Consider the following 57,671-nt stretch of genomic DNA (forward strand, 5'->3'; position numbering starts at 1 on the left):
GATTTGTGACAATAACGGCAATAGACGTCAGCTTTGGCCATGCTTTACCCTTAAAAGGCGGGAAGCATATCACAACAACTAACTATTTAATACATGACCCAACCCGCTACACCACCAGGAAATATCTTTTCACTGATATCTTACCCTGCTGAAGATGGGGATATGGCTGCATTTCTTAGTCCTTCACCGAGAGATAATACTAAAAAATATCCGGCAGTCATTTGGTTAACTGGTGGGTATGGGGGAATTGGTAATGATGATTTTTTCTGGTCTGAGCAGCCTGTTGATAATGATCAATCAGCATCGGCATTCAGACGCGATGGATTAGTATTGATGATCCCGAGTTTCCGAGGTGAAAATATCAATCCTGGGCGTTATGAAATGTTTTATGGTGAATTGCGTGATATTGAATCAGCAAGGCAATATCTTGCAAAACTACCTTATGTTGACCCAAATCGAATTTATTTGGCAGGGCACAGTACTGGTGGTATGCGAGCATTATTAGCCAGTGAATATACTAAAGGATTCAGAGCCGTTTTTTCGCTGGGTGGTATTCCCGATTTGCGTTTGCGTCTTGAATATGGTTCAGGTCCTGTTGCAGTTCCTTTTGATCAGAATGATCCAAGGGAGTTTGAGCTTCGTTCTCCCCGTACTTTTTTAAGTTCCATAAAATCGCCGACCTTCTATTTTGAAGGAGAGAATTCTTATTGGGAGGAGTTTGATGAAGTCAAAAAAATCGCTTCGGACAAAGGTATTCCTCTACATATTTACAGCATCAAAAATGGTGACCATTTTAATATCATCAGGCCAGTGAGTAATATCATCGCGGAAAAAATATTAAATGATACGGATGAAAAAGTGAACATTGAGTTTAATAAGAATGACTTTTTAAAACTACAATATCATCTCTCACTTCTAAACGAATAGATTTTATGTTGTAGCAGATGATGAAAAATCGGTCGTGTATTCAATATATTGATTGTCCTTAAATAGGATATTCACGATCGATGAAAGCTCCGATGATTTTTTCATGCATTTCGGACGATTTAAATAAACCAGTGCCTTACGATTCAACCAAATCATCGGACTGTCATTAAGGCTTTGGTGTATTTGGCTATAAGTATGAAGTAGGGCAATTTATCCATCTGTTAAATCTGGTGGCATCCATTCGCTGTATTGATGGATTCCTTCATCAACATATTTTTTTATTGCGTAAAAAATCTGATAGAAATAAAAACTATCCACAATAATACGACAAGTTAATAATTTGTTGGTTTTAATCAATTTGAATGGTTTACAGGTGAATAATGATGACGGAAATGCAATATATACAACTCTAAAAAGAAATTGATTATAGATAAAATGGAATCAGAAATAATCAGAGAGGTGAATGATAACGGCTCAATTAGTCTTTTATACTGCAGTGATAATGGGTATGCAGGTTTTGATATACAGAACGGAACGGTTATTGCGGATGACTGATCAACGTCATCGGCTTAATCAGATTTGAAGGAAAGTGAAGACTGCTGACAAAAACTGTCACTCTGGGTTGATATTCTGATGGCTCTTATCACTTGAGACAGAGACTTAACCGCAGGAGTTTTTCATGTTAACCCTTACTTTTTCTACATCGGTAAACGCAAGACCATCGCAGATTTGGGCCCATTATGTCGATTTTGAATTGAGAAAAAAATGGGAAACTGATCTTGAATATTTTGAATTCGAAGGGGAAATAAGAACAGGACAATATGGCCGGATGTTATTAAATGGTCGGCCAGAAATCCGGTTCTACCTTGCGAAGATTGAAGTGAATAAAGAATTTACCGATCAAGTCAGTCTTCCACAGATGGGCATGTTAACTTTCTGTCATCAGATCATGACCGATGAAAATAACATGGCTAATCACATTCAAGTGACCGTTTCCTTTGAACCCGAAGCGAATGTTCTCGATGCCCAAGCTGAAAGTTTTTTTAAGCAAGTGACGCAAAATCTGGTTGAAACGGTATCAAGACTTAAGGCTATTGTTGAAATTGAGGCGAAAGCAGAGTCCGCTTCTATTAAACCCAATCTTCAACTGATTTATGTCTCAGATATTGAGCGTTCGACTGCCTTTTATAAGAGTGTTTTTAATGCTGAACCGGTCTTTTCCAGTCCTCGTTATGTAGCATTTAATGTAGGTAAGGAAACTCTGTTTGCTATTTGGAGTGGTGGGACAAACCCAGATAGAGAAGTTCCGCGATTTTCAGAAATAGGCATTATGTTGTTGTCTCATGGAGATGTCGATCAGCTTTTTGAAAAATGGAAACAGAACTCAAATATTGAAATTAAGCAGGAACCCTACACTGATGTTTTTGGCCGTACTTTTCTCGTGAAAGATCCTGATGGTCATGTTATTCGAGTATGTCCTTTGGATTAAGGTAAATAAAGGAGAGAGTGTTCTATGCTAGGTTTTAATCATCAGTATGGCAGATACCTTGAGATTGACGATGCTCATATTTATTATGAGATTCAAGGTAAAATTAATGGTTATCCTCTGATTTTTCTGCATGGTGGTTTAAGTGACATTGAGACATTTAACCAAATAGTGGGCGATTTTGGAAATACTTACCAGCTTATCGGTATAGATAGTCGGGGGCAGGGGAAGTCTACTTTAGGGCAAGGGAATCTGACGTATAAACGCCTTCAACAAGATGTCGAAGCGGTAATCCGGTATTTAAAGTTAGAAACATGCAGTATTATTGGTCACAGCGATGGAGGTATTGTTGCATTACGATTGGCGGTGGCGGGTATTATCTCAATCGATAAGATAGTGACGATAGGTGCTCATTGGGTGTTAAAAGAAGATGATCCGGTAAAAGAGATATATAAATACGTTACGGCGGAAAGTTGGCGTGAAATTTTACCTGACAGTTATGAAAATTATCATAGATTGAATCCACAAGCGGATTTTAACAAATTAATTAGCAGTCTTACTTCTATGTGGCTAGATGCGGGAGATAGTGGTTATCCCAGTAAAACTATACGTAACATAACTTGTGAATTACTAGTGATTAGAGGAGATAACGATCACTTAGTTTCGCTGACCAATTCAACAGAGTTAGTCAGTCAAGTTACTCATTCTTATTTGCTAAATATGCCTTTCATGGATCATTCACCTCATGAAAAAAAACCAGAACTACTGATGCCATTTTTGAAAGAATTTTTATCACGTTAAATTAAAGAAATGAGATACCACTTAGGGTAGAACCAACACAAGTCACGTCCTCTGAAAGAGTCATCTCTTGTGTTGGTTCAAAACTTCAGGCCCTGGCAACAGGGCCTGCCACAACTGCAAACCGATACATTAAGAAAATGGTCTTTAACTGCTGACAACCACGCACCCGAAATAACTAGAGCTTAATCTGTACTGTATCGGTAACGGTTCATAATCCAAGTTCACTGGCGATGATGTTACGTTGAATGTCGGATGTGCCCGAATAAATGACTGATGCGATGGAATTGCGCAGTCCTCTCTCCGTAGGGCTATCGGCCAGGTAGCCTTGTGCTCCGTAGATCCGCAGTGCATCTAGCGAGAACTTCGTGTACGTCTCGGAGACGAACAGTTTCGCACAGGCGGCTTCCATCATGGCATCTTTGCCTGCATCCTTAAGTCTACCTACTCGGTAGACGAGTTCGCGAGCGGCATCCAGATTGACTTTCATGTCGGCGATGCGATGGGATATGGCCTGATTCTTCCCTATGGCTTGACCGAACTGGTGGCGTGTGCGTGCATGAGTGATACATGCTTCAAGGGTATGGCGCATTGATCCCAAAGTGGTGGCAAGAAGGCATCCACGTTCGTGTTCCATGGCACTTTCGAAAACCTTGATGCCTCGTCCTTCCCTACCCAGTATTGCATCAGCAGGGACACGGCAATCCTTGAGCGTGATCTGCCCCATCTGAGCGGTACGTAGTCCCATTTTCTCCAGGGGGGCGCTTAACTCCATCCCCGGGTTTATCGCCTCGACAAGGAACGCAGTTACGCCAAGTGGGCCAAGTGTGGGGTCGATCGTGGCGTAGATAACAAAAAGATCGGCGATGGGAGCGTTCGTGATGTAAGTCTTTGAACCGTTGAGGATATAGCTGTCGCCGTCTCGTACCGCTTGGGTGCGCATGGAGAATACGTCCGATCCAGCCTCGTTTTCCGTCGAACCATTGGCACCAATCAGTGAGCCGTTCATCAGGCTGGGCAGAAAGCGCAAACGTTGTTCAGGTGTGCCGTGGATGGCCAGTGGCATGGCAACGGTCCACAGGTGGGCGTTGAGTGAAAACAGTAATCCCTGATCCTCACAACCGTAACCCAGTCCTTCCATAACCGCGATGAGGTCGGACAGTGGCGCTCCCGCTCCACCGAGGTTTTCGGGTATGGCCATGCTGATCAACCCAAACTCTGCGCATTTTTGCCAGCCATCCCGATGGAAAATACCGGCACGGTCGGAGGTTGTTATGTCTGTGCTTAGTTGATCGCGGGCAAAATGCGCGGCATTATCGCGTAGCGATATCCGGTGTTCATCAATTCTGTTTGACATGGCATTGGTGCTCTAGAAGTTGGTAATTAGTCTTTCCCGTCGAAGTGCGAGGAAGGTCAGATAAGTAGCGGAAATGGTCGGGAACCATGTATCGTGCAAGTCTCTCGTAACAGAATTTACTTAGATCTGTTGGGGAGAGCAGGGGATCGCGAGCAACGAAAAATGTTGTGATAGTGGTGTTCCCATCGGTCTCGGTGCTGACTACTGCACAGGCAGTAAGTGCAGGATGAGTCACCAAACATGATTCGATCTCGTCCAGTTCAATCCGGTATCCATGACGCTTAATCATTCGATCAAGCCGCCCCATGAAGATGTAGCCCTCAGATGAGGAACGAACTCTATCTCCGGTGTTGTACCAGCGTTTGCCGTTGAGGTTGAAGATTCTCTGGGCTGTTTTCTCGGGAGCATTCCAATAACGGGTGAAGACAGAAGGCCCTGCGATGCACAACAACCCGGGTTCGCCCTCTGGTACAGGTTGCAGATGCTCATCGACGACGAGAGCTTCACAGTGATCACAGGGATAACCTATCGATAACTGTTCTGTGCGGTCTGTTGGTATGACCGAGGGCACTTGGTAGACCGTGCACACATTAGTTTCTGTGGGACCGTACAAGTTGTAATAGGTTGGTTCAGGCCATATGTGCATCAGCTTGCGTAATTTCGTGACAGGGAAGACTTCCCCAGCGAATAGCACGAGCCTTAGCCGGTTATGAGTCGGTCTGCCTTCTTTGTGCTGTTCGGCCAGCATACCCAAAATTGCAGGAGCTGAGTACCAGACAGTGATCTCTCGGTTGGATATAAATGCGGCGAGATGCCGTGGGCTTGCAGCAAGATCAGTGTCAATCAGGTGAATACATGCACCATTCTTCACAGAGACATAAATGTCGAAGATAGACAGGTCGAAGTGGAATGGGGCGTGGCTGGATACCTGATCTTCCGCCGTTACATTGAAAAAGGCTGAGGCCCATTCGATGAAGTTAATTGCGTTGCAGTGGCTTATCGCTACGCCTTTCGGCATCCCGGAAGAACCGGAAGTGTACAGGATGTAGGCGAGCTGGTTTGCATCCGGTATGCTGCGTGGGTAGTCGAGTTTCTCTTCATGCAGTATGTCCAGTGTTTGCCACTTTTCATGCTTATCTTCACATGTATCTTCGCACGCGCCGCTTGTCTCTTCATTATGTGGCTGCATTACAACGATACAAGATCTGAGCTGAGGTGCGGCTTGTGTCAAATGTAACGCTGATTCAGGATCAGTGAAAATGACTCGAACATCGCAATCGCTGAATACGGTCGATGCCCGTAGACCCGAACTGCCTGCATCTGTAGGTACATATACTGCACCTAGACGAAGAACGCCAAAGATGGCCGCAAGGGTCTGGGAACTCTTACGCATGAAAAGCCCCACCCGATCACCTGCGGCAACGCCTTTCCGATGGAGAAAAGCAGCTATTCTATCCGCCGCAGCGGAAAGCTCTCCGTAGCTGATTGTTGATCCGTCAGAATCAACGACCGCACGAGCATCAGGATATCGTGCTGCGGTGTCGTCTAAGTATTTTGCCAGGTCTCCCGAAGAATCGGGTTGTTCCGGCAATACAATTTCAGTCGTCATTCTTTAACCCCTGACAACTTTTCCTCCACATAACGCTCGATCTCGCGAATAGTCGTAAAGCGAGTTCTCGGATCACTGACACCGACTAGGATGTCGAATTCATCCTCCACAAACGAGACCAGTCGCATGATCGCCAAGGATGAAAGGACGCCTGACTCTCCCAGATTTAGATCGTCAGAAATATCCGAGTCATTTCCTTTTAAGATATCGTCAATCACAAATGCACGAATTTTCATCAAAATATTAGACATGAGGTTTTCCTATAGTGGTAATGGACTATTAATTTTCACTGTGGAGTTGTCGGATTGATGACCGAAGCTTCTTTGGGAGGAGCGGCCAAAACGACGTGTGGCCAGCGGAATACGGCTGCGGAGGCTTCAGCTTGGCCGCCGAAGCCGTACAGCAATACTGTGTCGCCGGGTTTAATACGGCCATCCGCCGCTGCGGTATAGGCGTTGAATGGCATCAGCACTGGCCCGATATTGGCGACCTGCGGGAAAGTATTTATGACCCGCGCGGGATCGACACCCAACGCATTGGCGGAGAACTCTGCATGCCAAGCTGTCGGAGTGTTCACCACGATGACATCAATATCCTTCAATTCAAGTCCAGCCTTCGCCAATGCGCCCTGAGCCGTATGTAAGAGATACGGCTCAGCCGTGGCACGTAGCACGTGGGAGATGGAAGGATCTACGCGCAATCGGATCTTCTGCCCAGCGGGTGTTGTTTTCAAAGGATCTTCGACCGCGTCCAACAGCCAAGTCCCACAGGTTATGCCAGTGTGTAAAGACTCAGCCCCTAATAAGCCAAACCCGTTTTCTACCGGCCCGACCAGAAACGCCGCCGAGGCATCGCCGCACAGCCGCAAAGTCACATCATCATCTTCGATCGCACGTGATAGTCTAGAGGTCGTGACGACCAGAACTTGTTCTTTCAGTCCCGCCTGCACCCAAGCGCACGCGGTTAACAACCCCGACATGGAACCGCCACAAGTCGCTTCCACGTTGAATGCTCCGCCACCCGTTCCCAGTGCCTGTGCAAGATATCCTGCGTCACCTGAACCAATTCTATCGGGGAACATCGACACCGCGATCAGGCAATCCACCTTATCCGGTGAAACATTCGCTGCATCCAATACACGACGCGCTGCTTCAATCCCAAGTTCTACACTCCCTTCACCATTCGTTACGACTCGGCGCTCGACGCTACCGAAAAAGGGATCTTCCAGATAGTGCTCCATAGCGGCATCGTACGGGTTGACCTTCCGACGTTTGGATGAATTATTCGACCCAGATGCCATTACTGATGGTTCGGTCTGCTGCTGAGGAGTCTCTCCACTCCACCAAGCATTTGTGCGTACTCCATCAGGTAAATACACAGCGAGTGCTTGAATTCCTACTGATCGCATGCAATATCCTTAATTAATCAAAAACAAAGTTAAGACAATATCTGCTTATATCCGAAGGACAGTTATATCCTGCTCCTTTGGTTTGATAATTTTGCAGATAAATTTCACAATCATTCACCTTATAATCCAGCATTTTTTTCTGGATCGAGGTAAACAGAAGGTTGCTAAGGTTTTCTATGCTGAAAAACATAAAATGATTAAATGATTAAATGATTAAATGATTAAATGATTAAATGATTAAATGATTAAATGATTAAATATATAACATCATTAAATAATGAAATATTTTTTATAAATTATGAATCATAACATTTTTTGTGCTGTTGATTTTGGGTAAATATTTTGGAAGTGTAGAAAACAAAAATATAATCTTTAAAGATTATATATTGGATGAGTTTTTCAAATATGATGTTTATAGATATCATAAGAAATAATCAATAAATAGCAGAATGTTATGTAGTGTATCGATGCTTAATGAAAAAATAAATAGCTTATTTCAGATGTGTTGCGACTAACAATGAATAAAATTCATCGAGTAATAAATAATATTAGATCTTGCTGAGGAGAAAAGATTGTTTGTGTTTTTAATAATTACCTTTTAATTAAGGTAAAAGTTTTTAATAATCAATATCATATGTCTATTACTATAGGGGTGTTATTATATTAAATTTTATATTTACAATAATTGGATCTTAATAAAAAACAAAAAAACAGATCTGTATTTTATTTTTTGTAAAAAAGAAAAACTTCATGGCTGAATCGATACATACCAAATTATGACTGAATAAAGCATATTAAGAGTTAAACGTTGTATGTTATTTCAATGAAAAATAAATCATGTGAAATAATAAACTGACTAAATGGAACTATGAAGGTGATATCATCAGGTTTAAAATTATTTAATCAAATTTTTAAAAATTCATTTGGCTGTTTTCTTGATTTTTATGTTCGGGAAATGCGTGAACTATTTGAAAAAGAATTCAATATTTAAATTAATGACTAAATGTACCTGGGTGACAATATATTAAAAACCAATAATTTTATCTGGAATAATTATTTTAACATTAAAAAAGCCATGGAATTTAGAAAATATTATTTGCAATAACATAAACACATCAAATACAGCTGGATGATGTACTCCAGTACCCGAAGTAAACACCCAGCCGGAAGCCCGCCATAAAATCTTCTGAATTAATCATGCATCAAATTTTGCAGTGCTTCCCAGAATAGGCTTTGTTGCGCTAGCTGGCGCTGTTCTTCAAGCATGTTCTCAAGTATTTCCTGAGTCGTCAGCGGATTTGCCAGCACGACACGCAAAACAACGGTCGGTTGCCGATCCCACTGTACAGGTTTGAGACAGGTGCGTGAAACAAAGCATTTTCCTGTAGACCATTGCATGGTTTGTATACTTTGGTTAAGTGCATTCAGGGCATCATGCAATTTCTGTTGTACAGATGCAGACCCTTTGCGCAGTAATTGCCGTACCAATGCGGGAGCGTATCGGTAGGTCAGCAGACAAAGTTGTGGTTCACTGATCAATTCGAAATCATCCTGCTGGCGGATCAAATTCGCGAATTGTCGGGCTTTCTCGATACTTGCATCAATCAGATGAGCAAACCCCTGTCTACCCAGCAGATGGAAGTTACTGTAGAGCATCAGAGACATTGCACTGCGCGAACCTTCCAGAGTATGACGTCCTAAATCCTTTGAACCCTTGCGCACAATATAATTTGCATGTTGTGCAATAGCTTCGGTCAGGGTCGGCTGACGGAACAACACCATACCGGCTCCCATGGGCACATACATTTGTTTATGGGCGTCGATTGCTACGGTATCAGCGCGCTCTATTCCCTTAAATAAATACTGGTGGCGTGCCGACAACAAGCTCGATCCTCCCCAAGCGGCGTCTACATGGAAATGGCATTGCTCCTGTTCAGCAATGTCAGCGAGGGTGTTTAATGGATCGATGGAACCTGTTTCTGTCGTGCCTGCGATCCCGACAATGGCCATCGGCTTGATATTGCGTTGTCGCAGATGTTGCAATTGCATGAGCAGGGCATCAATGCAGATCCGGCCATCTTTATCCGCCTCGACACTTATCAGAGCATCTTGCCCTAATCCGAGTACATCTATGGTCTTTTTCAGCGAATAATGGCCCAACTCAGAAACTAAAATAGCCAGTCCATTGTAACCATAATGGTTAAGTCCTCTGGCTAACCCTTCACGGGATAGTCCGGCAAAATCCCCATTGGCTGGCATGAGCTGATTCCGACAGGCCCACATGGCGGTCAAATTGGCCACTGTTCCTCCAGAGCAAAAAGTAGCAAGAGCATGCTCACCGCTGTGAAGCCACTGCTTATAGAACGTGTCATCACAGTTGTATACCAGTTTGTGCATCATACCCAGCACTTGGCGCTCCAGCACAGTCAAAACGTGAGAGGTTTCCAATTTAACTACGTTTTGGTTGAGCGCCATTAATACCTTGCCGAGCGTGGGGAGGTGCCGGGGTAGTGCCGATGTCATGTGTCCGACAAAGGTGGGGGATGACACAGGTATAACTTGACGGAAAATATCTTTGCTCAGATGCTGAACATGTGTCCCGATATCGACGGGTAATTCTGGTATAGTGACTGAGGAAAATTTTTTTTCGAGTTCATCCAGATCTTGTGGTGGTTGATTTAACTCGTGGCGACAATAATCTACGGAATTGTCTGCGATATTTGCTTCCAATCCGAGCAATTCTTCCTCATTGGCATGAGTGATAAATTGGTTGAGGAGCGTTTGCCATTCCTGATCATCCAGGCTAGAAGTATGACGGGTAAAATCGTCAGCCTGTTCTTTGTTCAGACTATCAAGAAAATTCTGCATTGAGCGCCTCTTTTGTACATGATTTACCTGTCTAAAATCTTTAAATACCGTGTATTACGAATGACTGCCAAGATTAACGCTGTCATAACGGCCGCCCCGATCCTGTTCCGGCAGATTTAGGTCAGTTCTGGGGTAGAGAATTTTTTTGGAGTAGCATCATCTAATTTTTGCCATAGCCAAGCAACTAAATGCTTTACTTGTGGATTGGATAACATCGTCATGTGATTACCCGGTACCTGTTTGGTGATGAGTTGATCAGCATGTGTACCCCACTGGGTTGCACGAGTCTTTGTTTCATCTGCATCTCCTTCTTCTGCGTTGATCAAATGAACAACGCCCTCATAGCAAGCACGGGGTATATAGCAAGTATTCAGATTGGCTTGCATGACGCGGATGACACCCTGAAACAATAAGACTGGTGTCTTGACCGGAAAAGCCCCACATTAATTAGCGTGCGAAGTAAACACTGAATTTGTTCATCCGCCTCCAGACCATCAAGGTTTTGTTTTGTGAGCGATAACGGTTGTTTCGATATTATATTATAGATGTCGACCAAGCCCATTATTGTTTCGATACAGTTTAGTGGCTTGGGCATATGACCTTGAGGGTCAGGTTCATCGGTATCGATCAGAACAAGGGTGGATACGGATTCTCCTTCCGCCTGTAATTGTAAGGCAATCTCGAAAGCAATCCAGCCATCAAAAGAATGACCCAATAGGCGATAGGGGCCGTGTGGTTGAATGCGACGAATAGCTTGGATATGGCAAATTGCGAGCGCCTCAAATGAGGATGGGGGATGTTCAAGCATATGGATACCGATTGCCTGTAGCGCTTAGAGGGACGGGATTCTCATCAAATGGCGATGTTGCTTGAGTCAAAAGTTCGCTAACAGCCATCGCCAAATCACACAATATCGGATGCGCAAACAACGCAGTGAGAGGAACAGATATGTTTTGCTCATGCATACGGTTCAGCAATTTCATGGCAAGCAGTGAATGTCCCCCTAGCTCGAAGAAATGATCGAGGCGACTGATGCGTTTTACTCCCAGTAAATCTTGCCAGATCTGCGCCAAAACGGTTTCAGCTTTGCCGACGGGAGCCTCGTAGCTGCGTGCGATTACAGCAGACTGACTAGGGGAGGGCAGTGCTTGTCGGTCGAGTTTGCCATTCGGGGTCAGAGGAAAGGATTCAAGGATCATAAAGACATTGGGCAGCATGTATCTGGCGAGATACTGAGAGAGTTGTCGGCGCAGTTCGGCGGGAACTAATTCCACACCCGCTTGAGGCAATACATAAGCAACTAAACGTTTATGACCGGATTTATCTTCACGAACGAGAACCACTGCTTCGCGCACACCGTGGCATTGAATAAGCCGCGCTTCGATCTCACCGGGTTCGATGCGGAATCCGCGTAGTTTAACCTGAAAATCATTGCGGCCGAGATATTCAATATTGCCGTCAGCGAGCCAGCGGCCAAGGTCGCCGGTTTTGTACATACGGGAATTCTGATCTGATGTAAAGGGATCAGAGAGGAAGCGCTCAGCGGTCAGTTCGGGGCGATTCAGATAACCGCGGGCAACGCCAGCACCGGCGATATAAATTTCGCCCGTCACACCGAGGGGAACCGGCTGACTACGAGGGTTGAGGATATAGATCCGGGTGTTAGCGATGGGATGACCGATATGATTAGCAAAACCCGTCTCCCGATTCATTCGTATCCAAGTTGAATAGGTGGTGGTTTCAGACGGGCCGTACAGGTTACACACATTCTGTACGGATGAACCAGCAAATAAATGTTCGACGATGTGTGGTTTCAATGCTTCACCGGCTAAATTAACAGACTGTACTGTCATAGGAATAGCCTTGGCATCGTTCAGGTGAGCGATGACTGAAGGTACTGTGTTGATCAGGCTAACGGATTGTTCTGTATCGATTAGCGACAGTGCATCAGGGACAATGTGAACCGTACCGCCGGAAAGCAATGGCGCAAAGCATTCGTACACAGCCAAATCAAAATTAAGTGAAGTGGCAAATAGGGTGTGTGCTAACTCTTCCCGACTGAAATTAAGTCTAGCCCAAGTGAGGAAATTGACCGTATTGCAGTGGGCGATGGCGACTCCTTTTGGCTGACCGGTGGAGCCTGAGGTGTAGATGACATAAGCCAAGTGGCGTGAATCCAGCCCTAACGTCTGCGCATCTGGGTTATCCTCCGATTGTTTCTCGATGGCCGGAATCGGGTTATCTAATATCAGTGTCGGCATAGTGCTGACAAGCTTATCTGCTAGCGTGTTTTGAACCAATGAGTTTTGAGTGAGCAATACTACCGGCGCAGCATCGTTGAGCATATACGACAGCCGTTCAGGCGGATAAGTGGGATCGAGCGGTACATAAGCCCCGCCGGCCTTAAGGACACCGAGTAAGCTCACCACCATCTCTGTGCTGCGCTCAAGACAAATCGCTACCCGATCGTCAGGTTGCACACCTAGAGCGATCAGATGATGAGCCAGACGGTTGGCGCGGCGGTTCAGTTCGCTATAGCTGAGCATCTGCTCTCCACATGCTAGAGCGATAGCATCGGGGGTATGCATTACCTGAGACTCAAATAGCTGGTGGATCAAGGCATCTTGAGGGAAATCTGCCTGAGTTGCATTGAAGTCATCCAATAGCTGCCGGCGCTCGGTTTCAGGCAATATGTCCAAATCCAACGCGGGAGTATCGGGAGCGTCTACCAATGCGCTTATCAATTGCTCCAGTGCTTTTGTTATGTAGGCATTTATTCTATTCGGATCGATAGCGCTTACGGTCTGTGTTGATAACACAAAATATTCACCATTATCATCAACAGATATTTCAAGTGGGTAGTTGGTACGTTGGTTGCTATCTAAGTTCGTCAGACCCAATAATTCCATATTTGCGATATTGTTATGTTTATCTCTGCTATTCCGGGCGTTATCACTGCTGTGGTAGAAATTCAGCAGGGTGCTGAATAAAGGCATACTAACCGAACCACTGCAACGTTGTGCAAGAGACAATGGCGTTTGTTCATAGCATAATAGATTGGTGCAGGCGTCATTCGTCATGTTGAGCAGTTCATTTGTGCTGATTTCCCTTAATTTGAGCCTTAAGGGGAGGGTATTGATGAACATGCCTAATGCGCGTGTACTGCCCTCAATGCCCGACATGCGCCCGGACAATACGGTGCCAAAGACGACATCATCTCGATTGCTGGTGTGTGCTACCACGAGGGCCCAAGCTGCGTGGAACAAAATTGCGGGGCTAGTACCAAAACAACGGGCTGTTTCACGGATTGCCTCAGAGAGTTCGACATCGAGTATTTTTTGTGTCTTGGTAATATGTTCCTCACACTGCTGAACATCAGTCAGGCCAAAAGGGGCGGTTATTTCATCGACATCTGCCAAGAATGTTCGGAAGAAGGCTTCTGCTTCCTGTGTTTTCCCTGTCTGACGTGTATAGGCGACAAAATTGCGGTAAGGAACTGGCGGAGGTAAATTAGTGCCGGATTCCGCCAGAAAGGCGCTCATTTCTGCGAGCAAATACCGAAGTGAGAGGTTATCGCCGATGATGTGATGCAATTGGAACAAGATATATAACTCAGATGAGCAAGGATCGGTGGCGACGTGTAAACGTATGAGTGGTGCATGGGATAAATCCATGTGCAAATGTGACAAAACCATGCTTGCTCGCATGTGGGCAATCACGTTGGTATCGTCATCGAATGTCAGCAAGTTAACAGGCAATTGTGCATGTCGGTGTACCACTTGGACAGGTTGAGATAACCCAGACCAGTGAATGGAAGTACGCAGGATATCATGCCGGTCGATAACCGTTTGCAGTGCCGTAATGAATGTATCGAGCTTTGTTTGGCTTTCTATATTCAACAACGATGATATTACGTATGGATCTCTGGTGGGTTCAAGCAGATGATGGAATAAAATTCCCTCCTGTAACGGTGCAAGTGGATAGATATCTTGCACATTGGCCGCCCCGCTGGGCAAAGCCTTAACGAGAGTATCAATCTCAGCTTGGGACAAAGAAGTTAAAGGCAGCATATCCTGCGTCAGAGTTGTACAGCCTTCAGGAATACTATTAGGCGGTACAACGAAAGTATCAATATCATTTGGGAGCGTTAAGATAGCCTGAGCCATTTCGGTGAGAATAGGGAAAGAGAATACGTCGTGTACATCAAGTTGCCAGCCGAGGAGACGAAGTCGCTCGAGCAGGCTAATAATCATGAGCGAGTGACCACCCAACTCAAAGAAATGGTCGTGACGGCCGATTCGTGCCAATCCCAATAACTCCTGCCAAATCTGAGTCAGCACCGTTTCCATTTCACCGATTGGCGCCTCATAGCCACGAGCCACCATGGCAGATGATTCAGGTGCAGGGAGTGCCTGCCGAGCGAGTTTGCCGTTAGCGGTTAACGGGAAAGTTTCAAGTACCATAAACGTGCTGGGCAGCATGTACTCGGCCAAATGTTGGGCAAGTTGTTGCCGCAATTCGGTGGGCACCAGTGTTACACCCGCCTGAGGCAACATATAGGCGACCAGCCGCTTCTGGCCCGGTTCATCTTCACGGGCCAGTACCACCGCCTCGCGTACGCCGTGACATTGGGCGAGACAAGTTTCTATTTCACCAAGTTCGATAGGGAAACCACACAGTTTGATCTGAAAGTCGTTGCGCCCCACGTATTCGATATTTCCATCGGGATGCCAACGACCTAGATCACCTGTTTTATACATACGAGCGTCAGGATCGGCGCTGAAAGGGTCAGCAAGGAAACATTCAGCAGTCAGTTCCGGGCGGTTCAGATAACCACACGCAACGCCGGCACCAGCGATGTAAACTTCACCGATGACACCGAGAGGAACCGGTTGTTTGTGAGTGTCGAGAATATAGGCTTGAGTATTGGGCAGTGGCTGGCCAATCATTGAAGCACTCGATACATCAGCCGCAGAGTAGTATTTATACCAAGTCGCATCACCGTTGATTTCAGACGAACCGTAGAAATTCAATAAACGAATTTTTGGATAATTTTTCATCACTTGCCGGGCCAACTCAGGTGTCAGTTTTTCCCCGCTGCAAACCAAGGTTCTGATTGATTTCAGGCCATCACCCTGATCACCATCACCCTGTATGAGGCGTTTCAATATCGAAGGCATAATCACTAAGTAGTTAACATTGGCGTGGCACAACCCTGTACTGAAACGCGTCATATCTTTGACGTGATGGTCATTGAAAACCACCAATTTGCCACCGGCTGATAAAACACCCAGCGTTTCGGTTATTGAATCGATGAAGCTGATGCTGGTTTTCAACGCCGCTATCAACGGAGGTGTTACGATATCGCGGACAAACCATAATAAGCGATTGCATAGGGCTTGGTGGCTACTCATTACGCCTTTGGGGTGTCCGGTGGCGCCGGACGTATAGATCACATAAGCCAAATGGTGGGCAGTCAGCATCAGCATTTGCGCTTCAGGATTGTGGTTCGGTTTTTCCGCCAGCGTTGTGTCGAGCTCATCGAGTATTATTGTGGGTACTGATGTGGGCATTGAGCCAGCCAATGTATCAACCCACGCAGCCTGAATAAGAAGTATTACGGGAGCGGCATCGTTAAGCATATAAGCCAGTCGTTCAGCCGGATAAACGGGGTCGAGCGGCACATAAGCCCCTCCTGACTTAAGGATCGCAAGTAAACCCACTACCATTTCCACACTGCGTTCGGCACACAGTGCCACGCGATCATCCGGATGAACGCCCTGTGCGATCAAATGATGCGCCAGCCCATTGGCACGGCTATTTAGCTCGCCATAACTCAGTGATCGCTCTCCACAAACCACAGCGATGGCATCGGGGTTGTGTTCGGCCTGAGTTTCGAACAATTGATGAATCAGAATATCTTTCGGGTAATCCGTTTGGGTAGCGTTGAAATCTACCAATAACTGGTGTTGTTCTGTTGGTGACAAAAGTGGCAAATTTCGGATCTGTACTTCGGGATTGCTGAGGGCGGCCTCCATTAATACCGCAAGGCGAGACTGGAGAGCAATGACTTCTGTGCGTTTCAGATAGTGAGGGGAGAAATTAAATTCTACTGTGACGGGTAGATTGATATCTTGATTGTGAGTGAATCTGTATTGATATAGCCCTATAAAAAGAGGCAGCGGTGTCCCTCGTTTTATTTTTACGTATTGAATGGTGACATCTGGTATGCAGTCACTCGTTTCAAATGATTCAAATGACAACATAACGTCGAACAGTTGGGTGCGCCCTGTCTTCTGCTGGATTTGAGTATGCTGATTGATCTCTGTGATTGGCAAGCGTTGATGCTTATAGCAAAGGCGCAATTCGGCGGCGGCTTTGCGCATAACATCGAGAAACGTGTCATGGGGAGCAAGGGTGATGCCCACAGGAATAACCGACGAGAACATGCCCAATGTGCATTTTTGCTTGGCGTTCCTGCGATTGTGCACGGGAATACCAAGGACGATGTTTTTCGTATCAGTAGTACGTGAGAAATAGCATGCCAAAACAGCATACATAAAATGCAGGACAGACAAACCATGTGCGGTAACCATATTCTCAATACGGCGGAAAAAATCTCTATTCATTTGCCAAAGAACGGGTTCAGTTTGCCCGTGTTCTTTTTTGTTGTCTGGATTTGGATGTCGGAGCAAAGCAGGAGGTAAAATTTTATAGCGGTCTAGCCAGAATTGCAGGTCATGTGCATAGCGTGGGGAGCCGAGATAAGCACGATCTTCAGTGATAAAATCGAGGTAAGAAGGTGCGGCTTCTAATTCTTCTCCTCTGGCTAAGCGACGATAAATGTTGGCAAGCTCTGCGGGCACTCGCCCTAAACTCATGGCATCCCCGATCAAATGATGGCAACAAAACTGCCAGTACCAACGTTTATCACTCACTCGTATCAATTCAGAGCGCCACAGTTTTCCATTCAAGTCGAACGGATGCATGAAAGTAGCCTGAAAGTGTTGTGCTGCTCGGGCTTCTGCATCGGTGTGGTGTGAGAAATCGTAGATTGTCCCCCTCAAGGGAAGAGAGTCAGCCATTGCCTGAAGTGGTAACTCTTGGGTATAGATAAGTTGCAAACGCAATGCATCATGACGATGAACAAGGGCCTCAAAGGCGCGTACTAACAGCGTTTCGTTCAACTCCCCCTCAATGAGAATAAGTGAACCTAAGTGGTAGTTTGAGGTATCAGGATGGAGAATTTGGTCAAGCCAAACGACTTGCTGAGTAGAACTGAGTGAGAATTGGCAAGAAGATCCAGGACAATTCTCAAACGCGAGTTGCTCTTCGTTGATACAATTGCATGACTTAGGCATTACTTAACTCCTGCTCACTAGGCTAACGGATTAGGCTAATAGATTGAATGTGAGTTATGTGACATGGCTGCTCATGGAAGAATTAAGTCTTTCATAATCAGATACTTTATTTTTTTTATCCCGGTTATAAAAGGGTTATAATTCGTTTATTTTTGATAAGGATTATTAAAATTACTGAATGGTTGATCAGGTGGGGGAGAGGATTAGAGTGAGTGGCAGCCGCCAATTATCATGATGAAAGCATGGTGTGTTAACAGCAGCCAATGTTTCTCAGGCAATAGTCGAAAAATGAGATGTTAATGGAAAAATAAAATTCTCTTTAACTATTTTATTGTTGGATCGAATAAATAAAGCATCATCACAAGGGGTAATCCTATTTGGCATCCTAATTTAAGTGATTCTCGTTTAAATGCAGAATTTGCAAAATAACTTCCAAAATTCTATTTCCCAATATTTTTCTATTCAATACCAGCATTGCCTATACGGCAAACTGTGTTAAAGAAAAATAATGCTGTAAAATTTCAAGTGGACAGGATAATCTTGATTTATTATGTGAAAAATTACTTTTAAGAAAAGAAAGTAAAAAATAAATTTAATTATCAATGGAAATCAATCCTGTCTGGATTGTTTTATAGGGAATAATATCATGGTGAAATATGTACTATCGTGATAAGTCTGGTTTTTTACTCTTAGATAAAAAAGATAAATTGGATTATTATAGTCAGCAGAAGGCTTTCATTGGGAATAAGGTGACTGCTCTTGATGTTTATAATAAAATGACACAGGAAATACCACTGTGGTTACGTATCTCTTTTACTATAAGAGATAAGATTTCAAGTCTTTCTGATGTAAAAAAAATTCATGGGTTCTCTGGTAATAATTTAAAAGAAACACCCCGTGATGGAAGTTATATTGATTTTTTTAAGATTGAACGTATCAGTGATGATGAAATGTGTCTGTTGTCGAAAGATATACACTTGACAGTTTTATTATCTCTGAATGTTTTCTCTAATAATGATAATGGCGGCGATTATATAATAACTGTAACAGCATCTGTGATAACTCATAATTTTTTTGGGAAAATGTATATGATACCGGTATCTCTCACACACGATATTATTGTGAGGAGTATGCTATCGAAAGTTAAGTTTCCATGAAAACAGTTAAAAGCCTATTTCATTAGGCTATTTTATTTGCCATTTCGAACCTGAGCTATGCTCAAAACCCTCACGTACTAATCCTTACATACTGTGTGTTTAACTTTATCCATCTATTGGAGTACATAATTCTATAAGTGTACCTTCGAGAGAACGAACATAGGATACCGTTTGTCCCCATGGTTTTTTCATCGGCTTCTGAACAGAAATAGCGCCAGCATTAACGGCGCTTTGATGCGCTGAATGGATATTTTCTGTGGTAAAAGCCAGTTCGAACCCCAGTGGTTTAGTGTCAGGGTTGGTGGGGATGAAATATTCTCGACCGAAGTTATATTGCCCCAACGTCAGAGAAGCGAACGCTAAAGTCGTCGTTACGGTATCTATCTCACCATAATCACCTGATGAATCTATAAATTTTCGCTGGAATCCAAACGCTTTTTCGTAAAATTCGAGTGTTTCGCTTACCGAGTGAACGTAGATAACGATATAGCCTAATTTCATTTTATTGTCCTCATCTCCAGTAGTATTTAATGTTGTGTATTATTTCGATACTTAATATGCATTTTGTGCTTAATGAGCCGAATCCGATTAAAATGTAGTCCATTGGTGCTTATTCTACAATCTATTCCCTTCATACGGGTTGGGAATAAGCGCGTTTTTGCTGTTAATCTACGGGCATTGCTTACATGACTTAATAAGGATCAATAGATGCAAAAATATGCACTGCCGGATGAAATGGCTGCGATCGAGATTAACCTCCCGGGGGAGCTGGATGTTTTAACTCTGGTGAAAATGCCTGTTCCTAAACTTGAAATAGGAGAAATCCTTGTCAAAGTCGCTGTTGCAGGGGTTAATCGCCCCGATGTTCTACAGCGACGCGGACATTATCCTCCACCTCAGGGAGCTTCTGATATCCCTGGCTTAGAAATCTCAGGGACAGTTGTTGCTGTTGGTCCACAAGTAAAACATTATACTGTCGGTGATCAGGTATGTGCGTTAGTCGCAGGAGGAGGGTACGCTGAATATTGTAATGTACACGAAAGTAATGTATTGCCTGTCCCTAGCGGTTATAGCTTGTTGGAAGCCGCTGCATTGCCGGAAACATTTTTTACGGTATGGGTAAATCTATTCCAACGCGGTAAGCTGAAAGCAGGCGAGACAGTTTTGATTCATGGTGGAACTTCCGGCATTGGAACCACTGCCACTTTATTGGCAAAAGCATTTAATGCTCGTGTTATTACCACGGTGGGTTCTGAAGAGAAACGCCAAGCCAGTCTAGCATTAGGCGCAGATTTTTCTATCAACTATAGAAACGACGATTTTGTACATAAGCTCCATCAGATAACTAATGGGCATGGCGCAGATGTGATTGTTGATCTCATCGCTGGGGATTATGTGGAGAAAAATTTCCAAGCGGCAGCCATAGAGGGAAGGATCATCCAAGTTGGTTTGCAGCATGGTAAGGTGAAGGAGCTAGATCTGATGCCATTGCTGAAAAAACGTCTGATTATCACGGGTTCAACATTACGTTCTCGTAGTGTTGAAGATAAAGCTATTATCGCCAGCGAATTACGCGAAAAAATTTGGCCGTTATTGGAGCAGGGGGTGATTAGACCGCAGATTTTTAAAACATTTTCGCTGGATCAGGCATCAGAGGCTCACGCTTTGATGGAAAATAGTTCACATATTGGAAAGATTATGTTGATGGTATAGGCTGTTTTGTCGAAACTTGTCGAGGATTCTCACTCTCCCTTTAGGGGAATATATATGCAAAAAAGCCTGAACGTAATTGTTCAGGCTTTTTCTTAAAATGGCGGTGAGGGAGGGATTCGAACCCTCGATACGTTTTCACGTATACACACTTTCCAGGCGTGCTCCTTCAGCCTCTCGGACACCTCACCAAATTTTGTTGTTGCAGTCTTCAATTAAGAAGATTTTTTGCAATGTGTCTACTGACTCTTAAATATAAAGCTCAGTTACACATTAAAAAAGCCTGGGCTTTTTGTTCAGACTCTTTTATAGAATATGGCGGTGAGGGAGGGATTCGAACCCTCGATACGTTTTCACGTATACACACTTTCCAGGCGTGCTCCTTCAGCCTCTCGGACACCTCACCGTATTTTGTCGTTGCAGTGATTTTGTTTGAGTTCATCGCTACAACGGGGCGCTACTATAGGGAAAAGCAGAACAGGCGTCAACAGGCTGATGACGATTTTTTCAAGCTTTTTGACTGATTAGACAAATAAAAAACAATTTGTGCGCTTGACAGACAATTAAGAACGCGAAGACTCTCTTTTTACAAGGAATCATCGAAAATATGTTAACCAGATAACATTATCCATATTTTCATTCTCGTCTTTTCATCAGAGGATTGTAACCTTCAGCAATGGGGGAACCCTATCAAAAAACAAAAAAAGGAATGAGATTTTATGAACATCATTTTTTTTCACCCTTCCTTTAATAGTGAAGAATGGATTCAGGGAATTCAAGCCAGGTTACCTGACGCTAATGTTCGGAAATGGGTGCATGGCGATAATGCGCCTGCTGATTACGCTCTCGTTTGGCTACCGCCTTATGAAATGTTATCTAATCGCCCAGAGATCAAGGGCATATTTGCACTTGGTGCAGGTGTGGATGCCATCCTGAAACAAGAATTGAAAAAGCCGGGGACGTTACCCGCAGGTGTGCCGCTGATACGTCTTGAAGATACCGGAATGTCGCAGCAGATGCAGGAATATGCCACTGCTGCTGTTTTGCACTATTTCCGCCGTATGGACGAATATAAGCAATACCAAGGGCAGCGCCAGTGGAAGCCTTTGGCTCCCCATAATCGAAAAGAATTTGTCATCGGTGTGTTAGGTGCTGGGATTTTGGGACGTAGTGTTATTGGAAAATTAAGGGAGTTTGATTTTAATGTGTGTTGTTGGAGTCGGACACCAAAGCAAATTTATGACGTTGAAAGTTTTTACGGTAAAGAACAACTGAATGATTTTATTTCTGAATGTAAGGTATTGATTAATATTCTGCCAGAGACACCAGAAACTCGAGGTATTCTCAATCTTTCATTATTCAGCCAGCTAAAAGCAGGTTCATATGTGATTAATATCGCACGGGGAGGGCAGGTCGTCGAACAGGATTTGTTGGTTGCCATCGATAAAGGTTATATCGCGGGTGCAACGCTTGATGTATTTGTTGAGGAACCATTATCAAATCTTCATCCTTTCTGGACTCATCCTCGCATTAATGTTACTCCCCATATTGCTGCAAATACTATCCCTGACCCTGCTATGGATATCATATGTGAGAATATTCGACGGATGGAAAATGGTGAGCAACCCACAGGGATCGTTGATATGACCCGTGGTTATTAACAAGCTGCTTTACAGCGAGGCAGACTATTAGGGACAATGACAATATTGACTATTTGGATAAGTTATTGCGATTGGACGAAATCATGAATGAATTTTCTATTGTTTGCCGTATTCTGGGAACATTATTTAACCGAGCGCCACAAGATCCTGTTCTGCAATCCTTGATTACCATGATCGCAGAAGGGAAATTAAAACAAGCCTGGCCTTTGGAACAGGATGAATTGTTGGATCGGTTACAGCAACACTGTGAAGTATCGGTGATTGAAGCTGATTATCATGCTCTGTTTACCGAAGCATCTGCGGGTGTTGCGATTTGTCGTTCTGATTATACAGAAAGTGAAGAAAGTGAAATCCGCCAGTTTTTAGCAGAGCGGGGTATGCCTTTATCTGATGCACCTGCTGATCAATTCGGCTCTTTATTGCTGGCTGCGTCATGGTTGGAAGATCAGGCGGCAGAAGATGAAGTTCAGGCTCAAGTGACGTTGTTTGATGAATATTTGTTACCTTGGTGTGGTCAATTTCTTGGCAAGGTTGAAGCTCATGCAACCAGCGGGTTTTATCGAACGTTAGCGATTATTTCTCGTGAAGCATTACAGGCATTGCGTGAAGAGCTGGAAGCTGAGTGACAATGTCACGTTTTTTGTGTTACGAACATGATATTATGAACATTTTGAATAGATAAATTTATCAATAATTGATTGATAAAATAAAAGCGAATTATTAACTAATAATTCGCTTTATTACTTCATTGACAATAAAAATTATTTATCAGTCAAACCAATAATTAACTTACCGGGTTTAATTTCCAACCCTTTGGCCAATTTTGCAGCGGTGGCTTCAGCTTTGCTTTTTTCTGGATTCAAAACATAAACCGGGTGAATATCAAAAAATTCACTCAAAGATGTATTTAGATAAGGTATTAATGCCTTAATCGGTGTAGCGGCTTTTTCTGGTGTTGTTTGATAGTCTACGATTTCCAATTCCTTAATGAAGATGGCACCTCGTTCTGGATCAAATACAGGTTTAGCGCTAATGGTAAGCTTCATATCGGCCTGAACCGTTCCTAGCAACGTAGCCAACTGAATTTTTGCCAGCGTAGAGAGTTCAATTTTTTCTGGATCTTTACGGCCTACTTGGCTGGTTAAATCCCCCAGTGTAATATTGGCTTTGGCGGCACCAGGAATGCTGATTTGCTTCTGATAATGCACTTTTTTTAATAAATAATCATTCAGAAGACCTTCGCTGATGCTGATGTTCTTGAATTGATCACAGCCGCTGACGACTCCTACCATGGCTAACGCCACTGCTAAGAAAAACTTCCTCATGTTGTCTCCTTTTATTTTCAATGGCTGATTTTATACCATGTAGTGCCTGATTAATTTATTAACGGCTTAATTTTTATTGATTATGATAGGTTCAATCTTTTTCTGATTGAATTGGTGATGCAAAGCATAAATGGTTATTAACCCCACCAATCCCAACAAAATCCACGGTAATTGAGGCATATTCAAAGCACGGCCGGTATCATAAAGCCATCCACCGCCGGTATAGCCAAATGCCCCTCCCAATGCTAATCCTAAACGGCTGAACCCCATATAACTGCCTCGTGTCCGTGGATCAGCCATTGACGCACTCAACATTTCGCGAGCAGGCTCTGCTGTTACCAGCCCTAAGTAGAACAAGCAAATCAGGCCAAACATGAAATGTAATTGATTCACCCAGCCGATCGGAAACATACAGATACTCATTAAAAATAGGCCGGCTATCAAGCGTTGCTCCTGCCGGAAATATTTTTCACTCCAGCGAGCGATAGGATAGAGTAGTGTCAGGGAAATAACGGCTTCAATAGCATACATCCACTTAACCGCGGTATGTGTCCCGGAAATTTCATGGATAATGATCGGAAACATGAGCATGACTTGTACTGACAGAACAAAATAACCCGTCAATGTGAGCACATAGTAGAAAAATCGATTGTCTTTAATAACGCGTTTCAGTCCTTCTTTGATAGGCGTTCGGGTTGTTGAAATGCGATATGCAGGTAAAAGCCATGCGTTAAAGAAGGCCGCCAGTACAAAAATGGCCGCCCCAATCCAACAGACAATATTGAAGTTATATTGTAACAACCAACTTCCTATTAGTGCGCCAGCCACGGCACCTGCGCTGTCTTGCATCAATAAGAATGAATAAAAACGTCCACGTTCATGAGGACGGGTTAATTTAATGATTAATGCCGCTCTTGGTGGATCGAACAAGGTTCCTCCCAATCCGGACAGAATACAGGAAAGAATCAAGATCCAAGGTTCAGATGCCACAGCCATCAGGGCAAAGCCTAATGCACGTAGTAACATACCTATGACAATCATTAACTTAGCGCCAAACCGATCTGCAATGGCCCCACCAAAAATGCCAAGCCCCTGCTGTACCAGTTGACGTAACCCCAGAGCAAAACCAACAATAACAGCAGCCCAGCCAAGTTGTTCGACAAAACGAATTGAAATTAAGGGAAAAACAACGAAAAATCCCAAAACAACTAGTAAGTTATCAAATAAAAGAAAATATTTACCCAAGTTACGTGCTTGTGAGACTAATGCCATTTTGCACCATTGAAATATGAAAAAATACATGTAAGTTTTTTTATTTTGGACTTAATCCTTACCTTAAGGTAGAGAGATATAGATGATATTTTTTTATCGTAAAGTGTTGGTGATTATTTATATAAAAGCTAAATTATTGCAGTTTTTTTCAAGCTAAAGTGTCAGGAGAGGGTATGTTTGGTTATCGTTCTACATCACCTAAAATTCGCTTTATTACTGATAGGATGGTCGTTCGTCTGGTGTATGAACGGGATGCTTATAGATTGGCTGAATATTATGCAGAAAATAAAGATTTCCTTAAACCTTGGGAGCCGACAAGGGATGGTAGTTTTTATCAACCTTCTGGATGGACAAATAGATTGAATTATATTGCTGAGTTACAACGCCAGGGGGCGACATTTAATTTTTTGTTATTAGATCCTGACGAAAATGAAGTGATGGGAGTGGCTAATTTTACTAATGTTGTACGCGGGGCATTTTATTCTTGTTATCTCGGTTACTCTTTAGGTGAGAAATGGCAGGGGCAAGGGTTAATGTATGAAGCGTTGCAGCAGACTATTCGCTATATGCAGCGACATCAGAAAATGCACAGAATTATGGCCAATTACATGCCACATAACAATCGTAGTGGTAGTTTGCTTAAAAAACTGAATTTCGAGCAGGAAGGTTATGCCAAGAACTACTTAATGATTGATGGTATCTGGCAAGATCATGTGTTGACGGCACTGACTGATAATGATTGGGGTAAACTTGGATTATGAAAAGTATAACTCATGTAGTCATGGTTTTTGTCTGTTAAACTTGAATTACGGCTGCTATCTCACTGATATATCTTGTCTGCTATTTTATGACACCTTGGTGATAGCTTTACATCTTTTATGTTCATTTCATAAAAATCAATTTTTAGAATAACACCATGAATCTACTGAAATCACTGGCTGCGGTCAGCTCAATGACGATGTTTTCCCGCGTTCTGGGCTTTATCCGTGATGCCATCATTGCCCGCATATTTGGTGCTGGTATGGCGACAGATGCCTTTTTTGTTGCCTTCAAATTACCTAACCTGTTACGCCGTATTTTTGCTGAGGGCGCTTTTTCCCAAGCTTTTGTTCCTATCCTTGCTGAATACAAAAATCAACAAGGTGATGAGGCGACTCGTACATTTATTGCCTATGTGTCAGGGATGTTGACATTGATACTGGCGATAGTCACCGTGTTGGGGATGATTGCTGCACCTTGGGTCATCTATGTGACTGCTCCGGGGTTTACGGATACACCAGATAAATTTGTTTTAACCCGAGACCTGCTCAGGATTACCTTTCCCTATATTTTTCTGATATCACTGGCTTCTTTAGCGGGAGCTATTCTCAATACATGGAACCGATTTTCTGTGCCTGCCTTTGCACCAACATTGTTGAATGTCAGTATGATTTTTTTTGCACTGTTTGTCGCACCTTATTGTAATCCTCCAGTGATGGCTTTGGGGTGGGCGGTTGTTGTTGGTGGTATTTTGCAATTGGCTTATCAGCTTCCTCACCTGAAAAAGATAGGCATGCTGGTGTTGCCACGGATCTCTTTCCGTAACAGCGCTGTATGGCGCGTTATCCGTCAGATGGGGCCTGCTATTTTGGGGGTTTCAGTCGGTCAGATTTCCTTGATCATCAACACCATTTTTGCCTCGTTTCTGGTTTCAGGTTCGGTTTCGTGGATGTATTACGCTGACCGTTTAATGGAGTTGCCTTCGGGGGTTCTGGGGGTAGCGCTGGGTACGATCCTATTGCCGTCATTGGCAAAAAGCTTCTCCAGTGGTAATCATGAAGAGTATCGGAAATTAATGGATTGGGGGCTGCGCCTCTGTTTTTTGTTGGCATTGCCGTGTGCGGTGGCGTTAGGTATTTTGGCAGAACCACTAACGGTATCACTTTTTCAATATGGCAATTTCTCTGCTTTTGATGCTGAAATGACTCAACGGGCATTGATTGCCTACTGTTTCGGTTTAATGGGATTGATTGTTGTTAAAGTTTTGGCTCCCGGTTTTTACTCTCGTCAGGATATTAAAACTCCGGTCAAGATTGCGATTGCGACCTTGATTTTAACTCAGCTAATGAACCTTGTTTTTATCGGCCCATTGAAACATGCGGGTTTGGCGCTTTCTATCGGCTTGGCTGCCTGCTTCAATGCCAGTATGCTTTATTGGCAGTTGCGGAAGCGTGAAATCTTCAAGCCTCTGACAGGATGGGGGGTATTTTTGCTGAAATTAGTTGTGGCAATTGCGGTGATGGTCGGGGTATTACTGGCAATGTTGTGGGTTATGCCTGCTTGGGAGCAGGGTAATATGGCATTGCGCCTGCTACGATTGATGGGGGTTGTGATTGCTGGTGCGGGCAGTTATTTTGCTGCATTGGCTTTGATGGGCTTCCGATTGAAAGATTTTGCTCATCGGGGATTACAGTAATTATACAAATATTCTTACCAATACCTGCTGGATGTTCATAACGACATTATCGATGTGTTGGAAATTCCGATTGGTGCTCCTGCTGTTCCCGAAAATCCACTTCAACGGAAAAGTTCCGACTCGATTATGTCCGACGTTGACCAGTTCCCTGATGGATAAAATGCCCTAACAGAAGTTAAAAAAATGGCGTGAAAATTATATCACGCCATCGTTTGAATTTTGGATGAAGTGTTTACATCCGTTCTACTGTCTGGATACCCAGAGTATCAAGACCTTGCTTCAAAGTTTTCGCCGTCAGCAGAGCCAATTTCAGGCGACTCTGACGCACTTCTTCGCTATCAGCATTCAAGATCGGGCAATGTTCGTAGAAACCGGAGAACAGACCCGCCAGATCATACAGGTAAGCACACATCACATGAGGTGTACCTTCACGGGCTACGGTAGTGATCGTTTCTTCAAACTGTAACAGGCGAGTAGCTAAAGTTTGCTCGCGCTCTTCGTCTAGAATGACAGGTAAGGTCAGGCTGTTTTCATCGATTTCAGCGCGTTTGAAAATGGAATTTACGCGGGTATAGGCATATTGCATGTAAGGTGCAGTATTACCTTCAAAGGCGAGCATATTATCCCAGTCAAATACATAGTCTGTAGTTCGATTCTTGGAGAGATCTGCATATTTCACTGCACCAATACCAACGACTTCGACGATTTTTTTCAGTTCGTCTTCTGGCATATCTGGATTTTTCTCACGGATCAGGGCATCAGCGCGCTCAATGGCTTCATCCAACAAGTCAGACAGTTTTACTGTACCGCCAGCACGGGTTTTGAATGGCTTGCCATCTTTGCCCAACATCATGCCGAACATATGGTGTTCGAGTGACAGAGATTCAGGAATATAACCTGCCTTACGTACAATCGTCCAAGCTTGCATCAGATGTTGATGTTGGCGTGAGTCGATGTAGTAAAGAACGCGATCAGCATGTAAGACTTCATGACGGTATTTAGCACAGGCGATATCTGTAGTGGTGTAAAGATAGCCACCATCTTTTTTCTGGATGATAACACCCATAGGCTCGCCTTCTTTGTTCTTGAACTCATCAAGGTAAACCACGATAGCGCCTTCGCTCTCAACCGCTAGCCCACGCTGTTTCAGATCAGCAACAACGCCCGGCAGCATGTTGTTGTACAAACTTTCACCCATGACATCTTTTTCTGTCAAGGTCACATTCAGGCGATTATAGGTTTCCTGATTCTGTGACATAGTGATATCAACCAGCTTACGCCACATTACACGGCAATATTCATCACCGCTTTGCAGTTTTACGACGTAATTACGGGCACGAACGGCAAATTCTTCGTCTTCATCGTAAGTTTTCTTCGCTTCACGATAGAATTCTTCCAAGTCCGCCAATGCCATGTCGCTGGCATTTTCATTCTGCACTTTTTCCAGATAGGCAATCAGCATCCCAAATTGGGTTCCCCAGTCACCGAGATGGTTGGACCGGATGACTTTATGTCCCAGAAATTCAAGGGTACGAACAGCTGCATCGCCAATAATAGTGGAACGAATGTGACCAATGTGCATCTGCTTGGCAACATTAGGTGCGGAGTAGTCGATAACAATGGATTGGGATTCTACTGGCGCAACACCCAGTTTTTCGTCTTTCAGTGCAGTTTCGATATGGGTAGCAACCCAAGCTTTATCCAGAAAAATATTGATAAAACCCGGCCCTGCGATTTCAACTTTGCTGGCAATTCCTTGAAGATCCAGCAAACTGACAACTTTCTCCGCCAGTTGTCGGGGTGGCATGCCCACTTTTTTAGCCGCCGCCATAACACCATTCGCTTGGTAGTCACCAAACTGAGTTTTTGCAGATTGACGGACGTGTGCTTCACTGTCGGTTGGAGCACCAGCTGCAATCAGCGCATGGCTGATTTTTTCTGAAAGAATAGCCTGAATATTCACCGTGTTACCTTAAGTTACGCATGAGAGCCCCTGCATTTGAACTCTGCAAATGCTGCCAAGCGTGTGATTATAAGAAAATAACGGGGTTTATATCATATTCAGCATCCCGCATGCTACCATCAGCCTCCGCTGGTGGTATGACTTTTTGTTTTCAGCTTGCCTTTCAGGCGATTCTTCGGTATTTCGATGATTTTTTGATGGTAATGAGATGATACACTTTTCTGCAATTGATGAGTTACAGGATTTAACCGCTGATTTATGTGAGTTCGAGAAAAAATTAACACAGTTTAGTGAGCATCTTGGTTTACACCTGACGCAATATTCAGCGGACCATATTTCCCTGCGTTGTAATAAGACTTTAATCGCGGAACGTTGGCGTCGAGGTTTTCTACAATGTGGTCGGTTGATGTCTGAAAACATAATTAATGGTCGCCCGATTTGTTTATTTGAATTGGAACAGCCAATAACTCTGTTTGATTGGCAGATTGATTGTTTGGAATTACCGTATCCGGGCAAAAAACATTATGTTCACCAAGGTTGGGAACATGTCGAAATTGTTCTGCCAGTACAGCCAGAACAACTTATGTTGGAAGCATATCAGTTATTACCACAGCCTCTTCCTGCTGGTTTTCGTACAAAAGAAAGCCATCCCAAAGGCAATAATGAAAGATTACCTAACCCAACATTAGCGGTGACAAATGGTGAAATTACGGTCAAGTTTCACCCTTTTTCCCTTAAGGAGATTATAAAAAGTGAGGGCTAAGCAGCAAAAATGACTTTTTTCCTATGTTAATTCAGCAAAAAATTCTAACCTTGTGATTTGAAACAAGCTATTAAGGCAGATGACTTGTCATAATTAGTGAATTCACTAATGAAATATTTTAGAAACGTATAAATGGTTTGACGAATGTATATCCAAGGGGCTTTGAATGATAAAGCTGGAAATTTGCTGTTATAGCATAGGTTGTGCTGTAGTTGCACAACAGGCTGGTGCTGACCGAATTGAATTGTGTGCAAGCCCGTCGGAAGGAGGAGTGACACCTAGCTTTGGGGCATTGCGGCAAGCACTACAGCAGCTATCCATTCCGGTGCATCCGATTATTCGTCCAAGAGGAGGGGATTTCTGTTACAGCAACGCTGATTTTGAGGTCATGAAAAATGATGTTGCTCAAATCTGTGATATGGGATTTCCTGGGGTGGTTCTCGGCGTTTTGAACGAAGATGGTTATATTGATATGCTTCGCATGAGGAGACTGATGTCATTATCAGGGAAAATGGCGGTCACTTTTCATCGTGCTTTTGATATGTGCTTTAATCCATATGTTGCTTTGCAACAACTGACTGACCTCGGTGTACAGCGTATTTTAACCTCAGGCCAGCAGCAAAATGCTGAAATAGGATTGCCTTTGTTAAAAGAGCTGACACAAGCAAGTCAAGGACCGATCATTATGCCGGGAGCGGGTGTCAGAATGAGTAACATCAGTAAATTTTTGGAAATTGGAGTGACGGAAGTTCATAGTTCAGCAGGTAAGGTTGTCCCTTCTTCCATGAAATACCGAAAAGCGGGTGTGACGATGAGTTCGGACGACTGTGATGTCGATGAGTACTCTTACTACAGTGTTGATGGGCAGTTGGTCGAATCGATGAAGGGAGTGATTAATCTGATTAAACGGTAAAAATAACAGGCTGTTTATTCTATAGAATGAGCAGGCAGATAGGGATAAAAAGTGGCGCTAATTATAAGGTGTGAACCACCGCAATGGGCAGTTCACACATCATAATTATGGCTTGCGAGCGATTAGGACAGCCCGCAATGGTGCAGGATAACCTTCAATCGTCTTACTGTGATCGCTGGGGTCAAGGAAATCGGCCAGTGATTCGGTCTTCATCCATTCTGTCTGACGTTGCTCATCCTGTGTAGTAACCGCCTGATCAACAATCCTGACATCCATAAAGCCACACTTTTCTAGCCAGTTTTTCAGCATTTTGGCGGATGGAATAAAATAGACATTCCGCATTTGTGCGTAACGTTCACCCGGAATAAGACATTGATATTCGTCACCTTCAATGACCAAACTCTCTAAAATTAACTCACCACCTGAAACCAGCTGATTTTTCAATTGCCACAGATGATCGAGGGGAGAACGGCGGTGATAGAGTACGCCCATTGAAAATACCGTATCAAAGGCCTTCAGTTCTGGTAATTGTTCAATGCCCAAAGGTAACAGATGGGCGCGCTGATCATTACCCAGTAATTTTCTGACGGCTTCAAATTGGCAAAGAAAAAGTTGAGTTGGATCGATACCAACGACGAGTTGTGCACCTTCACCGACCATACGCCACATGTGATAACCGCTGCCACAACCGACATCCAGTACAGTTTTACCTTCTAAAGGCGAGATATGCGGAAGTACTCGATCCCATTTCCAGTCAGAACGCCATTCGGTATCAATGTTAACGCCATATAGCGAAAAAGGCCCCTTACGCCACGGCATGAATATCTTCAGAATATTTTGAATGCGGTTCTTTTCACTGCTCGATAACTCTGGTTCATGGGCAGTAATGACGCCATTTTTCAGGTCAAGATGGGTCGGCTGGATTTCAGGCAGATTCTCCAGATTTTTTAACCATGAACTGAACTGACCATGCAATGATGCTTTGTGCCAATGGTTTAATTGTGCTGGCAGGCATTCTAACCAATGATTCAAGTGGTTTTTGGCGATCAACTGATAAAAATTACCGAAATTGATCATTGGTCAGTTCCTTTTATTGCCAATAATGAGCCGAAATTGAAGCATTGGTACCAGACTTCAACTTGCTGGAATCCCGCTTTTTTGAGGCGTGATTTATGGGTTTCAACAGAATCTGTCCGCATGACGTTTTCCAGCATGCTGCGTTTTTGGCTGATTTCCAGCTCACTGTAACCGTTGGCTCGTTTGAAGTCATAGTGCATATTGAATAATAAATCGCCAATTTGTTCATCTTCGAAATTGAATTTCTCAGACAAAACCAGAACACCACCAGGTTTTAATCCTGCATAGATCTTATCTAGCATTTTTTTGCGATCATCGGGGTGCAGAAATTGTAACGTGAAATTCAGCACGACCATTGATGCATTTTGAATGTCGGTATCAAGAATATTCTGTTCGACGACCTCAACGGGGATGTTGGCCCTGAAAGAGTCAATGTGGCGGCGGCAGCGTTCAATCATTGCCGGTGAATTATCGACAGCGATAATACGGCAACCATTGATACTATTATTAATGGTATTATTATCAATCGTACTACAATCATTGGCACTTATGGCACGACGGATGGACAATGTGGCTGCACCTAGGGAACAACCCAGATCGTAAATTTGACTGTTTGGTGTTACAAAACGGCCTGCCAGCATACCTATCATAGAAATGATATTGGAATAACCGGGGATAGAGCGTTTCACCATATCGGGAAAAACTTCGGCAACTCGTTCATCGAAACTCCAGTCACCTAAATTGGCAATTGGGGCAGAGAACAGACTGTCCTGTTGATTATGTGGATCTTGATTTGACATAACTGCATTGGTTTTGGAAAAAATAGAAGCAGACATTCTAACAGAATGCGGGAAAAGGCAGAAAGGGGTAATCAATAGAAACCCACAAGCGGCAGAAATACCGCCTTGGGCAGCTTTATTGCTAGTGTTCAATTACCCCAGTCACATAGAATTAGCTGTGCTTCTGGGGAGGTGCTCCCTTGTTGTATACCCGTCGTCTTTCAAGTCACAGCTTTGTTGGCTACGTTAACTCACTCCAGTCATATAGTTATAAACATAGAGTTAGCTATGCTCCCGGGATTCGTTCCCTTGCCGTCGTCCATTGGGTATAGATGGTGTTCTATTTACGCATAGAGAGAAAAAATTTGTTCCCACGGTAAATGGTAAATATTAACGATAATCATTATCGTCATTGATATATACGTTGCTGCCATCCCCATGCGTCGCCAACGTATTTCGCGATGACGCAGACCAAAGTAGTGCAGTATTCTTCCGGAAAGCAGAACTAACCCACAGATATGCAGCATCCAGACAGCTGCGCCATTCATCTCCATCACAAGCAATAACAGCAGTGAAATTGGAATGTATTCAACAGCGTTACCATGTACCCGAATGGCGGTTTGTAATTCGTAAAAACCACCATCACCATGGACTACCTGATATTGCGTTCTTAATTTGACTACATCCAGAGACAGCTTAATCAACAGTAGTGCGCCTAGTACTATATAAAGCGAGCTAACCATTTTTTAACTCCATTGCCTAACTAAAAAAACGGCTGAATGATGATAAACTGCAAAAAGAAAACTGTCGCTATAAATCATAGTATTCAATAATAAATCCTATGAATGTTATCTGGTAGCAAAAAATTGTCTTGCCAAGAACAAAGTTATGGCCTTATCTCCGGTGATAATTTCCAGTATAATGGCTATCTTTTTTTGACAATTCTTCCTAAAAGAACAATGCCAAAATTTCCGCAGCAGAAAGCATAACGAGCTGATTAAAAGGATATTGTATGCGAACTAATTATTGTGGGCAGTTGAACCGAGTCCATGAGGGCCAAAAAGTAACACTTTGTGGATGGGTAAACCGTCGTCGTGATTTAGGTGGCCTGATCTTTATTGATATGCGAGATCGCGAAGGTATCGTTCAGGTCTTCTTTGACCCAGACCAACAAGAGGCATTCGCTCAGGCTTCTGAACTGCGTAATGAATTTTGTATTCAAATTACCGGGATTGTGCGTGCGCGTCCTGATAGCCAAATCAATAAAGATATGGTAACGGGTGAAATTGAAGTTTTCGCAGAAAGTCTGATGATTTTCAACCGAGCAGAGCCATTGCCACTGGACAGTAATCAAAATAACAGTGAAGAACAGCGACTGAAATATCGCTATCTTGACCTGCGCCGCCCTGAGATGTCTCAGCGCCTGAAAACGCGTGCAAAAATCACCAGTTTTGTTCGCCGTTTCATGGATGATGCAGGTTTCCTTGATGTGGAAACACCGATGCTGACCAAGGCAACGCCCGAAGGTGCGCGTGACTATTTAGTGCCAAGCCGTGTCCATAAAGGTAAGTTTTATGCACTGCCACAGTCTCCACAGCTTTTCAAACAATTACTGATGATGTCCGGTTTTGACCGTTATTATCAAATTGTGAAATGCTTCCGTGATGAAGATTTACGTGCAGACCGCCAACCAGAATTTACTCAGATCGATGTTGAAACTTCATTTATGACCGCAGAGCAAGTTCGCGAAGTCATGGAAAAAATGATCCGCGAACTGTGGTTGGATGTTCGGAATGTCGATTTGGGTAACTTCCCAATTATGACATTCGAAGAAGCTATGCGTCGCTTTGGTTCGGATAAACCAGACCTACGTAACCCGTTGGAACTGGTGGATGTGGCTGATTTGGTCAAAGACGTAGAGTTTTCCGTTTTTGCTGCACCAGCAAATGATCCAAAAGGTCGTGTGGCTACTATCTGTATTCCTGGTGGAGCAGAACTGAGCCGTAAACAAATCGATGAATATGGCAAGTTTGTTGGTATCTATGGCGCAAAAGGGCTGGCATGGATGAAAGTTAACGATCGTGCAGCAGGTTTGGAAGGGGTACAAAGTCCGATTGCCAAATTCTTGTCTGCCGAGGTGGTTGACGGTTTGTTGTCTCGTACCAATGCGCAGAATGGTGATATTCTGTTCTTCGGCGCTGATAAGAAAAGTGTCGTTACCGATGCCATGGGAGCGCTACGTCTGAAGTTAGGACGTGACTTGAATATTACAGATTTGGCAAGCTGGAAACCGCTTTGGGTCGTTGATTTCCCAATGTTTGAAGACAATGGCGAAGGTGGTTTGACTGCAATGCACCATCCATTTACTTCACCATGTGATATGACAGCTACAGAATTGGAAAACAATCCTGAAGCAGCTATTGCCAATGCTTATGATATGGTTATCAATGGTTACGAAGTGGGTGGTGGTTCTGTTCGTATCCATCGTAATGAAATGCAACAGACTGTATTCCGCATTTTGGGTATTAATGAGCTGGAACAGCAGGAAAAATTTGGCTTCCTGTTAAATGCCCTGAAATACGGTACACCTCCTCATGCAGGTCTGGCTTTTGGTCTGGATCGTCTTGTCATGTTATTGACAGATACAGATAATATTCGCGATGTGATTGCCTTCCCGAAAACAACCGCAGCGGCATGTTTAATGACTGAAGCACCAAGTTACGCAAATTCAGCATCACTGGAAGAACTGGCAATTACAGTTGTGAAAAAAGAGAGCAAATAATGGCTTACAAGCGCCCTGAATCTGTGTTGGTTATGATTTACGCCGTTAACAGCAAAAGGGTGCTGATGCTACAGCGACGGGATGATCCCGAATTTTGGCAATCCGTAACGGGCAGCCTTGAAGAAGGCGAAAAACCGCGGGCCGCGGCATTACGTGAAGTGCAGGAAGAGATAGGCATTGATATCGACAATGAAAATATTGAATTGATGGATTGTCAACGCTGCCTTTATTATGAGATTTTCTCTCATTTACGATATCGGTATGCCCCAGGAATAACGCGCAATAAAGAACATTGGTTCTCGCTGGCGTTACCTGAGGAGCGTCAAATCTTGCTGACTGAACATTTGGCTTATCAGTGGTTGGAGGCTGAACAAGCCGCCAGATTAACTAAGTCATGGAGCAATCGGCAAGCAATTGAAGAGTTTGTTATTTAGTCTACTAGACGTTTTATCGGAGATATTTTCATGGCAGGTCATAGTAAATGGGCCAATACGAAACACCGCAAAGCTGCGCAGGATGCAAAACGCGGTAAGATTTTTACCAAAATTATCCGTGAATTGGTAACGGCCGCACGTTTGGGTGGGGGAGAACCTGATTCTAACCCACGTTTGCGTGCAGCCATCGATAAAGCGCTGTCCAACAACATGACTCGTGATACCTTGAATCGCGCAATTGCTCGTGGTGTGGGCAACGATGAATCAGATAACATGGAAACCATCATTTATGAAGGTTACGGCCCGGGTGGTACAGCCGTTATGGTTGAGTGCCTGAGTGATAACCGTAACCGTACAGTTTCTGATGTTCGCCACGCATTCACCAAAACGGGCGGTAATTTGGGTACGGATGGTTCTGTTTCTTATCTATTCACCAAGAAAGGGGTTATTTCTTACGCGCCAGGATTGGATGAAGATGCGGTGATGGAAGCAGCATTGGAAGCCGGGGCTGACGATGTTGAAACTTATGATGATGGTGCGATCGACGTCTATACTACACCAGAGGCTTTTGGTGATGTTAAAGATGAGTTGGATGCTGCGGGCTTCAAGGCAGATTCTGCTGAAGTTTCCATGATCCCATCCACCAAAGCAGAACTGGATGCAGAAACTGCACCGAAATTACTTCGTCTGATCGATATGCTTGAAGATTCTGACGACGTTCAAGAAGTTTACCATAATGGTGAAATTTCTGATGAAATTGCAGCATTGCTGTAATTAGCATCAAAATTCACAGCGTAGAGAAAGTGTTCCTTATATCAGGGCACTTTCTCTAACGTTTTATCCCATATCACAGGCGAGAAGAGATCTAGGCGAATAAGGCGATATGGCGATTATTCTTGGTATTGACCCCGGTTCCAGAGTTACGGGGTATGGTGTTATCCGCCAGCAGGGACGACAACTTATCTATCTCGGTAGCGGTTGTATTCGAACAAAAGTAGATGATTTACCCACTCGTTTGCAGAGGATCTATGCCGGAGTTACCGAAATCATTACTCAATTCCAGCCCGATGCTTTTGCCATAGAACAGGTTTTCATGGCGAAAAACGCAGATTCCGCTCTGAAGTTGGGGCAGGCGCGAGGTGTGGCGATGGTAGCTGCGGCTAATCAATCTATTCCTGTGTTTGAATATGCGGCCCGACAGGTGAAACAAACAGTAGTTGGTACGGGAGCGGCCGAAAAAAGTCAGGTTCAACATATGGTACGTTCGATATTGAAATTGTCAGCTGACCCGCAAGCTGATGCCGCTGATGCACTGGCTATCGCTATTACACATTGTCATTTTAATCAAAATTTACTGCGGGTAGGTGATGCGCGGTTAAATTTAACGCGCGGGCGTCTGAAATAGTTTATGCTGGATATACGTCCAGCTTTTTTTGTGCTATAAGCTAGCAGAATGATTTATTTTTATTTTCAGGGGGTAAACAGTGATAGGGCGTTTGAGAGGAACCGTGTTGGAAAAACAGCCACCGTTGGTTTTATTGGAAACTAATGGTATCGGTTATGAAGTTCATATGCCAATGACCTGTTTTTATGAACTGCCTGAAATCGGCCAAGAGGCCATTTTATTTACACAATTTATTGTGCGTGAAGATGCCCAGTTATTATATGGTTTTAATGATAAGCAAGAACGCGCGCTATTCCGTGAACTGATTAAAGTGAACGGCGTCGGGCCAAAATTGGCTTTGGCGATCCTTTCTGGCATGTCTGCTCAACAATTTGTTACCGCGATTGAGCAGGAAGCGATTGCTTCATTGGTCAAATTACCGGGCGTTGGCAAAAAAACGGCTGAAAGGCTGGTGGTAGAAATGAAAGATCGCTTTAAGGGACTTAACGGCGATCTATTTAATCAAAGTCATGATATTAATTTGCCCGCTGCAACCAAACAGGCAAATTCCGACGCTGATATTGAAGCGGAAGCAGCCGCAGCATTGGTTTCTCTGGGGTATAAACCGCAGGAAGCCAGCCGAATGGTGGGTAAGGTTGCCAAACCGGGGGCAGATTGTGAAACCCTTATTCGAGAAGCGCTTCGTGCAGCTCTGTAATCGCAGGAGTTAAGTGATGATTGAAGCTGACCGTTTGGTTTCAGCAGAAGTTCTGCAAGATGATGAAGCCGTTGATCGCGCTATCCGACCGAAATTTCTCTCTGAATATGTTGGGCAACCTCACGTTTGTGAACAGATGGAAATTTTTATCCAAGCTGCACGCCAACGTGGAGATGCACTGGATCATTTATTGATTTTTGGCCCTCCGGGATTGGGTAAAACTACGCTGGCAAATATTGTTGCGAATGAAATGGGGGTTAACCTCCGGACAACATCGGGGCCAGTGCTGGAAAAGGCGGGGGATCTCGCTGCCATGCTGACCAATCTGGAACCTCACGATGTGTTGTTCATTGATGAAATCCACCGTTTATCGCCCGTTGTGGAAGAAATTCTTTATCCCGCAATGGAAGATTATCAATTGGATATCATGATTGGAGAAGGGCCTGCGGCCCGTTCAATCAAAATTGATCTTCCTCCATTTACGCTGATTGGAGCGACCACCCGTGCGGGTTCTTTAACTTCTCCTTTGCGCGATCGATTTGGTATTGTGCAACGCCTTGAATTTTATAACACCGATGATTTGCAAAGCATTGTGTCCCGCAGTGCCCGCTATATGGGTTTGGGTATCTCAGACGATGGAGCAAGGCAAATCGCGATGCGTTCCCGCGGTACGCCTCGTATTACAAACCGTCTGCTGCGTCGTGTGCGTGATTTTGCTCAAGTCAAAGGTGATGGTTCAATTAATGGTAATATTGCTGCTCAAGCCCTTGATATGTTGAATGTGGATTCAGCCGGGTTTGATTATCTTGACCGTAAATTATTGGTTGCCATTATTGATAAATTTATGGGCGGGCCTGTTGGGGTGGATAATTTAGCTGCTGCGATTGGTGAAGAGAGGGAAACCATAGAAGACGTTCTGGAGCCTTTCTTGATCCAACAAGGATTTATTCAGCGGACTCCTCGAGGACGAATTGCAACCAACCATGCTTATCGGCATTTTGGTCTGAGTAAAGAAGGGGCATGCTAGATCTAAACAAACTAGTTCAAATCACGTTCTAAGAGCTGGATGTCTTGTGACTTACAAGGAAAAGGATGTTGCCGCGACCTATTGGCAGTAATAATTCTCCATCATTAAAATGAAGGGTTACATTTGTTCGAATTGCAACCCTTTGATGTATGTAACCTGTACCTGATTAATTTTGTGATGAAGTAGATTAATTTCAGTTTTTCGCTTTACACGCTAAACTCAACGTAAATAACATTGCTGCACAAAGCACAACTGAAGGCCCCGCAGGTGTGTTATAGCATGCTGATAAAGTTAATCCTCCCGTGATAGACAACATCCCGATAATAATTGCAAAAAAGGCCATTTGCTCGGGTGTTCGGGAAAAACGGCGGGCGGTAGCAGCAGGGATAATCAGCAGTGAAGTGATGATTAGCGCTCCGACGAATTTCATTGCCAGCCCTATGGTCAATGCTGTCACTAACATCAGTAGAACACGCAGGCGCTGAATTTTTATGCCATCAACAAAGGCCAAATCCTGGTTGACTGTCATTGATAGCAGGGCACGCCATTGCCATGTCAATAATCCGGTAACAATTACAACACCTACCGCAATTAGCCAGAGATCTTCGTAAGTGACAGACAGCAAATCGCCGAATAAATAAGCCATCATATCGACACGGACATTGGTCATAAAGCTGACAACGACCAAACCGAGAGATAGCGCACTGTGAGCCATAATGCCTAACAGTGTATCGACCGCCAATTGCGGGCGTTTTTCCAGCCAAACTAAAATGATGGCTAATATCAATGTCACTGCAATAACCGCATAAAACGGATTTACATTCAATAAAAAACCGAATGCGACACCGAGCAATGAAGCGTGTGCCAGCGTATCACCAAAATAGGACATTCTGCGCCAGACAACAAAAGAACCGAGTGGCCCAGCAGCAATTGCTAATAAAATACCAGCCAGCCAACCGGGAAGTAATAATTCGATCATCGACGTGGTTCTCCACCATTTTTCAAAATAATTTTTCCTCTCAGGTCATGTTGATGATTGTGATGATGACGATAAACCGCCAGTTGTTCTGCGCCATGACGACCAAACATTGCGATGAATTCTGGATGCATTGATACTACTTCAGGGGTACCAGAGCAGCAAATGTGTTGATTAAGGCATAAAACTTCGTCTGTTTTCGCCATCACCAAGTGCAGGTCATGGGATACCATAAGTACCGCGCAATTAAGTTCTGTTCTGATTTGGTTGATTAAATCGTAAAGTGCCAGTTGACCATTGACATCAACACCTTGGGTTGGCTCGTCAAGAACCAGAAGTTGAGGATGATTGAGCAAGGCTCTGGCGAGTAAAACTCGTTGGGTTTCTCCACCTGATAGCTTTTGCATCGGTTGTTCCAATAAATGGGCAGCTTTGACGCGATTTAATACTGGTATGATATCTGCTGATTTGACGTTGGGTCTTAGCATCATGAAGCGTTTAACAGTCAAGGGCAGAGTGGAATCAAGGTTAAGCTTCTGTGGAACATATCCAATTTTTAATGCTTGGCTGTGTTCGATAGTGCCTGATGTGGGGGAAACTAAACCAAGAACGACACGAACCAACGTTGACTTTCCAGCGCCATTTGGGCCGATTAGCGTTAGGATCTTGCTTTGTTTGAGATTGAACGAAATATTGTTTAATACTTTGCGGTTACCAAATTCAACCGTAATATTTTTTAGGGTGATCATAGTGGACATGTTAAAAGAGTCTTGCAGAATCATTGGGATGTTATAATATAACATTATTCAAATTACTGCATGGAATATTCATATTATGTTACACAAACCTCAGAAATACGCGCATAAATTTTTTTGTAAAGTCGCGTTAGTTGCTGCCATGCTGGCAGGAGTGAATGGATTTGCTCAAGCAGATGTCGTTACATCCATTCGTCCATTGGGTTTTATTGCTGCTGCCATTACTGATGGTGTAACAAACACTCAAGTACTTTTGCCTGATGGGGCTTCTCCACATGATTATGCTTTACGTCCATTAGATGTTAGGAAAATCAATCAGGCTGACTTGGTTGTCTGGATTGGGCCAGATATGGAAACTTTTTTAGCTAAACCAATAGCTAGAATTGAACAAAATAAACAACTGGCACTGGGTGGATTGCTTAGCATTAAGCCATTGTTATTGAAAAACAGCAAAGATGATAATGAACCAGTTGAATCGAGTCAGCAAAAACATGAAACTGATCACGAACATCACCATCATGGTGAATATAATATGCATATTTGGCTCTCTCCTGAAATTGCAGAAAAAGCCGCTCAGGCAATATATGAACGACTTGTTGAGCAGTATCCTCAACAAAAACACCAATTAGAAGTAAACCTACGTAAATTCAATGGACAGCTTGCACAAACTGATAAGAATATTGCTAGTATTTTAAAGCCTGTGCGAGAACAAGGTTATTTCGTTTTTCATGATGCATACGGTTATTTTGAAAAACATTATCAATTGGCTCCATTGGGGTTTTTCACGGTCAACCCTGAAATACAACCCGGCGCGCAGAGATTACATTACATACGAACACAACTGGTTGAGCAAAAATCCAAATGTATTTTTGCTGAACCTCAATTCAGGCCAGCCGTTATTCATGCCGTGGCAAAAGGCACAGGTGTACGTACTGGGACACTTGACCCTTTGGGGAGTGGCATCATATTGAATAGAGACAGCTATACGAAATTTATAACTCAGTTGTCAGAACAATATGCGAGCTGCCTGAATTAGTAAAATAAGGAATTTTATTAGTGCAGCAGATAGCTAAAACTATCTTTTTGGTATACAACAACCTGCCGAAACCACACAAAATTATGCTGGGGTCTTTGACGTTAGTAACTTTGGCTATCGCGGTATGGCGGCCGGTTGTTTATCATGAGATAGAAGAACGTACTGGCAATATTATTCTCAGCACACCCAATAATATCTCTGGTGTGGTTGATGAGTCAGTAACCGATAGTGATACTGATGAAGTGTTCCCCGATGCTGGGATTAGGGATGAAGATAGCGGCAGTTCCGATACAATAGAAGAAAATATTCCCCATCAATATGTTGTTTCCAGTGGTGATAGCTTAAGTTCCATTTTAACTCAGTTTGGAATTGATTCCTCCGATGTCGCGTTGTTGGCAAACCAATATAGAGGATTGCGTAATTTAAGCATAGGTCAGTCCCTATCATGGACTATTGATGAAAATGGTAAGTTAAAAACTATGACGTGGGATGTTTCACGCCGTGAAAAGCGCGTTTATACCCGTGAAGGAGATGATTTCCAAGAAGCAAAGGAACTCCAGAAAGGGGAATGGAAAAACAATGTTATCACCGGCACAGTCGATGGCAGTTTTAATGGTAGTGCTCTCAGTGCCGGGTTAACCAATAGTGAAGCCAGAGAAGTGATAAAGGCGCTGCAATGGCAGATAGATTTTCGTAAGTTGCGTAAAGGCGATCGTTTTTCTGTGCTGATGTCTCGTGAGATGCTTGAGGGAAAGAGTGAGCAAAGCCAATTATTGGGTGTTCGCTTGCAAAATGGTGGAAATGATTATTACGCCTTCCGGGCCGATGATGGTCGTTTTTATGATAGTAACGCGTCCGGTTTGGAACGTGGCTTCCTGCGTTATCCGACAACGAAACAATTCAGAGTATCATCTCCTTTCAATCCACATCGCTTAAATCCGGTAACAGGGCGGGTTACCGCACATAAAGGGATTGATTTTGCCATGCCTGTGGGAACACCCGTTATGGCGGTAGGTGATGGGGAAGTTGTTGTCGCGAAATTTGATGGTGCGGCCGGTAACTTCATCGCTATTCGACACGGCCGTCAATATACGACTCGGTATATGCACTTGAGAAAAATACTGGTAAAACCTGGTCAGAAAGTGAGACGTGGTGAACGTATTGCGTTATCAGGTAATACAGGTCGTTCAACTGGCCCGCATTTACATTTTGAATTCTGGGATAACCAGCAGCCTGTTAATCCACTTACTGCGAAATTACCGCGTTCTGGTGGGTTAAATGGTAAAGATCGTGCTGAGTATGTAGCAATGGTCAAGGAAATTAGGCCTCAACTCGTGCTAGATTAAATGCACAGGCTTTCAATTATTGAAGACACAAAAGCGGATGATCGATATCATCCGCTTTTGTATTGTTTTTTGTTGGAAATTTGCGTTTAGAAAGCGAGTGCTGGGAGCATCAGAATTAGCTCATGAATAAAGTAAAAGATACAGATAGTAAATTGGGATATGTCCCTCGGTTTCATCGCTCTTATTTGCATCCCCGTTATTGGGGGCTTTGGGCTGGTGTGGGAATATTGGCGGGATTAGCTTATATCCCAGTAAAATGGCGTGATCCATTACTGGCCAAGATAGGGATTTTGGGGGGCAGAAAAGCGAAAAGTGCCCGCCGTAGGGCAAAGATCAATTTAATTTATTGTTTTCCTGAACTAACGGAACAACAGTGCGAAGATTTGATTGATAAAATGTTTGCCACCGCGCCTCAGTCATTTGTCATACTGGCAGAACTTTGTCTGAGAGGGGCTGAATCGACGCTTGAGCGTACTCGATGGCATGGTGAAGAAATTATCCAAACCTTAAAAGCACAAGGTAAGAATGTCATTTTACTGGTTCCCCATGGTTGGGCGATTGATATTCCAGCCATGCTGTTAGCCGCACGAGGCCAAAAAGTGGCTGGCATGTTTCACCATCAGAGTAATCCTGTTGCTGATTATTTATGGAACAAAGTTCGGACTCATTTTGGTGGACGCCTGCATTCCCGTGAGGTGGGCATCAAACCATTTATTGCGTCGATCCGTCAGGGGTTTCTGGGCTATTATTTGCCCGATCAGGATCATGGCGAAGAACACAGTGAGTTCGTCGATTTTTTTGCTACTTACAAGGCGACTCTACCCGCGGTTGGGCGTTTGATGAAAGTCAGTCGGGCATCCGTTGTGCCATTATTTCCGGTTTATGATCACCAAACTCATCAGTTGGATATCTATATTCGCCCACCGATGGATGATATTGAAGGGCAGGATGATGCTTATATTGCCCGTCGTATGAATCAGGAATTAGAAGAATTGGTTAAACCAAATCCTGAACAATATACGTGGATATTGAAATTACTTAAAACACGGAAAGAAGGAGATATTGAGCCTTATAAAAGGAAAGATCTTTAATTCCTGATCACATTAGGTATCGGTATCAGAAGGGGCAGCATGCTGCCCTTTGTCATTTGCATTTGTTGGGTCGATTACTCGACTTCAAGTATGCGGCAAGTATTGGTACTGCCAATCGTTCTCATTTGATCACCTTGAGTTACCAACACCAAGTCCCCAGAATCGAGATAACCTTTATCGCGCAGACGCGTTATCGCTTCGTTTGCCGCTGAAATCCCATCAGTGTGTGTGCTGCAATAAACCGGAGTGACACCTCGGTAAAGAGCGGTACGGTTTAACGTCGATTCATGGCGCGACATGGAAAAGATAGGTAGGCCAGAGCTGATACGTGACATCATACGAGCCGTGCGGCCTGATTCAGTCATGGCAATAATTGCCTTGACACCTTTCAGGTGATTGGCGGCATACATAGTGGACATTGAAATGGCTTCTTCAACGCTATCGAAGGTGATATCCAAGCGATGTTTGGAAACATTGATGCTTGGCATTTTTTCAGCCCCTAAACAGACTTGAGCCATGGCGGCGACAGTTTCTGCTGGATATTGGCCCGCCGCTGTTTCAGCCGAGAGCATAACAGCATCAGTACCATCCAGCACCGCATTGGCAACATCCATCACTTCAGCACGCGTTGGCATTGGATTGGTGATCATGGACTCCATCATTTGAGTGGCGGTAATCACGACACGATTCAGTTGACGGGCTCGGCGGATCAGTTTTTTCTGTACACCAACCAGCTCAGGGTCACCAATTTCAACGCCCAGATCGCCCCGGGCGACCATGACGACATCAGATGCCAGAATGATTTCATCAATAATTTCATCGCTGCTGACGGCTTCTGCTCGTTCAACTTTGGCGACAATTTGCGTTTCACAACCCGCATCTCGTACGAGTCGGCGAGCATAATTCAGGTCTTCACCTGAGCGAGGGAAAGAAACGGCAAGATAATCAACATTAATTTTGGCCGCAGTGATAATATCTTCTTTATCTTTTGCAGTTAGTGCTTCAGCTGATAATCCGCCACCCAGTTTATTGATGCCTTTATTATTGGACAGAGGGCCGCCGACAGTCACTTCCGTGTAGACTTTCATGTCCTGAACATTCAAGACTTTCAGCTGAACCCGCCCATCATCCAGTAGCAGAGTATCTCCGGCTGTAACATCGGACGGTAAACCTTTATAGTCGATACCGACTTTTTCTTTATCCCCTTCTCCTTTACCCAGCGTGGCATCCAGCAAGAATTTATCCCCAATATTCAGGAAAATTTTCCCTTCCTTAAAGGTGGATACGCGTATTTTGGGTCCTTGCAGATCACCGAGGATGGCAACGTGACAGCCCAAACGGGCAGCAATTTCGCGCACTTTATTTGCGCGTTGAATATGATCTTCTGCGGTACCGTGAGAGAAATTAAGGCGGACAACGTTAGCACCCGCATTGATGACTTTTTCTAGATTATTGTCACGATCTGTAGCAGGGCCAAGTGTAGTGACGATTTTCGTTCTTCTGAGCCGTTTGGACATGTATTACTCCGTTGACCTGTGAAGTATGCGTTTTTGATTACCGTAGCATAACCATTTAACTTCTTGATAATCAATCCCGTACTGCTAATGGTGCAGATGAGGGAAGTCTATTGGATATATATATGCTATCAGTCTGGAGAGCTGATAAATAGTGAACAAAAACAAAGTTTATTTTTCTTGGGTTATTCATTCTTATCAAACCGAGAATTACGTAATGCTTCTTTGACCCTCTTCAAGTTATCTCTGAATTTTGAACCACGGCGTAGTGTAAACCCCGTTGCCAATACATCAATGATAGTAAGTTGAGCAATTCTGGAGACCATTGGCATATAAATATCCGTATCTTCGGGAACGTCCAGCAGAATCGAGAGAGTCGCTTCGTGTGCTAAAGGGGAACCCGTTGAGGTGATGGCGATCACTGTAGCATCATTTTCACGGGCTAGTTTGGCAATTTCCACGAGGCTTTTTGTTCGTCCGGTATGAGAAATCAGCACGACGACATCTCCTTCAGTGTTGTTAATACAGCTCATTCTCTGCATCACAATATCGTCAAAATAGGTGACCGGAATATTGAATCTAAAAAACTTGTTCATGGCATCATGGGCGACAGCAGCAGATGCTCCCAAACCAAAAAACGAGAGCTTTCTTGCCTGCGTTAGCAAGTCAACCGCACGGTTAATCGCCATAATATCCAGATTACTCTTGACTGTCTCCAGATTAGCCATAACAGATTCAAAAATTTTGTTGGTATAAGATATGACGCTGTCACTTTCTTCCACGTTGCGATTTACATACGGCGTGCCATTGGCAAGACTCTGTGCCAAATGCAATTTAAAATCGGGGAATCCTTTGGTGCCCAAGCGGCGACAAAAACGATTAACCGTAGGTTCACTGACATCGGCCACTTTAGCCAGAGTGGCAATACTTGAATGAATGGAAGTTTGTGGTGAAGCGAGGATGACCTGCGCAACCTTTTTCTCTGACTTACTCAAAACATCAAGACTATTTTGGAGCCGTTCCAGTATGTTCATAAAACGCAGTTCAACCTCGGTTTTAACGATTTCATTAACAGAAGAAACCTATGTCATTTTTATGAAAATATACTACTTGTTATTGAAAGCTGGCAGTGACAAGTACCCGATGTTCTGAGGTTTTTCATGAAAATATGACAAGTGTCTAACTTTCAACTTGGTAATATTACTTCTTAAACGTTGTAAAATTTCAATTGTCGCTATAAAAGTAAAACTCACATGAATATAAAAATGGAGTACAAAAAGCATTAGTGAGGTTTATGTAGGCAATAAATACCCAATAGATCCGATATCGTAGCCAACAAAATGGCAACATGAAGAAGAGAGTATCGATGAATAATCGGTGTTTACTGCTTATAACCAAAAGAGTACATTACTCGATGGTTCTGTAAAAAAATTACAATATCCCGTAATTGAGGAGATGCAACATGGCGGTGACGTCTACAGCTCAGGCTTGTGATTTGGTGATTTTTGGGGCGAAAGGAGACTTAGCACGCCGGAAATTAATGCCTTCCCTTTACCAGTTAGAAAAAACGGGTTATATCCACCCAGATACCCGAATTATTGGTGTCGGTCGCGCTGATTGGGATAAAAAAGCGTATATCAAAGTTGTTGAAGAAGCGTTGACCACATTTTTGCCCGAGAAATTGGAGCCTGAACTGTGGAAAAAACTCAGTTCACGTCTGGAATTCTGTAATTTGGATGTTAATAAAACGGATCATTTCACCAAATTGGCAGAGGTACTCAATACAAGCAACTTGCCAGCGATTCATTATTTTGCCATGCCGCCAAGTACATTCGGAGCAGTATGTCATGGTTTGGGCGCAGCGGGGCTGAATAAGGGACCTAATCGCGTCGTGATGGAAAAGCCTCTGGGAACAGATCTTGCTTCTTCCAGAGCCATTAACGATGAAGTAGCAAAATATTTCAATGAAAAGCAAATTTACCGTATTGACCATTATTTGGGCAAAGATACAGTACTGAACCTACTGGCGTTGCGTTTTGCCAATTCACTGTTTGTTAATAATTGGGATCATCGCACGATTGATCATGTGCAAATTACCGTAGCTGAAGAAGTTGGTATCGAAGGGCGTTGGGGGTATTTTGATCAGGCTGGGCAGATGCGTGATATGATCCAGAACCATCTTCTGCAAATCCTGACTATGATTGCTATGTCACCACCTGCTGACCTGACAGCCGATCGTATTCGTGATGAGAAAGTGAAAGTATTGCGTTCATTGCGTCGAATTGATAACACCAATGTGCGGGAAAAAACCGTTCGCGGGCAATATACCGCAGGTTTTGTGCATGGTAAGAAAGTTCCTGGTTATCTGGAAGAAGAGGGTGCGAATAAAGTCAGCAAAACTGAAACTTTTGTTTCGATTCGTGTTGATATTGATGATTGGCGCTGGTCTGGTGTTCCTTTCTACCTGAGAACAGGGAAACGTTTACCGGCCAAGTGTTCTGAAGTTGTTGTCTATTTTAAAGAACCACCCCTGAATTTGTTTGCTGAATCCTACCAGCAATTACCACAGAATAAATTGACGATCCGCTTGCAGCCAGATGAAGGTATTGATATTGAAGTACTAAACAAGGCTCCGGGATTGGAACATAAACACCGCTTGCAAACGACCAAACTGGATTTGAGTTTCTCCGAAACCTTTAATCAAACGCATCTTGCGGATGCTTACGAAAGATTGCTGTTGGAAGCTATGCGCGGTATTCAGGCGCTGTTTGTCCGTCGCGATGAAGTGGAAGAAGCATGGAAGTGGGTGGATTCCATAATAGAAGCATGGGCAGCGGATAATGAACCACCAAAACCTTATCAATCAGGTACTTGGGGGCCGGTGGCGTCCATTGCTATGATTACCAGAGATGGGCGTTCGTGGAACGAATTTGAATAACGAACTCTATTTTCTACTATTATCTGGCCGTGTCATGCGGTCAGATCCCATTCAAACCTACTCTTTTTAAATTTTTTGAAACACATCACGTTAAAAAAAGTTCCCATAGGTTACTAATTGGTTGATTTCAGTTCAAGCGATAATGAGTGAAAAGAAAGGGAATATAGTATGCGTGATGATGACACAAAAACTTGGCATGACCAATGGGCGCTAAAGCGTGAGCAGATAAATCGGGTGAAAGGTAGGGGAGAAGAGGATGTCAGAGATCAGTGGATTTCTGAACGGATAAAGAGTTATGACAAAGATGTACCAAAAAACGCGTTAACAAAGTTAAGTGCAATTTATAAAAATAGAGCCACAATAATTAACCATAACTGTTTGGATGAATTTGATACTATCCACAAACCGAGACCCGGAAGACATAAACCTCCTTTCCAACAACCACACGAAAGTTTAGATAATATATATATGCTTGAACGGTCTTGGCCTGAATCAGATAGACATAAACAACGTCAGCCTAGATTGAATGTGTTTAAACAGTGTTGTTGGCCTAGAGCAAGATATGATGATGACTGCTATTATTATGTGATGAAAAGAATAGATTCAATGGAGATATGCGTTCCAGATGGGCATTACATATACGTTATATATTCTGATATGCCTCAGATCGTTGTATGTAGTATTTGTGATTTCTCCAAGCCTCTAGTTACAGGCCATACTTCGCTGATCAAAGGCAGGCTTTTATGGTATCGCCATGATGCCAGTCAACCTCTCCCAAATGATGATGATATCGATCATACAAAATACCCTGTATTGTTAGCTGGTGAGCTTTTTTTCACCCATGGTATATTAACTCAGTGGAATAATCGGAGCGGCCACTATCGCCCCAGAAGTTCTCCTGTGTTAGAATTTGGCGCGACAGATCATATATTGCCTCGCAAGCTATTTAAAGACGTATTCCAATAGGCGATTTTATTTGTCATAATATACGCCTATCGGGATAGCGGCTGTGTTTAAAGTCAAATAGTTTGTAAAGTTAACTGTGTAACTTAAAAATGTGTCTGTCAGTTGTGTTTATTGTTTGGACATGCTAAAAATAGAGGCAATTAGTTACATCACTAACATGAGGGTTCGTAGTATATCACGCAGTGATCATCGTGTGATGAAAGAATAAAATATCATGAATAGCGCCAAAAGCGTCAACATTCAACATAGTAATAAAATTCAACGTTGTACCCACGTTTTCTTTCTCTCTGCTATCTTATCCAGTGAACACTACTGGTGCGGTGCCCTTTAGCGTCTTCTCCTGTTAACCGGTTTTTCGCCGGTAATCCTCATTTGCCAAAATATTTCGCTAAAACGTCAGTTTGATTCTGATACCGCGTATTCGCGTGCGCGTCTGACCTTGTGGTATTTACAGCTTGATATCTTGGCATGCTTTACTAGTATGTTCAGGAGAAAAAAATGATTTATTGGATATTTCTTGCATTGGCAATTGTGGCAGAAGTAATTGGTACTCTGTCGATGAAACAAGCCAGTGTTTCGGGTGATTTTACAGGCTTGATTGTGATGTACACCATGATCACCGCTTCTTATATTTTGTTGGCAATTGCCGTGAAAAAAGTCGCATTAGGGGTGGCTTATGCCCTGTGGGAAGGTATTGGAATACTGTTTATTACCGCGTTTAGTGTACTTTGGTTCAATGAGTCGCTTTCATTGATGAAAATGGGTGGATTGGTACTGCTGATAGCTGGAATTGCCTTGATTAAAGTAGGGTCAAAAAAAGCCTCAAGTAAGACTAAGATATTAAGCAGCTCTCCAATTAACATCTCTAACAAACAAATCGAGGAGGCATAATATGTTAACTCAATTTGAATGGTGGCATGCTGCGTTCTTGGTTCTGGCTGTTGTTCTGGAAATTTTTGCAAATATTTTACTGAAACTATCCAATGGTTTTCAGCGTCTTTGGATCGGTATCTTATCTCTGGTTGCTGTTTTGGGCGCATTCAGTGCGTTGGCTCAAGCTGTTAAAGGTATTGAACTTTCCATTGCTTATGCTTTATGGGGAGCATTCGGCATTATCGCTACGGTAGCTGCGGGCTGGATTATGTTTAATCAAAGACTGAACTTTAAGGGATGGGGTGGTATTGTGCTGCTATTGGCTGGCATGATAATGATTAAAATGGCTTAGAGCTTATTCATTAGGTTATTTTATTTACACAAAATGGCATTGAAGGCGCTATAGCGCTTTCAATGCCATGTGCATTTTGGTGAATGCAGATTATGCTTATAAAGCTGCGATAATTTTGATTTCTACTTTATATTCTGGGTGCATTAATTCGGCCTGAACGGTACAACGAACAGGTGCACTTCCAGCGACAACCCACGCATCCCAAGCGATGTTCATGCCCGCAAAATCGGCTTTATCTGCCAGAAAAATCATGGTATCAAGGATTTTGCTTTTATCTGAACCAAGGCGATGTAACAGCGTATCAATGGCAGCCAGTGTATCGACTGTTTGTTCTATAATATCGCCGTCCAGCTTTTCTGGTATGCTGGTATAATAAATGGTGTCATTGTGAACAACCGCTTCTGACCAACGGGCATTGGGATCAATACGTTTAATAGTCATTAAATGTCCTGTTAATTTATACAGTTTTTTGCTGAATTGGGTAGTTATTACAATCCAGTATTGGCATAATTCTGCCACATTTTATTGAAGAGACAATCCGTGTCAGACGATTTTGCGAAAAATGGCGTGCTTGCCAAAGCTATAACGGGTTTTAAGCCACGTGATGCCCAACGGGAAATGTCTTCAGCTATTACAACTGCGATCAAAAAACAGCAACAATTGGTGGTAGAAGCAGGTACAGGAACCGGTAAAACCTTTGCTTACCTGGTTCCTGCTTTACGTTCCGGTAAAAAGGTGATCATTTCCACGGGTTCCAAAGCATTGCAGGATCAGCTCTACAATCGCGATCTCCCGACTATCGTTGATGCTTTGGACTTTAAGGGTAATCTGGCGCTATTAAAAGGGCGTTCAAATTACTTATGCCTTGAACGCCTTGAACAACAGTTAATCGGTAATTCCCAGATGGAAGCCGAAATACTGACGGAAGTGATCAAACTGAGGCATTGGTCAGCACAGACGGTAGAGGGTGATATTAGTACTTGTCATCAAATTGCGGAAGACAGCACGGTTTGGCCATTGGTTACGAGCACTAATGATAATTGCCTTGGCAGTGATTGCCCAAGCTATCAGGAATGTTTCGTACTGAAAGCTCGCCGCAAAGCGATGGAAGCGGATGTGGTCATTGTTAACCATCATTTATTTATGGCGGATGTGGTGATTAAAGATACCGGATTTGGCGAATTAATCCCGCAGGCTGATGTCGTCATATTTGATGAAGCACATCAAATTCCTGATATCGCCAGTCAATATTTTGGTCAGCAATTAAGCAGTCGCCAATTGATGGATTTATCGCGTGATATCATCATAGCTTACCGTACCGAAGTGCGTGATCAGGCTCAATTGCAAAAAAGTGCTGACCGACTTAGCCAAAGCGCACAGGATTTTCGCTTATCTTTGGGAGAAAACAGCTATAGGGGTAATCTTCGTGAAGCTTTGCAGCAGCCGCAAATTCAACGTGTATTAGTACGGTTAGATGATGCGCTGGAGCTTTGCTATGACGTGATGAAACTCTCCTTGGGGCGCTCAGCTATGCTGGATGCTGCGTTTGAACGGGTAACGATTTATCGCAATCGTCTTAAGCGCCTGATTGATGTTACGATCCCGAATTACAGTTATTGGTTTGAAAGTTATGGGCGGCATTTTTTGCTGGCACTGACACCGTTATCTGTTTCCGATAAGTTCAGTGAGATGATCCTAGCACAATCGGGGTGTTGGATTTTTACCTCGGCAACCTTGTCGGTTAATGAACAACTTGATCACTTCACAGAACGTTTAGGACTAAAGCAAGCTCAAACGCTGCTTCTGCCCAGTCCCTTTGATTATCAGCGCCAGATGCTATTGTGTGTTCCACGCCATTTACCTTCGCCTAATCAGCAGGGAGGCGCAAAATGGCTTGCTCGCATGTTAAAACCATTGATTGAAAGCAATAAAGGGCGCTGTTTTTTCCTTTGTACTTCCCATCAAATGATGCGCAGCTTAGCGGAAGAATTCCGCGCCAGCATGACACTTCCGGTATTGGTACAGGGAGAAACGAGTAAGGGGCAACTGTTGTCACAATTTATTTCAGCGGGTAATGCTTTACTGGTGGCTACAGGTAGTTTTTGGGAGGGAGTAGATGTTCGAGGGGATGCGCTGTCCTGCGTTATTATTGATAAATTACCGTTTACTGCACCGGATGATCCACTGCTGAAAGCTCGTATTGAAGATTGTCAGTTGAAAGGCGGTGATGCTTTTAACGAAGTTCAACTTCCCGATGCGGTTATCAGTTTGAAACAAGGGGTTGGGCGTTTGATCCGCGATATTGATGACTATGGTGTTGTTGTCATCTGTGATAACCGATTGGTGATGCGTCCATATGGTGAAGTGTTTTTGAACAGTCTGCCAGCTGCATATCGTACCCGTGATTTATCAAAAGCAGCCGCATTTCTTAAATCTCGGCCATCAGAGTCAGAGTAAAATTGTCGGGGTTATGATAGTATAGATCCCTTGTTTTGAATTCAATTCTTGCCGGAGTTAAGGCATGTCCACGCGGATTTTAGCTATTGATACTGCAACTGAAGCTTGTTCTGTTGCACTTTGGAATGAAGGTGCCGTTGAAGCACAGTTTGAGATTTCCCCACGAGAACACACCCAACGTATTTTACCGATGGTGCAAAATGTATTATCGAAAGGTAGTGTGAGCCTGCAACAACTGAATGCGTTGGCATTTGGCCGTGGGCCGGGCAGTTTCACAGGCGTGCGGATTGGTGTTGGTATTGCCCAAGGACTGGCATTGGGCGCTGAATTGCCGCTGCTTGGTGTTTCTTCCCTAAAAACGATGGCTCAGGGGGCCTTTCGCCTGAAAGAAGCAACAAATGTTTTGGTTGCCATTGATGCACGGATGGGAGAAGTTTATTGGGGGCAATACAGCCGTAATTCGCAGGGTGTATGGCAAGGTGATGAAACCGAGTCAGTTTTAAAACCTGAACAGGCACAAGCGATAATGAGTTCCTTGTCTGGTGAGTGGGTGATTGCCGGAACGGGGTGGGAAGCCTATCCTCAATTATTGGAGAGTCATTTATCATTGGTAACCAGTGATATTACACTGCCTTATGCGGAAGACATGTTACCACTGGCTGTTCAAATGTGGAACGCGGGGGAAGCAACAACAGTTGAAAATGCGGAACCTGTTTATCTGCGTAATGAAGTAACATGGAAAAAATTACCCGGCCGTTAAGGTTATTGTGACTATTAGGGTAAAACGCATGCAACTTGGCGGCAGGAAGTGATGTTTATCAGTATATACGATCGTTAGGTTATCAATAGTCAGTCTGATTTTTCCAGAATTGGAGGATTTATATGCTCAATGGAACATCCTACCAGAGGATAATAAGAACGGCAGTACTGTTGGGAACGATGATACTTGCAGGTTGTATGTCGATCCCTGATACCATCAAAGGAACGACCGAAACACCCGTGGAAAATTTGCTTTCTGTCAAAAATGCGCCTGAACTCTATATTGGGCATGAAGGGCGCTTTGGTGGAAAAGTACTTAGTGTCTTAAATGAAAAAGATCGAACCCGGTTGGAAATTTCTGCGGTGCCACTGGCTGATAACGCTGTTCCATATTTGCAAGCAGTTTCTTTGGGGCGCATATATGCTTACGTGAATAATTTCTTAGAACCCACAGATTTTAAAAATCATTATGTGACTGTGGTTGGTTTGATCACTGGCATTGAACAGGGAAAAGTAGGTAATAGCCCGTATAGCTATGTTGAAATAAATGTCACAGGTTTTAAACGCTGGAATGAATCTCAGCGAATCATTTTGCCTGCTGCTATTAGCTCAGAACCATGGGGCTATTATGGTAATCCTTATGACCCATTGGCTTGGGGATTCTATTCTTCATCTCAACCTGCACCGATTGAAAATATTTTAACGGAGTAATCCTACCCGTTGAGCAAATTAATACAGACACTATAAAATAGCCTTGTGATTACCAAGGCTATTTTTTTGTTAAATCCTATTTTAATTCTATTCTTAATAATTATCTTCTATTAGGTTATCCTTCTTATAACTATTTTGAATAACGGTGTGACTTTAAGTCAAAAATAAGTAAATAGGTGTATAATTAACAAATTATAAATATGATTATTAATAAGTTGATTAACTAATTGATAATTAATGAAAAAAATGAAGGCAGCAGAAGCTGCCTTATTTTTTTGCAGAGATTAATAGTATTAAATTAGTGATGTGTATCGCCAACCTGAACATTGTTGCTTTTCAAACTGGTACGCTGAGTTAATAATTTGTTAAATATGCAGGTCTGGTTTGTTTTATGGTCAGTGATTACATCGCAATTAGATTTCAGGAGTATTCAACTTGGAAAAAGTCTGGCTAAAACATTATCCGGCAGATGTTCCGGCAGAGATCGATCCCGATCGTTATTCGTCGTTGATTGAAATGTTTGAAAATGCTGTGGCACGTTATGCCGATCAAGTCGCATTTATCAATATGGGCGAGGTGATGACTTTCCGTAAATTGGAGGAACGGAGCCGAGCTTTTTCTGCTTACTTACAGAATGGACTGGGGCTGAAAAAAGGGGATCGTGTGGCATTGATGATGCCAAATTTACTGCAATATCCTGTGGCACTGTTTGGTATTCTCCGTGCTGGGATGATAGCGGTAAATGTTAATCCGCTTTATACCCCACGTGAATTAGAACATCAGCTTAATGACAGTGGGACATCCGCTATTGTCATTGTTTCTAACTTCGCTCATACCTTAGAAAAAGCTGTTTTTAATACACAAGTCAAACATGTCATTTTGACGCGTATGGGAGATCAACTTTCCCGTCCGAAAGGAACATTAGTCGATTTCGTTGTTAAATACGTTAAGCGCCTTGTGCCGAAATATCATTTACCGGATGCCATTTCATTCCGTAGTGCTATGCACAAAGGCTACCGTATGCAGTATGTCAAACCGGATGTGAAAGGTGAAGATTTAGCATTCCTGCAATATACGGGGGGAACCACTGGGATTGCCAAAGGTGCAATGCTGACTCATCGTAATATGCTGGCAAACCTCGAACAGGCTAAAGCCAGTTATGCTCCTTTATTGAAGGTTGGGGAAGAGCTAGTGATAACGGCCCTGCCGTTGTACCATATCTTTGCTTTGACGATAAATTGCCTGTTTTTCATTGAATTGGGGGGACAAAATCTGTTGATTACCAACCCTCGCGATGTAAACGGCACGGTCAAAGAGCTATCGCGTTATCGCTTCACTGCGTTGTCGGGTGTTAACACGCTGTTCAATGCTTGGCTGAATAGCCCAGAATTCCAGAAGCTGAATTTCTCCTCATTGCGTTTGTCTGTTGGTGGTGGCATGGCTGTGCAAAGATCAGTGGCCGAAAAATGGCAAAACCTAACTGGTTGTCATCTACTGGAAGGTTATGGATTGACAGAATGTTCTCCTCTGGTTTCAGCTAACCCTCATAACTTGACTTATTACAGTGGCAGTATTGGTTTCCCCGTTGCTTCGACAGAGATCAAACTGGTGGGTGAGAATGGTAACGAAGTCCCTGAGGGAGAAGCGGGTGAAATGTGGGTGCGTGGTCCACAGGTGATGAAAGGTTATTGGAATCGTCCAGATGCCACTGCGGAAGTGCTTAAAGATGGATGGTTGGCAACAGGGGATATTGCCAGAATAGATGAAAAATGTTTTTTCAACATTGTTGATCGGAAAAAAGACATGATTTTGGTTTCCGGTTTCAATGTCTATCCAAATGAAGTAGAAGATATTGTTTCTTCCCATCCTAAAGTGTTAGAGTCAGCAGCAATCGGCGTTCTGAGTAAAAACTCAGGAGAAATTGTCAAAGTGTTTGTGGTTCGTAAAGATCGCAGCTTAACTGAGGATGAACTGAAGACACATTGTCGTCGTTACCTGACAGGATATAAGGTGCCAAAGCTCATTGAATTCCGCGAAGAGTTGCCAAAATCCAACGTAGGAAAAATTCTTCGTAAAGAGCTACGTAACGAAGAGTTGGCAAAAGCGGACAATGTTGCTAAAAGTTGATCAGGCTCATTTCTATACCCAATAGATTTTTTAGGTGTAGCTCACAAAACTGCAACTTGAAAGAAAAACCGTATAAGAGTAGATGAAAAAGTTTTAAGATCGCTATCACATTAACAACGCCGGTTTTTACCGGCGTTGTTGTACATATTTTATGAATGGCTAAGAGAATGATGTTTTGAATTATCAGTTGATTGCTTCCGATGACCAATTACAGTCAATCTGTGATCGGGCAAAAAAACATGCAAGAATTGCATTAGATACCGAATTTATACGTACACGGACGTATTACCCCCAATTAGGTTTGATACAACTGTTTGATGGTGAACGTCTTTCTCTGATTGACCCTCTTGAAATTTCGCAATGGCAACCTTTGAAGGATCTATTGACTGATTCAAACGTATTAAAATTTATCCATGCTGGTAGTGAAGATTTAGAGGTTTTTGGTAATAGTTTTCAATGTTTGCCAGCCCCCATGATCGATACTCAAGTACTGGCTGCATTTATTGGTCATCCTATGTCATGTGGATTCGCAACAT

49 protein-coding genes and 2 tRNA genes (1 of these 51 cut by a window edge) are annotated in these 57,671 nt (G+C 43.4%); 29 read left to right on the plus strand and 22 right to left on the minus strand.

Going from position 1 to position 57,671, the window contains the following annotated elements:
- Window positions 1–162: 162 nt before the first annotated feature.
- The 3 genes from Xhom_RS18105 to Xhom_RS18115 all read left to right on the plus strand — a co-directional run bounded on the left by Xhom_RS18105 (window position 163) and on the right by Xhom_RS18115 (window position 3,214).
- Window positions 163–927, plus strand: a complete 765-nt coding sequence (locus Xhom_RS18105) for an alpha/beta hydrolase family protein (protein WP_232326272.1) — start codon at window positions 163–165, stop codon at window positions 925–927.
- A gap of 679 nt (window positions 928–1,606) precedes the next feature.
- Entirely contained in the window at window positions 1,607–2,416 is an 810-nt protein-coding gene (locus Xhom_RS37075; RefSeq protein ID WP_232326273.1) for a VOC family protein, read from the plus strand.
- A gap of 24 nt (window positions 2,417–2,440) precedes the next feature.
- On the plus strand, window positions 2,441–3,214 hold the full coding sequence (locus tag Xhom_RS18115) for an alpha/beta fold hydrolase (protein ID WP_069315603.1): 774 nt from the start codon (window positions 2,441–2,443) through the stop codon (window positions 3,212–3,214).
- 208 nt (window positions 3,215–3,422) lie between these two features.
- On the opposite strand, the gene Xhom_RS18120 is transcribed toward Xhom_RS18115, so the two are convergent.
- The 8 genes from Xhom_RS18120 to Xhom_RS18155 all read right to left on the minus strand — a co-directional run bounded on the left by Xhom_RS18120 (window position 3,423) and on the right by Xhom_RS18155 (window position 17,814).
- Complete coding sequence (locus tag Xhom_RS18120; protein WP_069315604.1) at window positions 3,423–4,568, minus strand: acyl-CoA dehydrogenase family protein; 1,146 nt, start codon at window positions 4,566–4,568, stop codon at window positions 3,423–3,425.
- Complete coding sequence (locus Xhom_RS18125; RefSeq protein WP_069315605.1) at window positions 4,552–6,177, minus strand: amino acid adenylation domain-containing protein; 1,626 nt, start codon at window positions 6,175–6,177, stop codon at window positions 4,552–4,554. Before Xhom_RS18125 ends, Xhom_RS18120 begins: the two co-directional genes overlap by 17 nt.
- The gene (locus tag Xhom_RS18130) at window positions 6,174–6,428 is read right to left on the minus strand and encodes an acyl carrier protein (RefSeq protein ID WP_069315606.1); all 255 of its coding nucleotides are present in this window, start codon (window positions 6,426–6,428) and stop codon (window positions 6,174–6,176) included. Before Xhom_RS18130 ends, Xhom_RS18125 begins: the two co-directional genes overlap by 4 nt.
- A 35-nt stretch (window positions 6,429–6,463) precedes the next feature.
- Window positions 6,464–7,585 (minus strand): 3-oxoacyl-ACP synthase III family protein, encoded by a 1,122-nt coding sequence (locus Xhom_RS18135; protein WP_069315607.1) that lies wholly within the window; start codon window positions 7,583–7,585, stop codon window positions 6,464–6,466.
- Between the two features lie 1,191 nt (window positions 7,586–8,776).
- A complete protein-coding gene (gene panP / locus Xhom_RS18140; RefSeq protein WP_069315608.1) occupies window positions 8,777–10,453 on the minus strand; it encodes a pyridoxal-dependent aspartate 1-decarboxylase PanP in 1,677 nt (558 codons plus the stop codon).
- Between the two features lie 116 nt (window positions 10,454–10,569).
- The gene (locus Xhom_RS18145) at window positions 10,570–10,839 is read right to left on the minus strand and encodes a hypothetical protein (protein WP_069315609.1); all 270 of its coding nucleotides are present in this window, start codon (window positions 10,837–10,839) and stop codon (window positions 10,570–10,572) included.
- Window positions 10,824–11,261 (minus strand): thioesterase domain-containing protein, encoded by a 438-nt coding sequence (locus Xhom_RS18150; RefSeq protein ID WP_069315610.1) that lies wholly within the window; start codon window positions 11,259–11,261, stop codon window positions 10,824–10,826. The genes Xhom_RS18145 and Xhom_RS18150 overlap by 16 nt, the downstream gene beginning before the upstream one ends.
- The gene (locus Xhom_RS18155; protein ID WP_069315611.1) at window positions 11,254–17,814 is read right to left on the minus strand and encodes a non-ribosomal peptide synthetase; all 6,561 of its coding nucleotides are present in this window, start codon (window positions 17,812–17,814) and stop codon (window positions 11,254–11,256) included. Before Xhom_RS18155 ends, Xhom_RS18150 begins: the two co-directional genes overlap by 8 nt.
- 656 nt (window positions 17,815–18,470) lie before the next feature.
- On the opposite strand from Xhom_RS18155, the gene Xhom_RS18160 reads away from it, so the two are divergent.
- Window positions 18,471–18,971: a DUF2867 domain-containing protein gene (locus Xhom_RS18160; RefSeq protein WP_069315612.1), complete on the plus strand. Its 501-nt coding sequence runs from the start codon at window positions 18,471–18,473 to the stop codon at window positions 18,969–18,971.
- Between the two features lie 105 nt (window positions 18,972–19,076).
- Here the strand turns inward: Xhom_RS18160 and Xhom_RS18165 are convergent, their stop codons facing one another.
- Window positions 19,077–19,472: a VOC family protein gene (locus tag Xhom_RS18165; protein ID WP_069315613.1), complete on the minus strand. Its 396-nt coding sequence runs from the start codon at window positions 19,470–19,472 to the stop codon at window positions 19,077–19,079.
- 207 nt (window positions 19,473–19,679) lie between these two features.
- Between Xhom_RS18165 and Xhom_RS18170 the strand changes: the two genes are divergently transcribed.
- Window positions 19,680–20,684: an NAD(P)H-quinone oxidoreductase gene (locus tag Xhom_RS18170; protein ID WP_069315614.1), complete on the plus strand. Its 1,005-nt coding sequence runs from the start codon at window positions 19,680–19,682 to the stop codon at window positions 20,682–20,684.
- 98 nt (window positions 20,685–20,782) lie between these two features.
- Here the strand turns inward: Xhom_RS18170 and Xhom_RS18175 are convergent.
- Window positions 20,783–20,872 (minus strand) — tRNA-Ser (locus Xhom_RS18175).
- A 125-nt stretch (window positions 20,873–20,997) separates the two neighbouring features.
- Window positions 20,998–21,087: transfer RNA gene (locus Xhom_RS18180), tRNA-Ser, on the minus strand.
- A gap of 313 nt (window positions 21,088–21,400) precedes the next feature.
- Between Xhom_RS18180 and ghrA the strand changes: the two genes are divergently transcribed.
- Both ghrA and Xhom_RS18190 read left to right on the plus strand, forming a co-directional pair.
- Window positions 21,401–22,342 (plus strand): glyoxylate/hydroxypyruvate reductase GhrA, encoded by a 942-nt coding sequence (gene ghrA / locus Xhom_RS18185; protein WP_069315615.1) that lies wholly within the window; start codon window positions 21,401–21,403, stop codon window positions 22,340–22,342.
- A gap of 83 nt (window positions 22,343–22,425) precedes the next feature.
- Complete coding sequence (locus Xhom_RS18190; protein WP_069315616.1) at window positions 22,426–22,968, plus strand: TorD/DmsD family molecular chaperone; 543 nt, start codon at window positions 22,426–22,428, stop codon at window positions 22,966–22,968.
- Between the two features lie 135 nt (window positions 22,969–23,103).
- Here the strand turns inward: Xhom_RS18190 and Xhom_RS18195 are convergent, their stop codons facing one another.
- Window positions 23,104–23,667 (minus strand): lipoprotein, encoded by a 564-nt coding sequence (locus tag Xhom_RS18195; RefSeq protein ID WP_069315617.1) that lies wholly within the window; start codon window positions 23,665–23,667, stop codon window positions 23,104–23,106.
- Window positions 23,668–23,733: 66 nt separating this feature from the next.
- On the minus strand, window positions 23,734–24,939 hold the full coding sequence (gene mdtH, locus Xhom_RS18200; RefSeq protein ID WP_069315618.1) for a multidrug efflux MFS transporter MdtH: 1,206 nt from the start codon (window positions 24,937–24,939) through the stop codon (window positions 23,734–23,736).
- Window positions 24,940–25,112: 173 nt separating this feature from the next.
- Here mdtH and rimJ point away from each other — a divergent pair, with 173 nt between their 5' ends.
- Complete coding sequence (gene rimJ / locus Xhom_RS18205; RefSeq protein WP_069315619.1) at window positions 25,113–25,700, plus strand: ribosomal protein S5-alanine N-acetyltransferase; 588 nt, start codon at window positions 25,113–25,115, stop codon at window positions 25,698–25,700.
- Window positions 25,701–25,855: 155 nt separating this feature from the next.
- Window positions 25,856–27,394, plus strand: a complete 1,539-nt coding sequence (gene murJ, locus Xhom_RS18210; RefSeq protein ID WP_069315620.1) for a murein biosynthesis integral membrane protein MurJ — start codon at window positions 25,856–25,858, stop codon at window positions 27,392–27,394.
- 232 nt (window positions 27,395–27,626) lie between these two features.
- Here the strand turns inward: murJ and argS are convergent, their stop codons facing one another.
- Window positions 27,627–29,357: an arginine--tRNA ligase gene (gene argS / locus Xhom_RS18220; protein WP_069315621.1), complete on the minus strand. Its 1,731-nt coding sequence runs from the start codon at window positions 29,355–29,357 to the stop codon at window positions 27,627–27,629.
- 208 nt (window positions 29,358–29,565) lie between these two features.
- Here argS and Xhom_RS18225 point away from each other — a divergent pair, with 208 nt between their 5' ends.
- Together Xhom_RS18225 and cutC are read left to right on the plus strand one after the other, a co-directional pair.
- Window positions 29,566–30,120: a VOC family protein gene (locus tag Xhom_RS18225; protein WP_069315622.1), complete on the plus strand. Its 555-nt coding sequence runs from the start codon at window positions 29,566–29,568 to the stop codon at window positions 30,118–30,120.
- A 166-nt stretch (window positions 30,121–30,286) separates the two neighbouring features.
- Window positions 30,287–31,033, plus strand: a complete 747-nt coding sequence (gene cutC, locus Xhom_RS18230; RefSeq protein WP_069315623.1) for a copper homeostasis protein CutC — start codon at window positions 30,287–30,289, stop codon at window positions 31,031–31,033.
- Between the two features lie 105 nt (window positions 31,034–31,138).
- Here cutC and cmoB read toward each other — a convergent pair whose 3' ends face one another.
- From cmoB to Xhom_RS18245, 3 genes are all read right to left on the minus strand, one after another.
- On the minus strand, window positions 31,139–32,110 hold the full coding sequence (gene cmoB / locus Xhom_RS18235; RefSeq protein WP_069315624.1) for a tRNA 5-methoxyuridine(34)/uridine 5-oxyacetic acid(34) synthase CmoB: 972 nt from the start codon (window positions 32,108–32,110) through the stop codon (window positions 31,139–31,141).
- On the minus strand, window positions 32,107–32,910 hold the full coding sequence (gene cmoA / locus Xhom_RS18240) for a carboxy-S-adenosyl-L-methionine synthase CmoA (RefSeq protein WP_069318415.1): 804 nt from the start codon (window positions 32,908–32,910) through the stop codon (window positions 32,107–32,109). The genes cmoB and cmoA overlap by 4 nt, the downstream gene beginning before the upstream one ends.
- Window positions 32,911–33,233: 323 nt before the next feature.
- Window positions 33,234–33,632: an MAPEG family protein gene (locus Xhom_RS18245; RefSeq protein WP_069315625.1), complete on the minus strand. Its 399-nt coding sequence runs from the start codon at window positions 33,630–33,632 to the stop codon at window positions 33,234–33,236.
- A 269-nt stretch (window positions 33,633–33,901) separates the two neighbouring features.
- Between Xhom_RS18245 and aspS the strand changes: the two genes are divergently transcribed.
- The 6 genes from aspS (at window position 33,902) to ruvB (ending at window position 39,234) form a co-directional block, all read left to right on the plus strand.
- Window positions 33,902–35,671, plus strand: coding sequence for an aspartate--tRNA ligase (gene aspS / locus Xhom_RS18250; protein WP_069315626.1), 1,770 nt, complete (start codon window positions 33,902–33,904; stop codon window positions 35,669–35,671).
- Window positions 35,671–36,105, plus strand: a complete 435-nt coding sequence (gene nudB, locus Xhom_RS18255; protein ID WP_069315627.1) for a dihydroneopterin triphosphate diphosphatase — start codon at window positions 35,671–35,673, stop codon at window positions 36,103–36,105. Before aspS ends, nudB begins: the two co-directional genes overlap by 1 nt.
- A gap of 30 nt (window positions 36,106–36,135) precedes the next feature.
- Window positions 36,136–36,879 carry a YebC/PmpR family DNA-binding transcriptional regulator gene (locus Xhom_RS18260; RefSeq protein WP_069315628.1) on the plus strand — a complete coding sequence of 248 codons (744 nt, stop codon included), beginning with the start codon at window positions 36,136–36,138 and terminating at the stop codon, window positions 36,877–36,879.
- A gap of 109 nt (window positions 36,880–36,988) precedes the next feature.
- The gene (ruvC, locus tag Xhom_RS18265) at window positions 36,989–37,510 is read left to right on the plus strand and encodes a crossover junction endodeoxyribonuclease RuvC (protein WP_069315629.1); all 522 of its coding nucleotides are present in this window, start codon (window positions 36,989–36,991) and stop codon (window positions 37,508–37,510) included.
- 79 nt (window positions 37,511–37,589) lie between these two features.
- Entirely contained in the window at window positions 37,590–38,207 is a 618-nt protein-coding gene (gene ruvA / locus Xhom_RS18270; RefSeq protein WP_069315630.1) for a Holliday junction branch migration protein RuvA, read from the plus strand.
- Window positions 38,208–38,223: 16 nt separating this feature from the next.
- Window positions 38,224–39,234, plus strand: a complete 1,011-nt coding sequence (ruvB, locus tag Xhom_RS18275) for a Holliday junction branch migration DNA helicase RuvB (protein ID WP_069315631.1) — start codon at window positions 38,224–38,226, stop codon at window positions 39,232–39,234.
- A 193-nt stretch (window positions 39,235–39,427) separates the two neighbouring features.
- Here ruvB and znuB read toward each other — a convergent pair whose 3' ends face one another.
- Together znuB and znuC are read right to left on the minus strand one after the other, a co-directional pair.
- Complete coding sequence (znuB, locus tag Xhom_RS18280; protein WP_069315632.1) at window positions 39,428–40,213, minus strand: zinc ABC transporter permease subunit ZnuB; 786 nt, start codon at window positions 40,211–40,213, stop codon at window positions 39,428–39,430.
- Window positions 40,210–40,968, minus strand: coding sequence for a zinc ABC transporter ATP-binding protein ZnuC (gene znuC, locus Xhom_RS18285; RefSeq protein ID WP_069318416.1), 759 nt, complete (start codon window positions 40,966–40,968; stop codon window positions 40,210–40,212). Before znuC ends, znuB begins: the two co-directional genes overlap by 4 nt.
- 76 nt (window positions 40,969–41,044) lie before the next feature.
- On the opposite strand from znuC, the gene znuA reads away from it, so the two are divergent.
- From znuA to lpxM, 3 genes are all read left to right on the plus strand, one after another.
- Window positions 41,045–42,001: a zinc ABC transporter substrate-binding protein ZnuA gene (gene znuA, locus Xhom_RS18290; RefSeq protein WP_069315633.1), complete on the plus strand. Its 957-nt coding sequence runs from the start codon at window positions 41,045–41,047 to the stop codon at window positions 41,999–42,001.
- A gap of 20 nt (window positions 42,002–42,021) precedes the next feature.
- Complete coding sequence (gene mepM, locus Xhom_RS18295) at window positions 42,022–43,347, plus strand: murein DD-endopeptidase MepM (RefSeq protein ID WP_069315634.1); 1,326 nt, start codon at window positions 42,022–42,024, stop codon at window positions 43,345–43,347.
- A 122-nt stretch (window positions 43,348–43,469) separates the two neighbouring features.
- Entirely contained in the window at window positions 43,470–44,438 is a 969-nt protein-coding gene (gene lpxM, locus Xhom_RS18300; RefSeq protein WP_069315635.1) for a lauroyl-Kdo(2)-lipid IV(A) myristoyltransferase, read from the plus strand.
- A 74-nt stretch (window positions 44,439–44,512) separates the two neighbouring features.
- Here the strand turns inward: lpxM and pyk are convergent, their stop codons facing one another.
- Both pyk and Xhom_RS18310 read right to left on the minus strand, forming a co-directional pair.
- Window positions 44,513–45,955: a pyruvate kinase gene (gene pyk / locus Xhom_RS18305; RefSeq protein ID WP_069315636.1), complete on the minus strand. Its 1,443-nt coding sequence runs from the start codon at window positions 45,953–45,955 to the stop codon at window positions 44,513–44,515.
- A gap of 182 nt (window positions 45,956–46,137) precedes the next feature.
- On the minus strand, window positions 46,138–46,986 hold the full coding sequence (locus Xhom_RS18310) for a MurR/RpiR family transcriptional regulator (protein ID WP_069315637.1): 849 nt from the start codon (window positions 46,984–46,986) through the stop codon (window positions 46,138–46,140).
- A gap of 428 nt (window positions 46,987–47,414) precedes the next feature.
- Between Xhom_RS18310 and zwf the strand changes: the two genes are divergently transcribed.
- The 4 genes from zwf to mdtI all read left to right on the plus strand — a co-directional run bounded on the left by zwf (window position 47,415) and on the right by mdtI (window position 51,081).
- Window positions 47,415–48,890 carry a glucose-6-phosphate dehydrogenase gene (zwf, locus tag Xhom_RS18315; protein ID WP_069315638.1) on the plus strand — a complete coding sequence of 492 codons (1,476 nt, stop codon included), beginning with the start codon at window positions 47,415–47,417 and terminating at the stop codon, window positions 48,888–48,890.
- Between the two features lie 168 nt (window positions 48,891–49,058).
- Window positions 49,059–49,856 carry a hypothetical protein gene (locus Xhom_RS18320; RefSeq protein ID WP_069315639.1) on the plus strand — a complete coding sequence of 266 codons (798 nt, stop codon included), beginning with the start codon at window positions 49,059–49,061 and terminating at the stop codon, window positions 49,854–49,856.
- Between the two features lie 498 nt (window positions 49,857–50,354).
- On the plus strand, window positions 50,355–50,747 hold the full coding sequence (gene mdtJ, locus Xhom_RS18325) for a multidrug/spermidine efflux SMR transporter subunit MdtJ (RefSeq protein ID WP_069315640.1): 393 nt from the start codon (window positions 50,355–50,357) through the stop codon (window positions 50,745–50,747).
- 1 nt (window position 50,748) lies between these two features.
- A complete protein-coding gene (gene mdtI, locus Xhom_RS18330) occupies window positions 50,749–51,081 on the plus strand; it encodes a multidrug/spermidine efflux SMR transporter subunit MdtI (protein ID WP_069315641.1) in 333 nt (110 codons plus the stop codon).
- Window positions 51,082–51,177: 96 nt separating this feature from the next.
- On the opposite strand, the gene Xhom_RS18335 is transcribed toward mdtI, so the two are convergent.
- Window positions 51,178–51,522 (minus strand): RidA family protein, encoded by a 345-nt coding sequence (locus Xhom_RS18335; RefSeq protein ID WP_069315642.1) that lies wholly within the window; start codon window positions 51,520–51,522, stop codon window positions 51,178–51,180.
- Between the two features lie 99 nt (window positions 51,523–51,621).
- On the opposite strand from Xhom_RS18335, the gene Xhom_RS18340 reads away from it, so the two are divergent.
- The 5 genes from Xhom_RS18340 to rnd form a co-directional block, all read left to right on the plus strand.
- Entirely contained in the window at window positions 51,622–53,538 is a 1,917-nt protein-coding gene (locus tag Xhom_RS18340) for a DNA repair helicase YoaA (RefSeq protein WP_069315643.1), read from the plus strand.
- Between the two features lie 64 nt (window positions 53,539–53,602).
- Window positions 53,603–54,298 carry a tRNA (adenosine(37)-N6)-threonylcarbamoyltransferase complex dimerization subunit type 1 TsaB gene (gene tsaB, locus Xhom_RS18345; protein ID WP_069315644.1) on the plus strand — a complete coding sequence of 232 codons (696 nt, stop codon included), beginning with the start codon at window positions 53,603–53,605 and terminating at the stop codon, window positions 54,296–54,298.
- 122 nt (window positions 54,299–54,420) lie between these two features.
- Entirely contained in the window at window positions 54,421–55,008 is a 588-nt protein-coding gene (locus tag Xhom_RS18350; protein ID WP_069315645.1) for a Slp family lipoprotein, read from the plus strand.
- Window positions 55,009–55,443: 435 nt separating this feature from the next.
- On the plus strand, window positions 55,444–57,135 hold the full coding sequence (gene fadD / locus Xhom_RS18355) for a long-chain-fatty-acid--CoA ligase FadD (protein ID WP_069315646.1): 1,692 nt from the start codon (window positions 55,444–55,446) through the stop codon (window positions 57,133–57,135).
- Window positions 57,136–57,310: 175 nt separating this feature from the next.
- On the plus strand, window positions 57,311–57,671 hold the beginning of the coding sequence (gene rnd, locus Xhom_RS18360) for a ribonuclease D (RefSeq protein WP_069315647.1). 770 nt of this gene lie beyond the right edge of the window; only the first 361 of its 1,131 coding nucleotides appear in the window; the start codon lies at window positions 57,311–57,313; its stop codon lies off the right edge, out of view.

This window comes from Xenorhabdus hominickii (assembly GCF_002632725.1).
GTDB lineage: Bacteria > Pseudomonadota > Gammaproteobacteria > Enterobacterales > Enterobacteriaceae > Xenorhabdus > Xenorhabdus hominickii.

Excerpts from the sequence above, each read along its gene's own strand:
- rimJ (WP_069315619.1), top strand. The coding sequence starts at position 25,113 with ATGTTTGGTTATCGTTCTACATCACCTAAAATTCGCTTTATTACTGAT.
- ruvB (WP_069315631.1), top strand. The coding sequence starts at position 38,224 with ATGATTGAAGCTGACCGTTTGGTTTCAGCAGAAGTTCTGCAAGATGAT.
- Xhom_RS18320 (WP_069315639.1), top strand. The coding sequence starts at position 49,059 with ATGCGTGATGATGACACAAAAACTTGGCATGACCAATGGGCGCTAAAG.
- ruvC (WP_069315629.1), top strand. The coding sequence starts at position 36,989 with ATGGCGATTATTCTTGGTATTGACCCCGGTTCCAGAGTTACGGGGTAT.
- cmoA (WP_069318415.1), bottom strand. The coding sequence starts at position 32,910 with ATGTCAAATCAAGATCCACATAATCAACAGGACAGTCTGTTCTCTGCC.
- cutC (WP_069315623.1), top strand. The coding sequence starts at position 30,287 with ATGATAAAGCTGGAAATTTGCTGTTATAGCATAGGTTGTGCTGTAGTT.
- Xhom_RS18105 (WP_232326272.1), top strand. The coding sequence starts at position 163 with ATGGCTGCATTTCTTAGTCCTTCACCGAGAGATAATACTAAAAAATAT.
- pyk (WP_069315636.1), bottom strand. The coding sequence starts at position 45,955 with ATGTCCAAACGGCTCAGAAGAACGAAAATCGTCACTACACTTGGCCCT.
- Xhom_RS18195 (WP_069315617.1), bottom strand. The coding sequence starts at position 23,667 with ATGAGGAAGTTTTTCTTAGCAGTGGCGTTAGCCATGGTAGGAGTCGTC.
- cmoB (WP_069315624.1), bottom strand. The coding sequence starts at position 32,110 with ATGATCAATTTCGGTAATTTTTATCAGTTGATCGCCAAAAACCACTTG.
- Xhom_RS18120 (WP_069315604.1), bottom strand. The coding sequence starts at position 4,568 with ATGTCAAACAGAATTGATGAACACCGGATATCGCTACGCGATAATGCC.
- znuC (WP_069318416.1), bottom strand. The coding sequence starts at position 40,968 with ATGTCCACTATGATCACCCTAAAAAATATTACGGTTGAATTTGGTAAC.
- Xhom_RS18350 (WP_069315645.1), top strand. The coding sequence starts at position 54,421 with ATGCTCAATGGAACATCCTACCAGAGGATAATAAGAACGGCAGTACTG.
- mdtI (WP_069315641.1), top strand. The coding sequence starts at position 50,749 with ATGTTAACTCAATTTGAATGGTGGCATGCTGCGTTCTTGGTTCTGGCT.
- Xhom_RS18225 (WP_069315622.1), top strand. The coding sequence starts at position 29,566 with ATGATACACTTTTCTGCAATTGATGAGTTACAGGATTTAACCGCTGAT.
- Xhom_RS18150 (WP_069315610.1), bottom strand. The coding sequence starts at position 11,261 with ATGCTTGAACATCCCCCATCCTCATTTGAGGCGCTCGCAATTTGCCAT.
- Xhom_RS18260 (WP_069315628.1), top strand. The coding sequence starts at position 36,136 with ATGGCAGGTCATAGTAAATGGGCCAATACGAAACACCGCAAAGCTGCG.
- zwf (WP_069315638.1), top strand. The coding sequence starts at position 47,415 with ATGGCGGTGACGTCTACAGCTCAGGCTTGTGATTTGGTGATTTTTGGG.
- nudB (WP_069315627.1), top strand. The coding sequence starts at position 35,671 with ATGGCTTACAAGCGCCCTGAATCTGTGTTGGTTATGATTTACGCCGTT.
- panP (WP_069315608.1), bottom strand. The coding sequence starts at position 10,453 with ATGCAGAATTTTCTTGATAGTCTGAACAAAGAACAGGCTGACGATTTT.
- Xhom_RS18160 (WP_069315612.1), top strand. The coding sequence starts at position 18,471 with ATGTACTATCGTGATAAGTCTGGTTTTTTACTCTTAGATAAAAAAGAT.
- Xhom_RS18245 (WP_069315625.1), bottom strand. The coding sequence starts at position 33,632 with ATGGTTAGCTCGCTTTATATAGTACTAGGCGCACTACTGTTGATTAAG.
- Xhom_RS18135 (WP_069315607.1), bottom strand. The coding sequence starts at position 7,585 with ATGCGATCAGTAGGAATTCAAGCACTCGCTGTGTATTTACCTGATGGA.
- murJ (WP_069315620.1), top strand. The coding sequence starts at position 25,856 with ATGAATCTACTGAAATCACTGGCTGCGGTCAGCTCAATGACGATGTTT.
- tsaB (WP_069315644.1), top strand. The coding sequence starts at position 53,603 with ATGTCCACGCGGATTTTAGCTATTGATACTGCAACTGAAGCTTGTTCT.
- Xhom_RS37075 (WP_232326273.1), top strand. The coding sequence starts at position 1,607 with ATGTTAACCCTTACTTTTTCTACATCGGTAAACGCAAGACCATCGCAG.
- Xhom_RS18165 (WP_069315613.1), bottom strand. The coding sequence starts at position 19,472 with ATGAAATTAGGCTATATCGTTATCTACGTTCACTCGGTAAGCGAAACA.
- mdtJ (WP_069315640.1), top strand. The coding sequence starts at position 50,355 with ATGATTTATTGGATATTTCTTGCATTGGCAATTGTGGCAGAAGTAATT.
- Xhom_RS18310 (WP_069315637.1), bottom strand. The coding sequence starts at position 46,986 with ATGAACATACTGGAACGGCTCCAAAATAGTCTTGATGTTTTGAGTAAG.
- Xhom_RS18190 (WP_069315616.1), top strand. The coding sequence starts at position 22,426 with ATGAATGAATTTTCTATTGTTTGCCGTATTCTGGGAACATTATTTAAC.
- Xhom_RS18170 (WP_069315614.1), top strand. The coding sequence starts at position 19,680 with ATGCAAAAATATGCACTGCCGGATGAAATGGCTGCGATCGAGATTAAC.
- mdtH (WP_069315618.1), bottom strand. The coding sequence starts at position 24,939 with ATGGCATTAGTCTCACAAGCACGTAACTTGGGTAAATATTTTCTTTTA.
- Xhom_RS18335 (WP_069315642.1), bottom strand. The coding sequence starts at position 51,522 with ATGACTATTAAACGTATTGATCCCAATGCCCGTTGGTCAGAAGCGGTT.
- Xhom_RS18125 (WP_069315605.1), bottom strand. The coding sequence starts at position 6,177 with ATGACGACTGAAATTGTATTGCCGGAACAACCCGATTCTTCGGGAGAC.
- ghrA (WP_069315615.1), top strand. The coding sequence starts at position 21,401 with ATGAACATCATTTTTTTTCACCCTTCCTTTAATAGTGAAGAATGGATT.
- Xhom_RS18155 (WP_069315611.1), bottom strand. The coding sequence starts at position 17,814 with ATGCCTAAGTCATGCAATTGTATCAACGAAGAGCAACTCGCGTTTGAG.
- znuB (WP_069315632.1), bottom strand. The coding sequence starts at position 40,213 with ATGATCGAATTATTACTTCCCGGTTGGCTGGCTGGTATTTTATTAGCA.
- znuA (WP_069315633.1), top strand. The coding sequence starts at position 41,045 with ATGTTACACAAACCTCAGAAATACGCGCATAAATTTTTTTGTAAAGTC.
- Xhom_RS18145 (WP_069315609.1), bottom strand. The coding sequence starts at position 10,839 with ATGCAAGCCAATCTGAATACTTGCTATATACCCCGTGCTTGCTATGAG.
- lpxM (WP_069315635.1), top strand. The coding sequence starts at position 43,470 with ATGAATAAAGTAAAAGATACAGATAGTAAATTGGGATATGTCCCTCGG.
- Xhom_RS18115 (WP_069315603.1), top strand. The coding sequence starts at position 2,441 with ATGCTAGGTTTTAATCATCAGTATGGCAGATACCTTGAGATTGACGAT.
- aspS (WP_069315626.1), top strand. The coding sequence starts at position 33,902 with ATGCGAACTAATTATTGTGGGCAGTTGAACCGAGTCCATGAGGGCCAA.
- Xhom_RS18130 (WP_069315606.1), bottom strand. The coding sequence starts at position 6,428 with ATGTCTAATATTTTGATGAAAATTCGTGCATTTGTGATTGACGATATC.